The following is a 57135-nucleotide window of genomic DNA, read 5'->3' on the forward strand; positions in this document are numbered from 1 at the left end:
CCGCGCCGGCAGCCGCCGTCGCGGCAGCGGCGGCCGCCTCGGCCGCTGTCAGGCCGTCTTCGTCGCGGCCTCCCTGCTTACTTGGCTCTCCCTGCTGTCCGTGCGCGCGAGGCGGGTCACCGGCGGCGCGCGAGGCGCCGGAGGACGGGGCGGCCGCGTCGGACGCGGCGCCCCCGTCGGGCACGGCGTCCGCGGTGTGCTGGTGATCTGTCATGACTCCATGGTGGCGGGCGGACCGCCCTCGTGGCAGCCGGAACAACCCTGGTCGGACCCTGATATCGGCCCTGATCCGCGGCCGGGGACGCGTTCGACGTGCGGGCGCTGCGAAGATCAGGGGCGTCTCGGGGGCCAACCCTGATGCCCGGGCCCGCGGCCCGTGTGACCATCGTTGGCATGCCGGAAGCCGCAGCAGCGCCACTCGTCGAACCGCGGCCGCCGCGCAAGCTCTACCGCAGCAGCGACGGACGCTGGCTGGGTGGCGTGGCGCGGGGGCTCGCCGGGCATCTCGGCCTGCCTGTCGTGTGGGTGCGGCTCGTCTTCGCCGGCCTGTTCATGGCGGACGGCCTCGGCGCCCTGCTCTACGCGGCCTTCTGGTTCTTCGTGCCGCTCGGCGTCGGCGGCGTCGGAGATCAGAAGCCGCCGGCGCTCGTCGCCACCGAGACCGCGCCCGACGGCCGCCGCAGACTCGTCGCGCGCAAGCCCGACAAGGGGCAGATCGTCGCGCTGCTCCTCATGGTCGTGGTCGCCACGGTCTTCGTGACCAACGTGAATCTGGGCAGCGGGGCCAAGGCCTACCTCGTGCCCGCCGTCCTCGTCGGCGCCGGCGTCGCCCTCGTCTGGCGTCAGGCGGACAACGCGCGCCGGGCCCGCTGGGTCGAGGTGGGTCGCAAGCGTCGTACGCTCACGCTCCTGCGAGCGGGCGCCGGCGTCCTGTTGGTCACGGCAGGCGTCTCCGGCACGTTCGTCCTGCAGGGCTCCGCGACCCACCTCGGCTCCGTTCTGCAGGCGGCCCTCGCCGTGATCGTCGGCATCACCCTCCTCGCCGGGCCCTACCTGGTCCGTATGACCCAGGACCTCTCCGAGGAACGCCTCATGCGCATCCGTGCACAGGAACGGGCGGAGGTCGCCGCCCACGTCCACGACTCGGTGCTGCACACCCTGACCCTGATCCAGCGCAACGCGGAGAACGTCGGCGAGGTGCGCCGTCTCGCCCGCGCCCAGGAGCGCGACCTGCGCACCTGGCTCTACAAACCCGAGGGCACCGGAAAGGACGAGGCCGACGAGCCGACCACGGTCGCCGACGCGGTGCGCCGCAGCGCCGCCGAAGTGGAGGACAAGCACGGTGTGCCCATCGAGGTCGTGGTGGTCGGAGACTGCGCGCTCGACGACCGCATCGGGGCACAGATGCAGGCCGCGCGCGAGGCGATGGTGAACGCGGCCAAGTACGGTGGCGACGGCGGCGCCGTGCAGGTCTACGCCGAAGTCGAGGGCAGGACGGTCTTCGTGTCCGTCCGCGACCGAGGCCCGGGCTTCGACCTCGACTCGATACCCGCCGACCGTATGGGCGTCAGAGAATCGATCATCGGCCGGATGGAGCGCCACGGCGGCACGGCGCGGCTCCGGGCGGTCCCGGACGGCGGCACCGAGATCGAGCTGGAGATGGAGAGGGCGGAGAAGACGTCATGAGCGACCCGACCGACACGAACGACACGAACGGCACCGCGGAAGCGGGGGAGCCCGGGAGGCCGGCGCAGACCCCGGGCGACGGGGCGGGCGGGCGCCGGGTGCGTGTGGTCCTCGTCGACGACCACCGCATGTTCCGCACGGGCGTACAGGCCGAGATCGGCCAGACCGAGCAGACCGGCGTCGAAGTCGTCGGCGAGGCGGCGGACGTCGACCAGGCGGTCACCGTCATCACCGCGACCCGACCCGAGGTGGTGCTCCTCGACGTCCATCTGCCGGGCGGCGGCGGCGTCGAGGTGCTGCGCCGCTGCGCCCCGCTGATGGCCGACGCCGAGCAGCCCGTGCGCTTCCTGGCCCTGTCCGTCTCGGACGCGGCGGAGGACGTGATCGGCGTGATCCGCGGCGGCGCCCGGGGCTATGTCACCAAGACGATCACGGGGGCAGACCTGGTGAACTCGATCTTCCGGGTGCAGGAGGGCGACGCGGTCTTCTCGCCGCGGCTGGCCGGGTTCGTCCTCGACGCCTTCGCCTCCACCGACGCCCCGCCGGTCGACGAGGACCTCGACCGTCTCACCCAGCGCGAGCGCGAGGTGCTGCGCCTCATCGCCCGCGGCTACGCCTACAAGGAGATCGCCAAGCAGCTCTTCATCTCCGTCAAGACGGTCGAGTCGCACGTCTCGGCGGTGCTGCGCAAGCTCCAGCTGTCCAACCGTCACGAACTGACCCGCTGGGCCACGGCGCGAAGGCTGGTGTGACCGGGGGAACCTGCACGACGCAACCCGTATCCGACGCCCCATCATGACCAGTTCCAAGTCGGCTACGGCTACGGCTACGGCTACGGCTACGGCTACGGCTACGGCTACGGCGGGGGCGACGGCGTGGGTGGGGGCCACTCGCCATCGCCTCCGACCGGGCCGCGACGCACACCGTCGACCCTTCACACCACCCGCGTGGCCCCCGCGAAGGGCATCTCGTCGATCGGGGCCACGCGGACCGGGGCCGACGGGTTCGGGGCGTGGATCATCTGGCCGTTCCCGATGTAGAGGCCGACGTGGGAGATGCCCGAGTAGAAGAACACCAGGTCGCCCGGGCGAAGTTCGGAGCGGGAGACCCGCTGCCCCGCTCCGATCTGGGCGTACGTGGTGCGGGGCAGGGAGACCCCGGCGGAGCGGTAGGAGGCGAGGACGAGTCCCGAGCAGTCGAAGGCGTTCGGCCCGGTCGCGCCCCACACATACGGGCTGCCCAGCTTGGAGTAGGCGTAGGCGACGGCCGCCGCGGCGCGGGAGCTGGGGGCCTCGGCGTCGGCGGAGCCGGGCGGTGGGAGGTCGGCGCGTCCGCTCGTCGACGTGCGTGAGGCACGTGAGGCGCCGTAGCCCGTGCCGCCGTCCGCCTCGCCGATCCGGGCCCGCTCGGGCGCCGTCAGCCGGGACAACAGCTTGCGCGCGGCGTCCAGTTTGGCGGTGATCGCCGTCTTCTGCGTCTTCAGTTCCGCCCGACGGGCCTTGAGCGAGGTCAGTTCGAGGCGCGCGGCGCCGCGCAGTTGCTCGATCTCCCGGAGCTGTCCGCGCACCCGGGCGACGGCGGCCGACTGGCGGTCGCCGGCCCGTTCGGCGAAGGCGGCACCGTCGAGGTAGTGGTCCGGGTCGTCGGAGAGCGCCAGTTGCACGGCGGGGTCGAGCCCACTGCTGCGGTACTGCGCCGCCGCCATCGAACCCAGCGCCTGGCGCGCCGTGTTGAGCTTCTCCTCCTTGCGCGCCGCCTCGTCCCGCATCGTCGCCAGCCGCTGTTCGGCCGCGGTCGCCTTCTCCTGCGCGCCGTTGTACTTCTCGGTGGCTTCCTCCGCCTCCTGGTACAGCTTGGCCACCTTCGCCTTGACCTCGGCCGGGGACAGGTTCGGCTCGGCCTGCCCGGTCCCGTCGAAGGCCGTCGCCGTCGCGACGCCCGCGAGAGCGAGCGTGAACGCGGTGCGGGCCGTATGGCCGCCGAGCGAGCGCTGTCGGGGCTTGCGGTGCGCTGCCACTGGGACTGCACGTCCTTTCGTACGACCGCCTCGGTCGAACCGCAGGGCCGTCGAGGGAGCGGACGGACGGCCCCGCAGCGGTCGACGTGTCCGGCGACGCCCCCGCACGGGGGAGCGGGACGCCGCCGGACCTCTCGGCGGTGGTGGCCGACTGCCGCCCCTGGCCCGGGCGGCGGTGGGGAGCCGGTCACCTGGGGGAGGACGCTAGGCCCGAAGGTGTCGGTCGGGTAACGCGATGTGCGGAAGTGACACGAGCGGACTGCCGACTGACCGGATGTGGTCGACTCTCCGAACCCGGCGCGCCGGGTTCGCGCGGTGCGCTGACCGAAGCGTTGATTCCGGGGGCGCGCCCCGGTGGAGGAGTGCTATGGCGCATATATGCACGGCGCGGCCGGGCGGTCGCCTCGAGGATGCGCTCGGCGGTCAGGGGGGACCGGGGCCCGGGTGAGGGGCCCGGGTGAGGGGCGGTGCCGGGCCGGTGCGGTGGGCTGATTAGCATCCGCTTCATGGACGTACTCATCCATCTCTTCGTCGGCCTGCACATCATCGGCATCGCCGCCCTCCTGGGCGGCTTCCTCACGCAGATGAAGGCGATGGGCCGGGGCGCCGCCCGCTTCGTCCCCGCGATGCTGCACGGCGCGGCCACGATGCTGGTCACCGGTGTGATCCTGGTCGGCCTCAACCAGGCCGACGACCAGCACATCGACAACATCAAGATCGGGGTGAAGCTCGCGCTGCTGATCGTGATCCTCGGCCTGGTCTACGTGAAGCGGGACGACGAGCGGGTGGAGAAGCCTCTCTTCGGCCTGGTCGGACTGCTGACCGTCACGAACGTCTTCATCGCGGTGCTCTGGACCTGACCGCCGCGCCGCCGCGGGCCGCGGCCGCCGCGGCGACGGCCAGCCAGGCCGCCACCGCGACCCACAGCAGCACCTCGCCCGGCCCCCTCAGCCACGGGACGTCCGCGGCGGCGGCCACGGACAGGGTCGCCGCCGCCGTCATGCCCATCGGGAACGCCGTCGCCCAGCGGCGCACGTCGTAGCGTGGCCGCGGCCACCGCACCTCGGTGCCCAGCAGGACGACGTACCAGGCCAGGTCGAGCACCAGCAGCGCCACCGTCACCGAACGCAGGACGCCCGCGTCGTCGTCGTTCCACAGGTGCAGACCGCCGCCCTCGGCCATGAGGAGTTCCGCTCCCGCGAGCGCCGAGACGGCGAGCGCGCCGCCCGCCACCCACTGGTCCCCGGCGCCCTCGGCCACCTGCCGCAGGTCGAACAGGGGCAGGGCGGCGCAGTAGAGCACGAGCCCGAGCCAGAAGAGCACGAGCGCGGTGTGCGCGAGCCAGGCCGCCCCCTCCGCCCGCGCGAGGGCCGCGCCGAGCACGGCGAGGCCCTGGGTGGCCACGCAGCACAGGAAGACCGAGCCGGGCATGCCCCGTCGCCAGCGCTTGACGACGATCACGAGCAGCACGGGCCACAACACCGCCGCCAGAGCCAGCAGCGCCTCGGCCAGGGTGTGCCGGCCGAGCGAGGAGACGCGGGCGCCGAGCACCGTCGTCGCGGCCACGGCGGTCGGCGCCCCCGGCGTCCTCGCCTCGGCCAGCCACCGCTCGCGCTCCAGCGACAGCCGGGCGACGAAGTCCGCGGCCAGCACGGCCCAGGCGGCGGCCGCCATCGCCAGGGTCACGCGGGACACCACCTCGTACCCCGTCAGATGCAGGCCGACCGAGACGATCCCGGTGGCCATCACGGCGGCCCCGGCCGCCGGTTCCCGCCGCGCCCACCGCTCGCGCAGCGAGGGGCGGCCGGAGGGCACGGGAGGGGGCGGGGGGAGTGCGCGGGACCCGGACATGCGGCCGATGCTAGGGAGCCCGTCCCGCCGTGAGAGCGGGGCACGCGCGCGTGGGGCGGGAAAAACGCGCGGGTGCCCGGTGGGGGCGTCGGGTCGCGCCCACGCGCGGGGCGAGGGAAGAGAAGGAAAGGTACCGATCCCGGGGCGCACAGGCGGCCGGTAGTGTTGGCCGGTGATCACCCACCCGAAAATCCAGCTGACCGTCGACTGTGCCGAGCCGGAGCGACTCGTGGCGTTCTGGGCCGCAGCTCTGGGCTACGAAGTCGAGCCGCCACCAGCGCCCTTCGCCAGTTGGCGCGCGTACTGGTTGGACCAGGGCCTGTCGGAGGAGGAGCTGGGCACGGGTGACTGCGGTGACTCCGTCGTCGATCCACGGGGCGTCGGACCGCGGATCTGGTTCCAGCAGGTGCCCGAGCCCAAGGCCACCAAGAACCGGCTCCACCTCGACCTCGGCGTGAGCGGTGGGCGCGGCGTCCCGTTCGCAACCCGTAGGGAGCGCGTCCTTGCCGAAGTGGCGCGCCTGGAGAGCGCTGGTGCGTCCCCGCTACGTGTCGAGGAGTCGGAGGAATCGGGCTCCTGTTTCGTCGTGATGCAGGATCCGGAGGGCAACGAGTTCTGCGTTCACTGAGCTCACCGCCGCCTCTTCGGTGGTGCTGGAGTGGACTTCTCATCGCCGTGTCCCACCGGACAATCCTCGGACAGGACGATGAGAAAGGCCGACTCGACTGCGGACCCACAGGGGTCCGGGGGTCTCAGGCGGGGCGAACCACGCTGTGGATGCCTGACTCGCCGCCGTAGTAGACGGACTCCTCGCGGACGTAGGCGCCCGGCTTCGGGGCGTGGATCATCATGCCGTTGCCGATGTAGACGCCGACATGGCTGACGTCGTCGTAGAAGAAGACCAGGTCACCGGGTCGGGCGTCGGCGAGGGAGACCGCGGTGCCGGCGGTCGCCTGGTCGTACGTGGTGCGCGGGAGCGTGACGCCGGCGGCCTTCCAGACGGCCTGGGTGAGTCCGGAGCAGTCGTAGGAGCCGGGGCCCACGGCGCCCCAGACGTACGGCTTGCCGATCTGCGCGCGGGCGAAGGCCAGCGCCTTCTCGGCCTTGGTGCCGTACGACGGGTCGGCGGGGGAGGCAGGGGCGGAGGCGGAGGGGGACGACGATCCGGTCGCCGTGCCCGACGGGACGCCGCCGCTCTCCTGGCGCGGCGCGGGCTGTGCGGCCGCCTGCAGCCGGGCGAGTTCGGCCGCCTGGTGTGCGGCCTGCTCCTGCCGCTGCTTCTCGACCGCCGCCAGACGCGCCTTCTCCCGGGCCGTCAGCCGGGACAGCAGCTCGCGCGCGTCGCCGAGCTTCTTCTGGACGGTGGCCTTCGCGGTCCTGAGGTCGCTCTGCGTGTCGGTGAGCGACGCGAGGTTCTCGGCGGCCTCCTGGCGCTTCCGCATCGTCGTCGACTGCTCGGTGACGTAGTCGTCGACCACGCCCTTCTGGCGGTCGGTGACCCGGCTCATCAGCTGGTTCTGGTCGAAGTAGTCCTGCGGGCTGTCCGCGAGCAGGAACGTCGCCGTGTCGGGTGCGGAGGCGCCGGTGCGGTACTGGGCCGCCGCCTGGGAACCCAGCTCCTCGCGCGCCTCGTTGAGCTTCTGGGTGCGCTGGGCGACGTCGTCGAGGAGGGAGTCGACGCGCTTGCGCTGCTTGGTCGTCTTCTCCTTGGCGGCGTTGTACTTCTCGGTCGCCGACTCCGCCTGGCGGTAGAGGTCGTCGACCTTCTTCTCGACCTCCTCCAGGCTCGGCGTGCCGTCCTCCGACGGAGCGGCGTTCGCCGTCTGGGAGAGCAGGGCCACGGACGTCAGGGCGGCGGTGGCGAAGGCGGGGGTGCGTATGCCTGCCACGCGCGCGCCCGCGGAGCGCGGCTTGCGGTGCTGCGACGCCAAGGGAGGCGACTCCTTCCAGTGCTCCGCTTACCGGGTCGGCGGTGGGGCGCCTCCCAGGCCGTGCAGGCTCTGGGGAGGGTTCGGGCGGTGAAGAACGGAAGGGTTGCCCGACGGCCTGCTTCCCCGCGGGGAAGTCGGGCCGATTCACCCCTGGACTTCGGTGCGTCCCCGGTTCCGGGCTGCGCGAGCGGGCGCGCCGGACTGGGCGGAGGCCGCGCGGCCCGGCGTCGTTCGCCGGCGGGGGTCCTGCGGCCTGTCGGCACGGTAGCCAACTCGTGTGGTCCGTGTGAAGGATGATGGGTGATATGCCCGATACATTTTCGTGACCTCGTGCCAGGTCGGCGCGCCTCGGCCGCCCGGTTCGACGGATCGTGACGACGCTCTCCCGGAGGGTGAATGCGGGAGATTCCGGGGACGGCAGCCGGTTGTCAGTGGCGCCCCCTAGACTCGTAGAGCGATGAGCAGCCTCTTTGACGACAGCTTCCTGGCGGACCTCCAGGGCCCCCGCGCCCCCGAGGAGGAGCCCCCGCCGCCGCCCGAGAACGATCACGGACCGGAGTCGGTTCCGGACGATCTGTTCGGCGGGAAGTTCGACCTGCCCCCGGATCGGGACGCCCACTACCGCGACGGCGCCCCCCGTCCGGTCCTGGACGCGGCGGCGCTCCTGGAGGGGCTGAACGACAACCAGCGTGCGGCCGTCACCCACGCCGGCGCCCCGCTGCTCATCGTGGCCGGCGCCGGCTCCGGCAAGACGCGCGTGCTCACCCACCGCATCGCCCATCTGCTCGCCGAGCGGCATGTGCACCCGGGGCAGATCCTCGCGATCACCTTCACCAACAAGGCCGCGGGCGAGATGAAGGAGCGCGTCGAGCAGCTCGTCGGCCCGCGCGCGAACGCGATGTGGGTGATGACGTTCCACAGCGCGTGCGTGCGCATCCTGCGCCGCGAGAGCAAGAAGCTCGGCTTCACGTCGTCGTTCTCGATCTACGACGCCGCCGACTCCAAGCGCCTCATGGCCCTGGTCTGCCGCGACCTGGACCTCGACCCCAAGCGCTATCCGCCGAAGTCCTTCAGCGCCAAGATCAGCAACCTGAAGAACGAGCTGATCGACGAGGAGGACTTCGCCGCCCAGGCCGCGGACGGTTTCGAGAAGACCCTCGCGCAGGCCTACGCCATGTACCAGTCGCGGCTGCGCGAGGCGAACGCCCTCGACTTCGACGACCTGATCATGACGACGGTCAACCTGCTGCGCGCCTTCCCCGACGTCGCCGAGCACTACCGCCGCCGGTTCCGGCACGTCCTCGTCGACGAGTACCAGGACACCAACCACGCCCAGTACGCCCTGGTGCGTGAGCTGGTCGGCACCTCCGAGCACCCCGTGGACGTCCCGCCGAGCGAGTACGACGTCCCGCCCGCCGAGCTGTGCGTCGTCGGTGACGCCGACCAGTCGATCTACGCCTTCCGGGGTGCGACGATCCGCAACATCCTCCAGTTCGAGGAGGACTACCCGAACGCGACGACGATCCTGCTGGAGCAGAACTACCGCTCCACGCAGACGATCCTGTCCGCCGCCAACGCGGTCATCGAGCGCAACGAGTCCCGCCGCCCCAAGAACCTGTGGACCAACGCGGGCGCGGGCGCGCGCATCACCGGCTACGTCGCCGACACCGAGCACGACGAGGCGCAGTTCGTCGCCGACGAGATAGACCGTCTGACGGACGCGGGCGACGCGAAGGCGGGCGACGTCGCCGTCTTCTACCGCACCAACGCACAGTCCCGTGTCTTCGAAGAGATCTTCATCCGCGTCGGCCTGCCCTACAAGGTCGTCGGCGGCGTCCGCTTCTACGAGCGCAAGGAGGTCCGGGACGTCCTGGCCTACCTGCGCGTGCTGGCCAACCCGGAGGACTCGGTGCCGCTGCGCCGGATCCTCAACGTGCCCAAGCGGGGCATCGGCGACCGCGCCGAGGCCATGATCGACGCCCTCTCCCAGCGGGAGAAGATCAGCTTCCCGCAGGCCCTCAAGCGGGTCGACGAGGCGTACGGCATGGCCTCGCGGTCGACGAACGCCGTGAAGCGGTTCAACGCGCTGATGGAGGAGCTCCGCACGATCGTCGAGTCGGGAGCCGGTCCGGCCACGGTTCTGGAGGCGGTGCTCGAACGCACCGGCTACCTCGCCGAGTTGCAGGCCTCCACCGATCCCCAGGACGAGACCCGGATCGAGAACCTCCAGGAACTCGCCGCGGTGGCCCTGGAGTTCGAGCAGGAGACCGGGGAGGCGGAGGGCGAAGCCGCCACCCCGGCCGGGCTCTCCGACTTCCTGGAGCGGGTCGCCCTGGTCGCCGATTCCGACCAGATCCCCGACGAGGAGGAGGACGGCTCGGGAGTCATCACGCTGATGACCCTGCACACGGCCAAAGGCCTGGAGTTCCCGGTCGTCTTCCTGACCGGCATGGAGGACGGCGTCTTCCCGCACATGCGCGCCCTCGGCCAGACCAAGGAACTGGAGGAGGAACGCCGGCTCGCCTACGTCGGCATCACGCGCGCGCGTGAGCGGCTCTACCTCACCCGGTCGTCGCTGCGCAGTGCCTGGGGACAGCCTTCGTACAACCCGCCCTCCCGGTTCCTGGAGGAGATCCCGCCGACGCACGTGGACTGGAAGCGGACGGGGGCGACCACGCCCGTGTCCTCCGGACCCGTGTCCGGGGTGGCGGCCTCGCTGTCCTCGTCCCGCTCGCGGTCCTCGGCGGCCGGCGCGTCCGGTTTCGCGACGCGCCGGGCGGCCGGCGAGAAGCCGGTGGTCTCGCTGGCCGTCGGCGACCGGGTCACGCACGACCAGTTCGGGCTGGGCACGGTCGTGGGCGTGAAGGGCACGGGCGCGAACGCGGAGGCCACGGTCGACTTCGGCGACGTCAAACCGAAGCGGCTGCTGCTGCGGTACGCGCCGGTGGAGAAGCTCTAGCGCACGAGCGCGTGAAAACGCGCCCCCGCTTCGACGGCGGGGGCGCGGGAGCCCGGTGGGCCGGGAGTGCGGTTGCGACGAGTGCGGTTACGGGCGAATGCTCACGTCGGGTTGAGTCCGTGGCTGCGCAGCCACGGCAGCGGGTCGATCGCGGAGCCGCCCGCCGGCCGGACCTCGAAGTGCAGGTGCGGGCCGGTGGAGTTGCCCGAGTTTCCGGAGTACGCGATGGGGTCTCCGGCTTTGACCGTCGTACCGGAGGGCACCCGGTAACTGGAGAGGTGGCAGTACCAGGTCTCCGTGCCGTCCTTCGCGGTGAGGATCAGCATGTTGCCGTAGGCGCTGTTCCACTGCGTCCGGACGGTGCCGTCGGTCGCCGCCATCACGGTGGTGCCGTAGGACACCGGGAAGTCGATGCCGGTGTGCTGGGACATCCAGTTGATGCCGGCCTGGCCGAAGTAGGCGCTGAGGCCGTGCTGCGCGACCGGGAGGGCGTACTTGGGGCGCAGCCGCTCCTTGCGGGCCGCTTCGGCGGCGGCCTTCTTCTGCTCGGCCTCCTGCTGCGCCTTGAGGTCGATACGTTCCTGCGTGCGGCTGGCCCGGTCGGCGAAGTCGTCGGCCCCGGCGCTCAGGGTCCGCAGCTGGCTGTCCAGCTTGTTGTTGGCGGCGGACGGCTTCACGGGCTGCGCGTCCGCGGCGGAGGCCGTGGTCTCCTTGCCGTCGCCGCCGGTCAGCGAGCCGATCGAGGCCGCGGCGATCCCGGCGACGCCCATCACGCAGACCGAGGGCACGGCCACCGTCAGCAGCGCGGAGCGTTTGGCGGGCACCCGGCGGCGGGAGCGGTTCGCGTTGCGTGCGGCCGCACGGCCGAGCGGCGCGGGGGCCGCCTCCTCCTGGTCGTCGAGGAGCGAGGGGGCGTCGTCGGGCAATTCGCCGTCGGCGCCGGGCGTGTCGTACGCGACGTGCTCGAAGGTGGCGGTGGCCATCTGGTCGAACGGGACCTCGGCGGGCTGCTGTTCGTAGGCGTCGGCGGCTCGGTCGGCGCCGGGGTTCTCGCCGGCGTTCTCGCCGCCGTCGGAGTTCCACTGCGTGGCGTCGTACGCGCCGGTGTCGAAGACCTGCGTGCCCCATTCCCATTGCTGGGTCCGGTCGGCGGGGTCCGCGGACTGGTCGGGCTGCAGCCAGGCGCTCGCGTCCCACCGGCCGCTGACGTCCGGCGCCGTCCCCTGCTGGGGCACGGCGGACAGGTGCTGGTGCTCGCCGGACCACGAGGTCGCGTCGTATGCGCCCGTGTCGTAGGCCGCGTGGTGCTGGGCGGCGTAACCGTCGTAGTTCAGTGCCTGGTGACTGCCCGTGTCCATGGCCTGGTGGGCGCCCGTGTGCCACTGCGTGCCGTCATACGCGCCGGGGGCCGTGCCGTCGCCCGGAAGCTCGCCGAAGAGGGGGTCGGGCGCGGCGGGATGTCCGCCGGGGTGCGTCCCTGCGTCGAAGGCGCCGGTCTCGTAGCCGTGGTACGTGGTGAAGCCGTCGTACTGGGCTTCCTGGGTGCCGTACGACGCGTAGGGAGCCGAAGCGGCGTCGGAAGCCGGGGCCGGGGTGGTCATGACCCCCGACGGGTGACGGTCGTTCACCAGCTTCTCTTTCGCCGACGACAGGGGCTGCCAGAGCAGTGCGGCGACTGTACCCGGCAGTACGCGGGCACGACAATCTTCTGCAGGTTTCGCGTCCTGAGGAAAAGGGCATTCGGCCGCGTTTCGGGGGACGAGGGGCGCGAGTTTGGCCCTAGGTTCGAATAGCGTTCGATGGTGAAGGGGTGCCGGCGGGGCATCGATGTGGCGATCGAGGCGCGTCCCAGGGGTGGGAGAGCGGTGGGAGAGCGCTTTCGGGACGCCGTCAGGCCACGGTGAGGCCGCCGCTTCGGGGGGCGGTTCCGGCGACGTCGGCCGGTGTCGCCGGATGTTCGGTGTCCAGGGCCTGCCGGATGCCGGTCGCGACGGCGGGATGGACGGGCAGCGCGAGGTGGCCGATGCCGGTCACCCGGACGTTCTGGGCCAGCAGGTCCGGATGGTCGACGCAGGCCGACTCCAGCGGGTCCATCAGATGGTCGAGATCGCTCCAGAAGCTGACGAAGTGGGTACGGCAGCCCGGGGCGGGCCGGGACAGTTCCTCGATCAGCTCCGAGCCGGGGCGCATCTGGCGCACGATCGGGTGCGCGTTCGCCAGCGGCGCCACCCGGGTCCCGGAGTGCGGGGTGCCCAGCGTGACCAGTGTCCGTACCCGGGCGTCCCCCGCGAGCCGCTGCACGTAGTAGCGGGCGATCAGGCCGCCCAGGCTGTGCCCGACCACGTCGACCTGCGGGCTGCCGGTGCGCTCGCAGATCTCCTCTATGTGCCGGCCGAGGAGCTCGGCCGCCGTCCGTATGTCGCACGTCAGGGGCGAGTAGTTCAGCGACTCCACCCGGTGCCTGCCGTGCTGGGCCAGGCTGCGGCGCAGCAGGACGAACACGGAACGGTTGTCGATGAACCCGTGCAGCAGCACCACCGGGGGCGCGGCCTGCGCGGGCAGGCGGGTCGGCTCTCCGGGGGACGCCGGCCCGGGCAGTTCGGGACGGATCGCGCAGCGGCGCTCCTGCGCTATCCCGGAGGGATAGAGGAGCAGATGCCCGGCGAGGATCGCGAGGTCCAGGGCGGTCGCCTTGAGGAGGGCCATGGAGAAACCGGCCAGTCTGCTCGGCAGGCTCGGGAGATCCGGCAGACCCGGAAGGCTCGGGAAGCTCGGGAAGCCGGGGAAGACGAGAAGGTTCGGCATGTCCGGCAGCAGACGCTGGCACAACGGAAGAATGGGCTGCAAGGCCCGGGTGACCTTCATGGCCGACCTCCTGTCGGCACGCTGAGGACTTCTCTGTCCCCCGTGTGCCCTCGTGGAAGTCGCTGTCGAGGAGGTCGATCGGGCACGACAGGGTGTGTGACGAGTGAGGCCTGTGGCGTGGGGGGTGTACGGCTCTCGTGACACCCGGTCGCACCGCGACGTGACGGGATCCCTGCCGGTACTGGCGACGAGCTCCCGCTGTCGTGCCTTACCTGCCCTACATGACCATCGTGCCTGCCGATCCGCCGTACCGCCACGCGGCGCTGTCTGCGGCGCTCGGCGGTACCGCGACCTCGACGCGGCTCCCGGTGCGACTGTTCCCCCGTGGGGGTGGGGGAGCGGTGCGCGGTGAACGTGTCCCTCTGTGTGATTTCCCCCTCGGCCCGCATCGCGAAACTGCCGGTTGGGGGATGTCGGCGATAACGTGCGTTCACTTCCGGGCCGTCTGGCGCGGGGTGTGCGGGCGGTGGACGATCGACGCAGTCGCTTCATGGAGGCAGTGATGGGTGTGGCAGGCGGTCCGATCCGCGTGGTGGTGGCCAAACCGGGACTCGACGGCCACGACCGCGGGGCCAAGGTCATCGCGCGGGCACTGCGCGACGCCGGCATGGAGGTCATCTACACCGGGCTGCACCAGACCCCCGAGCAGGTGGTCGGCACCGCGATCCAGGAGGACGCGGACGCGATCGGTCTGTCCATCCTTTCCGGGGCGCACAACACGCTCTTCGCCGCGGTGATCGAGCTGCTGAAGGAGCGCGAGGCGGAGGACATCGTGGTCTTCGGCGGCGGGATCATCCCGGAGGCGGACATCGCGTCGCTGAAGGAGAAGGGGGTCGCGGAGATCTTCACGCCGGGGGCGACCACCGCGTCCATCGTCGACTGGGTGCGGGCCAACGTTCGCCGGCCCGCGGGGGCCTGAGGCGGGCCACGCCGCGTTTCGTTCTCAAGCGCCGCACGGGACGCAGGGACGCGCCTCCAGCTCCGCCGTCATCGCCGCCCTCAGCCGCAGCGTCCTGCACAGGCGTTGGAAGGCCTCCGCCCAGTAGCCGCCCGCGCCGGGAGAGGCGTCCTCCGGTTCGTCCGGCACGGCCAGGAGGGCGTCGAGCCGGGCCGCCTCCGAAGGGTCGAGACAGCGTTCGGCGAGGCCCATCACACCGCTGAAACTCCAGGGATAGCTGCCCGCGTCCCGCGCGATGTTGAGCGCGTCCACCACGGATCCGCCGAGCGGCGCGGCCCACGGCACGGCGCAGACGCCGAGGAGCTGGAACGCCTCCGACAGTCCGTGCGCCGCGATGAAACCGGCGACCCATTCGGCCCGTTCGGCCGCCGCCAGAGTGCCCAGCAGCTTCGACCGTTCGGCGAGCGAGACCGCGCCCGGCCCGCCCGCGCCGGGCGCGGACGGCGGCCCGAGCAGCGCCCGCGACCAGTCCGGGTCCCGCTGTCGCACCGCGGCCCGGCACCAGGCCGCGTGCAGTTCGCCCAGCCAGTCGTCCGCCACCGGCAACGCGACGATCTGCTCGGGTGTCCGGCCGCCCAGCCGCGCGGACCAACCGGCGAGCGGGGCCGCCTCCACCAGCTGACCGAGCCACCACGACCGCTCGCCCCGACCCGACGGCGGCTTGGGCGACACCCCGTCTCTTTCCATGGCCGCGTCGCACTCGTGCGGCGCCTCCACCAGGAGCGTCGGCGTGTCGAGGGTGTGGTCGACGGCAACGCAGGCGCCGGCCCGGACCGCCATCCGCGCCGCGAGCGCCGACTGCGGCAGCGCCGACAGCAACTCCGCCGCCGTGGCACGCACATTGCGGCTCCGATCGGCCAGCGCCTGCTCCAGGAACGGCTCGTCCCGCGGGCCGAGGCCGGTGCGCAGCGAGTCGAGGAACATCAGCCGGTCCTCGGCGCGTTCCGTCGGCCAGGTGGCCTCGAGCAGTTCGCGCGCCGCGTCGGGATCGCGGGAGCGGATCGCCGCAAGGAGCGAGACCCGCTCGGCGAACAGGCCCTCCTGCCAGAGCCGTTCGACGCGCTGTGTCTCCTCCGGACCCGGCAGCGCCATGCCGCTCCCCGGGCTCGCGCGCAGGGCGAACCGCCAGTCCGGGTTGAGCCGGGCCAGCCACAACGCGCGCGGGCCCGCGAACCGCAGGGCGGCCGGACGCAGGTCCGTCCGCGCGCGTGCCGCGTCGAGCAGCGCGGGGAGGGATTCCGGGGGCGCGGCGAATCCCCGGTCGTTCACCGCCGTCAGCCACTGGGGCAGCAGTTCCACGAGGTCCGGGGAGGTCCCTCTTCGGCCGCCCTGCGCGGCGCCTGGGCGATCGGCCAGGAGCAGGGCGAGCCTGCGGGCCGCCGCGGCGGGCAGCGGGGGACGCGGGTCCCCGGGGGCCGGTCGGGGGCGCGGCGCCGCGGGGCCGGGGCGCAGTCCAGCCCGTCGGCGGACGGTCTCCGCGGCCGCGGCGTCCAGCAGGGCCGACGGTGCGTTCCGGCCGGGGGCCACGCCCGGGGGCGTACGGCGGTCGGTGCCCAGAAGGGCCGCGGTGACCAGGTCCTCCCAGGCCGATGACGAGGGGAGGGACGAGCCGGCGTTCATGAGGCTCCCTTCTGCTGCCGTGATCGCTGCTGTCGCTGCTGTCGCTGTGGTCGGGGCGGTCGTTGCCGTCGCTGTGGTCGTGTCGGGGCGTTCAGCACAGGCGCACCGCGTTGCCGGGGCCCGTCGGCCAGGCCGTCAGCGGGGTGAAGCCGCGGTGGCCGCACTCGCCGAAGACCTTGACGGGGGCGCCCCCCGAGAGGGCGACGAGGCGCCACAGGCCGGGGCGGGAGAGCGCGGCGGGGGTGAGGGGCAGTGCCGTGTCGCCGGCGGCGTCGGCCAGTTGCCAGGAGTCGCCGTCCGGGACAGGTATGACGTCGTCCAGCGTCACCGGCACGGACTCCTGCCACGGGTCCTCCCGCAGGGCCTCGCCGTACCGGGCGGTCGCCTCGGCCGTAGTGAGACCCGGGGGGCGGGCTCCGGAGGGCGCGGGAGGTGCGAACTGCTCGCCGAGGGACGCACGCGGGCCGCCCGTCCCCGGGTGGGCGGACAGTTCGGCGTCCAGCACGAGACCCACGGGCAGGGTGAGTTCGGGGGCGCGGCCCGCGGCGCCGTAGGACAGGAGGAGCGCCGTGCGGCCCGAGGCGGCGCCGTACAGCCAGATACGGCGGGTCGTCAGTTTCGGGTCGGTCCTGTCGTACTGGGCGAGGACCAGCCAGTCGTCCCGTACGGGCGGCCCCTGCGGGGACGAGGGCAGTCCGACGCGGGTGCGGACCGTCGCCGCCAGGGCGTCCGGCAGTCCCTCGCGGTGCAGCCAGCCCTGGTCCAGCAGATGGAGCAGCGCGCACTCCTCCAGCAGCCGCACCGGCCACCCCGGACCGGAAGCCGGGACGGCTCCCAACTCCCTTGTGCGTGCGGCGAGTCCGGGGGCCTGCGCATCGACCATGCGGGCCGCCGTCTCCTCCCACAGCCCGTACCCCGCCTGCTCCGCCGTGGCCAGGCCGGACCGCAGCAGATCGGCGAGGCGCTCCTCCAGGTCCGTGGCTCCCGCGGTGATCCGCTCGGCGCGGCGCTCGGCCCGGCGGCGCGCCCCCTCCGGGTCGGCGGGGCCGGAGACGGAACCCTCCGGGTCGGCCTGGCGTTTCTCCTGTGCGCGTCTGCGGCCGGCGAGCCATTGCTCGGCCCAGTCCGGCGCCGGTCCGGCGGGCACCGATTCCTCCCCGCCCGACCAGAGCAGCAGCAGCCCGAGCGCGTGCTTGCACGGGAACTTACGGCTCGGGCAACTGCACTTGTACGCCGGGCCGGCGGCGCCGGAGGCGCTCATGACGTCGATCACCGTCCGGTACGGAGTGCTGCCGCTGCCCCTGCACAGTCCCCACACCGCCCCCTCCCGCGAACTGCCCGTCCCGGACCACGGTCCGGCCGTGCCGAGTTTGCTCCCCGCTTTGCGTGACGCGGAGTCAGGCGCCAGTGCCAGCACCTGGTCCACGCTCCAGCGCACCCCCTGCTGAGTCATGTCATCGAAGGTAGATCCCCCCACTGACAATCGGTCCGCCGCGCCTGCGACACAAGCGGCCACGAGTGCGTATCCGCAGGTCAGATCGCATTGTCAGTGGCGTGGTGCACGGTGGACACCAGATCCGAACCGGCCGAGCTGGAGGGGGCCTCAGCCATGTCTGTGTCCGTAGATCCGACGTCCGTGAAACCGAGCGGCACCGAGCGTGCGGACGCATTGCGCCCGCACGCAGAGGACGCCTTCGCCGCCGAACTCGCCACGCTGGCAGCCCAGGACGACCGGCCGCGTCCGGCCCGCTGGAAGATGTCGCCGTGGGCCGTCGCCACCTACCTCCTCGGCGGCGTCCTGCCGGACGGCACGGTGATCTCGCCGAAGTACGTGGGGCCGCGCCGCATCGTCGAGGTGGCCGTCACCACCCTCGCCACCGACCGGGCGCTGCTGCTGCTCGGGGTCCCGGGCACCGCCAAGACCTGGGTCTCCGAACACCTGGCCGCGGCGGTCAGCGGCGACTCGACGCTGCTGGTGCAGGGCACCGCGGGCACGCCGGAGGAGGCGATCCGCTACGGCTGGAACTACGCGCAGCTGCTCGCGCACGGGCCGAGCCGGGACGCGCTGGTGCCCAGCCCCGTCATGCGGGCCATGGCCGAGGGCGCCACGGTCCGGGTGGAGGAGCTGACCCGGATCCCGGCCGACGTACAGGACACCCTGATCACCGTCCTCTCCGAGAAGACGCTGCCGATACCGGAACTCGGGCAGGAGGTGCAGGCCGTCCGCGGGTTCAACCTCATCGCCACGGCCAACGACCGAGACCGCGGGGTCAACGAGCTGTCCAGCGCGCTGCGCCGGCGGTTCAACACGGTGGTGCTGCCCCTGCCCGAGAGCGTCGAGGCGGAGGTCGACATCGTCGCGCGGCGCGTCGACCAGATCGGCCGCTCCCTCGACCTGCCGCCCGCCCCGGACGGCTTCGAGGAGATCCGCCGGGTGGTGACGGTCTTCCGCGAGCTGCGCGACGGCGTCACCTCCGACGGCCGCACGAAGGTGAAGTCGCCGAGCGGCACGCTGTCCACCGCCGAGGCCATCTCCGTCGTCACCAGCGGCCTCGCGCTGGCCGCCCACTTCGGCGACGGCGTGCTGCGGCCGGCCGACGTCGCGGCGGGCATCCTCGGCGCCGTCGTCCGCGATCCGGCCGCCGACCGGGTCGTCTGGCAGGAGTACCTGGAGGCGGTCGTCCGGGAGCGCTCGGGCTGGACCGACTTCTACCGAGCCTGCCGGGAGGTGAGCGCGTGAACAGCGATACGGCGACCTGGGCGGGGACCGGTGACGAGGGGAGGGCGGCTGTGAGCGACGACACGAAGTGGCCCCGCCGATGAGCGCGGACGAGACGGCGGGCCCCGCCGGCGGCGGCCAGGACCCGACCGTCGGGTGGCCGCTGCTGCTCGGGGTGCGTCATCACGGGCCGGGATCGGCGCGCGCGGTACGGGCGGCCCTGGAGGCCGCCCGGCCCCGCACCGTGCTGATCGAGGGGCCGCCGGAGGCGGACGCGTTGATCCCGCTGGCGGCGGACGAGGACATGCGGCCGCCGGTCGCCCTCCTCGCCCACGCCGTCGACGAACCGGGCCGGTCGTCGTTCTGGCCGATGGCCGAGTTCTCCCCGGAGTGGGTCGCACTGCGCTGGGCTCTGGAGCACGGGGTGCCCGCCCGCTTCATCGACCTCCCGGCCGCGCACACGCTGGCGTGGGAGAGGCAGGGCGAGCCCGAGGGGACGGAGAGAACGCAGGGGTCGGAGGGGACAGGGCAGGCAGGGGGGACAGCGGAGCCGCCGGAGAGCGCGGGGGCCGAGGAGAGCGGAACGGACGGGACGCCCGGGCTCGTGGTGGGGACGGGTCCGGGCCCGGACCGAGGAAGGACGGAGGACGGGGAAGCGGAAGCCGGCGTCGGCGGCGGACCCGGCGACAGGCAGGAGTCCGCCCGTGCGGGGGCGCCGGGCGGCGGACCGGGAGACGCCGACGGGAGCGGGAGCGACGACGAGGGCCGGGGCCGGGGGAGCGGCGGTGACGGCGAGGGCCGGGGGAGCGGGGGTGACGGCGAGGGCCAGGGCCCGGGGAGCGGGGGTGTCGCCGGGGATCGGGACGGGCTGCGGAGGGATCCGCTGGGGACGCTCGCCGAGGTCGCGGGGTACGACGATCCCGAGCGCTGGTGGGAGGACGTCGTCGAGCACCGGGCCGCCGGAACGAAGGACCCGTTCGCGCCGTTCGCCGCGCTGGAGGAGGCGATGGAGGCCCTGCGCGAGCAGTACGACCGCGACGCGGCGGGGCGCGAGGCAGGACGGGACCTCGTGCGGGAGGCGTACATGCGCATCCAACTGAGGGCGGCGCAGAAGGAGTTCGGGTCGGACGGGGTGGCCGTGGTGTGCGGGGCGTGGCATGTGCCCGCCCTGCGCCGGAAGGCCGCCCTCGCCGCCGACCGGGCGCTCCTCAAGGGCCTGCCGAAGGTCAGGGCCGATCTGACCTGGGTGCCCTGGACCCACCGCAGGCTGGCCCGGGCCGGCGGATACGGCGCGGGCATCGACGCGCCCGGCTGGTACGCCCATCTGTTCGCGTCGCGGGACCGGCCCGTCGAACGCTGGCTGACGAGGGTGGCGGTCCTGCTGCGCGAGGAGGACCGGATCGTGTCCTCGGCGCACGTCATCGAGGCGGTCCGGCTCGCCGAGACGCTGGCCGCGCTGCGCGGCCGGCCGCTGCCCGGCCTGAGCGAGACCACCGACGCCGTGCGCGCGGTGCTGTGCGAGGGCTCGGACGTCCCGCTGGCCCTGGTGCGCGACCGGCTGGTCGTCGGGGACGTGCTGGGCGAGGTGCCGGCGGGCGCGCCCGCGGTGCCGTTGCAGCGCGACCTCGACCGGTTGCAGCGTCGGCTGCGGCTCAGAGCGGAGGCGGGGGAGCGGGAGCTCGCGCTCGATCTGCGCAAGGACAACGACGCCGAGCGCAGCAGGATGCTGCACCGGCTGCGGCTGCTGGGCGTCGAGTGGGGCGAGCCAGCCGCCTCGCACGGCAGCACGGGGACGTTCCGGGAGACCTGGCGGCTGCGGTGGCAACCGGAGCTGGCCGTACGGGTCGCCGAGGCCGGAGTGTGGGGGACGACCGTGCTCGCCGCGGCGACCGCCAAGGCGGAGACGGACGCCGTCGCCGTGGGCGGGCTCGCCCAGGTGACCGCGCTCGCCGAGCGCTGCCTCCTGGCCGCACTGCCGGAAGCGCTGCCGACGGTGATGCGCGTCCTCGCCGACCGGGCGGCCCTCGACACGGATGTCGGCCACCTCGCGCAGGCCCTGCCCGCCCTGGCCCGTTCCCTGCGCTACGGCGACGTGCGCGGCACCGACACCGGCGCGCTGGCGGAGGTGGCGGCGGGTCTCGCGGAACGGATCTTCGTCGGCCTCCCGCCGGCCTGTGTCTCGCTGGACGCGGACGCGGCGGAGCGGATGCGCCGTCATGTGGACGCCGTGCACGGGGCCGTGGGGATGCTGGACGACCACGAAGGCCTCCCGGACCGCTGGCGTGCCGTGCTGCGGGTCCTGTCCCGGCGCGACAGCGTGCCGGGCGTCGTGCGGGGCCGCGCCGTTCGGCTTCTCCTGGACGACGGGGAGCTGGACCCCGGCGAGGCGGCGCGGGTCATGGGGCTCGCCCTGTCGCCCGGGACGCCGCCGGGCGACGCGGCCGCCTGGATCGAGGGGTTCGTGGGCGGCGGGTCCGGGGGCGGACTGCTCCTCGTGCACGACGAACGGCTGCTCGCGCTGGTCGACGGGTGGCTCACGACAGTGCCCGCGGAGGCGTTCACGGACGTGCTTCCCCTGCTGCGGCGGACGTTCTCCGCCTATGAGCCCGGCGTGCGCAGATCACTGGGCGAGCTGGTCCGGCGCGGTCCGGGCAAGCGGGGAAGAGCGCCGGGGGCGCACGCCGGGACGCCCGGCTTCGCGACCGGCCTCGACGAGAGACGGGCGGACGCGGTCCTCCCGGTCGTACGGCTGCTGCTGGGCCTGGGCCCCGGCACGGGAGGAGCAGGGACGCCACGCGAGGGGACAGCCGACGACGGGACAGCCGACGACGGGACAGCCGACGACGGGACAGCCGACGACGGGACAGCCGACGACGGGATGGACGACGGTGAGAGCTCCGATGGCGTGCAGGCCGACGGCGTGAAGGCTGCCGGTGAGACGGCCGACGGTGAGACGGGCGATGCCGCGCTTGCGGGGGTGGGGGCATGACGCTGAACGACGTGGCAGCGACGGATGCCGGGCGGGAGCGGCTGCGGCGCTGGCGGCTGGTGCTCGGCGGCGACGCTGCGGACGGCACCGGGCACGCGCTCTCCGGTCGGGACGCGGCGATGGACGGGGCGCTCACCGCGCTCTACGGCAAGGAGGCGGGGAAGCAGGCCGGGCGCGACCGTACGGCGGGGCTGGGGGCCTCGGCGCCGTCCGTGGCGCGCTGGCTCGGGGACATCCGGACGTACTTTCCCTCCTCAGTCGTGCAGGTCATGCAGCGCGACGCCATCGAGCGGCTCGGGCTGTCCGCGCTGCTGCTGGAGCCGGAGATGCTCGAGGCGGTGGAGGCCGACGTGCATCTCGTCGGCACGCTGCTCTCCCTCAACAAGGCGATGCCGGAGACGACGAGGGAGACGGCGCGGGCCGTCGTCCGCAAGGTCGTCGAGGACCTGGAGAAGCGGCTCGCCACCCGCACCCGGGCCGCCCTCACCGGCGCGCTGGACCGCAGCGCGCGCGTCAGCAGACCGCGGCACCACGACATCGACTGGAACCGCACGATCGCCGCCAACCTCAAGCACTATCTGCCCGAGTACGGGACGGTCGTGCCGGAGCGGCTCGTGGGATACGGGCGGGCTTCGCAGTCCATGAAGAAGGAGGTGATCCTCTGCATCGACCAGTCGGGGTCGATGGCGTCGTCGGTCGTGTACGCCTCGGTGTTCGGGGCGGTGCTCGCCTCGATGCGGTCGATCAGCACCCGGCTCGTCGTCTTCGACACGGCGGTCGCCGACCTCACCGACCGGATCGACGACCCGGTGGACGTCCTGTTCGGCACGCAGCTCGGCGGCGGCACCGACATCAACCGGGCGCTCGCCTACTGCCAGTCGCAGATCACCCGGCCCGCGGAGACGGTGGTGGTGCTCATCAGCGACCTGTACGAGGGAGGCATACGCGACGAGATGCTCAAGCGGGTCGCGGCGATGAAGGCGTCGGGCGTGCAGTTCGTGGCGCTGCTGGCGCTGTCGGACGAAGGGGCGCCGGCCTACGACCGGGAGCACGCGGCCGCGCTCGCGGCGCTGGGCGCACCGGCGTTCGCGTGCACCCCCGATCTGTTTCCGGAGGTCATGGCGGCGGCGATAGAGAAACGCCCGCTGCCCGTGCCGGACAGGGGGTGAGGGCGCACGGGCGCGAGAACGTGACGGCGCCGGTCGCACGGCGGAGTGAACCTCGTCGGCCGACGGCCCGATCGACTACTCATCGGTAACGGGGGCTTGCGCAACCGCGGGACATGCGTGCGAGGATCGGGGCCACGCTGCCGTCGCACGGGAAGAACCTCCCCCCTTGACCTGGCCCACCGCCCCTCCTGTCGCCGCTCTGCGCGTCCTGCGCACCGCGGTCGGGTGGCGTGCGCTGCAACTCGCGCTGCTGGTGGCCGGGTTGTCCGCGCTCGGGTTCCTCTGCGGCGAGCAGGCGCATGCGGCGGAAGGCGCGCGGACACCGACGGCGCTCGTCGCCGGGCTCTCGGCGCCGTCCCCGACCGTCAGGCCGGCCGACGCCGTGACGACGGTGACATCGGTGAGCGAGCAGGTGGCCCGAGCCTCGACCCGGCCCCACGGGCCCCACCGGCACCTGCCGGTGACCCGGCCCCGGCCCCACCGGCAGCTGCGGGCGCAGCAGCCGGTGTCGGTGTCGGTTTCGCTGACGGTCCGGCTGCCCGCGGTGCCGGATTCGCCTGCCGCCTCCGACCTCCCCCACCCGCCGGCGCTCCCCGCTCCCCCCGGGCTCCCCTCCCTCCCGGCGTTCCCCGAGCTCCCCTCCCTCCCCGCGCTGTCCGATCTCCCTGCGCCACCCGTCGTTCCCGGCCCCCCTGATGCCCCGGCCCTCCCCTCTTCGCCGTCGCCGGTGGGGACGCGAACGCCCCCTGCCGGGGGTGCGGAGGGGACTGCCGTGGCCGTGGCGGCGGACAGGTCGGCCTACGGGTCGGCGGGTTCGGTGGCCGTCGGCCCGATGCGCGCCGCTCACCGGGTCGCGCCCGCCCGTGGCGGGGCTCCCACCGCACCCTCGCCCGCGTCCGCTCCGGCGCAGCAAGGTCCGACCGGCGATCCGGTCGGCGGGGCGGCGTCCGGCGGCGGTGTCGCGCGCCACGGTGACGCGTATGCCGTCGTCACGCCCTGCCACCGGCCGTCGCTGCTCCCGGCGCTCGGCGATGCGGCGGATTCCGACGTCGTCGAGGCGCAGGACAGGTACCGCGACGTGCCGGTCTTCCCCGGTTAGCCGGAGCGGCCCCCTCCGCCCGCTCGATCATGGCCGACCCCCTCGGCACGCGGCCCTCCGTCCGCCGTATCCCGTCCGCCGTGTCCCGTCCGCCGTGTCCCGTCCGTCGTGTCCCGTCCGCCACTGCGTCTCCGTCCGTTGTCCGACTTCGGCGGTTGACCCATCGACTCCGTGAGGTCACCGGTTCTCGGACGGCCGAAAGCCTTTCGGCCCGTCCGGCCGAACCCTCACGGTCGGGGTGGACCGGTCCCCATTGGGGTGGGGACCGCCCGCCCTGAGCCCCTGAGGGGCTGTTCAGGGGGCCTCACCGGGCCAACCCCAACCCGGTGAGGCCCTTGCCCACGGCCTCGCCCCCCGCCTCACATCCGGCACGGGGTGCCAGTGATCTCGGCATCATGTGACAGGTATCACCGCTCAGGTGTGACCCTCGATTTAGGGGCCTCCTGCAAGCAGCGATAACCTGCGAGACGGACATGCCGCGCGCTCGGACACCGTGTGCGCCTCCCTTGTGACAGACAGCGGTCGGACGTCACGTTGCCCTCGCGGCACGCCCACGCAGACAACGAACCGCGAGATCACTGATAGGGACGGAAGCGCGTGGACCTGTTCGAGTACCAGGCGAGGGACCTCTTCGCCAAGCACGATGTACCGGTGCTGGCCGGTGAAGTCATCGACACGCCTGAGGCGGCCCGCGCAGCCACCGAGCGTCTCGGTGGCAAGTCCGTCGTCAAGGCCCAGGTGAAGGTCGGCGGCCGCGGCAAGGCCGGCGGCGTGAAGCTCGCCGCCTCCGCCGACGAGGCCGTGGAGCACGCCACCAACATCCTCGGCATGGACATCAAGGGCCACACGGTCCACAAGGTGATGATCGCCGAGACGGCCCCGGAGATCCTGGAGGAGTACTACGTCTCCTTCCTCCTGGACCGCGCCAACCGCACCTTCCTCTCCATCGCGTCCGTCGAGGGCGGCATGGAGATCGAGGAGGTGGCGGCCACCCGTCCGGAGGCCGTCGCCAAGACGCCGATCGACGCCAACGAGGGTGTGACCCCCGAGAAGGCCCGCGAGATCGTCGCGGCCGCGAACTTCCCGGCCGAGGTGGCCGACAAGGTCGCCGACGTCCTGGTCACCCTGTGGAAGACCTTCATCGAGGAGGACGCCCTTCTCGTCGAGGTCAACCCGCTGGCCAAGGTCGCCTCCGGCGACGTCATCGCCCTCGACGGCAAGGTGTCGCTGGACGAGAACGCCGAGTTCCGTCAGCCGGGGCACGAGGAGTTCGTCGACCACGCGTCGGCCAACCCGCTCGAGGCCGCCGCGAAGGCGAAGAACCTCAACTACGTCAAGCTCGACGGCGAGGTCGGCATCATCGGCAACGGCGCGGGTCTCGTCATGAGCACCCTGGACGTCGTCGCGTACGCCGGCGAGGCGCACGGCGGCGTCAAGCCCGCCAACTTCCTCGACATCGGCGGCGGCGCCTCCGCGGCCGTCATGGCGAACGGCCTGGAGATCATCCTGGGCGACCCGGACGTCAAGTCCGTGTTCGTCAACGTCTTCGGCGGCATCACCGCCTGTGACGAGGTCGCCAACGGCATCGTCCAGGCGCTGCAGCTGCTCGCGGACAAGGGCGAGGAAGTCACCAAGCCCCTGGTCGTCCGTCTGGACGGCAACAACGCCGAGCTGGGTCGCAAGATCCTCTCCGACGCCAACCACCCGCTGGTCCAGCGCGTGGACACCATGGACGGCGCGGCCGACAAGGCCGCCGAGCTCGCGGCTGCGAAGTAAGGGAAGAGGGACAGAAACAGCCATGGCTATCTTCCTGAACAAGGACAGCAAGGTCATCGTCCAGGGCATGACCGGTGCCACGGGCATGAAGCACACCAAGCTCATGCTGGCGGACGGCACCAACATCGTCGGTGGCGTGAACCCCCGCAAGGCGGGCACCTCCGTCGACATCGACGGCACCGAGATCCCGGTGTTCGGCACGGTCGCCGAGGCGATCGAGAAGACGGGCGCGAACGTGTCCGTCCTCTTCGTGCCGCCGGCGTTCGCCAAGGCCGCCGTCGTCGAGGCGATCGACGCCGAGATCCCGCTCGCGGTCGTCATCACCGAGGGCATCGCCGTCCACGACTCGGCCGCGTTCTACGCGTACGCCGTGTCCAAGGGCGACAAGACCCGGATCATCGGCCCGAACTGCCCCGGTCTCATCACCCCGGGCCAGTCGAACGCCGGCATCATCCCGGGCGACATCACCAAGCCGGGCCGCATCGGCCTGGTGTCGAAGTCCGGCACGCTGACCTACCAGATGATGTACGAGCTGCGTGACATCGGCTTCTCGTCCGCCGTCGGCATCGGTGGCGACCCGATCATCGGTACGACGCACATCGACGCGCTCGCCGCGTTCGAGGCCGACCCCGACACCGACCTGATCGTCATGATCGGTGAGATCGGCGGCGACGCCGAGGAGCGGGCCGCGGCCTTCATCAAGGACAACGTGAAGAAGCCGGTCGTCGGCTACGTCGCGGGCTTCACCGCGCCCGAGGGCAAGACCATGGGCCACGCCGGCGCCATCGTCTCCGGCTCCTCCGGCACGGCCGCCGCGAAGAAGGAGGCCCTCGAGGCCGCCGGCGTCAAGGTCGGCAAGACGCCGACCGAGACGGCGAAGCTGGCGCGCGAGATCCTCGCCGCGGGCTGAATCGCGGATCCGTCCGCGGGTCGACCCACGGGCCGAGTGCCGTGGAGCTGAACGTCAGCGGGCCCGCCCCCTCGTGGGGGCGGGCCCGCTGACGTTTCGCCGGTCGGCGGCACGGTCATCTCGGTTCCGGCAGCATTCTCTGCGGACCGTGGTCCGTCGCCGAGCGCAGCTTGGCCCGCAGTCGCAGTTCCGCGTCCGAGAGCGTGCCCGGCGCCGCCCTCGGGGGGACCCCCCGGACGGTCTCGCCCGGGGGGACCGGGGGCTCGTACCGCGTGGGGGCGGTGCGCAGCGTCAGTGCGGTCGCACCGATGATCGCGACCGTGAACGCGATCGCCGCCCGCGTCCAGAACCGGGCCCGTCGTTCGCTGCCCGTCCGCACCGTGGGCGGCTTGGCGGCGCGCAGCCGCTCGACCGACGCCACTTCCACGAGCCGCCGGTGCAGTGCGGCGGGGTCCGCCAGTTCGGGCAGCCGGGCGGCGACCGACTCCCGCGCGCGCAGCAGTCGGTTCGCCGTCGCCGGCGTGCTCGCCTCGGTCTCGGCGGCGGTCTCGGGCAGGTCGAGGCCGACGCCGTCGTAGAGCAGGAGGGTGCGCCGGCACGGTGCGGGGAGGGCCAGGAGGACGTCCAGCAGCGCGCGGTCGGCCAAGTCGGCCGGGGGTGGCTCCGGGTGGCGGTAGCGGGGGCGGAACCGGTGCCAGGGGGAGAGCGCGTACTCGTACGCCGTGGCCCGCACCCAGCCCGCAGGGTCGCGGTCCACGGCCACCTCGGGCCAGCGCTCCCAGGCCACTTGGAACGCGCGCTCGACCGATTCGCGCGCCAGTTCGCGGCGGCCGCAGAGCAGATAGGCCTGCCGGACCAGCGCGGGGGCGCAGAACGCGTAGAGCGCGTCGAAGGCCTGAGCGGGCGTCAAGGGGTCCCGGACGGGCGGAGGTCCGGAAGCCTCGGGAGGCGGCGCGGAGGGAAGCGGGGCGGAGGGGGGATGCGCGGAGGGGAGCGGGGCGGGGGGAGTCGCCGGCCGGGTGCCCGCGTCGGGGGGCGTGGAGGCGTGCGCGTCGGCGCGCGCCGGTTCCGGAGTCGAGCCGGGTCGGTGCGGCTCCGTGCCGGGACGTACCGTCAGCGGCGGTCGAGGCGCGGCCTCCTGAGGATCCCTCACCCGGCCCGCTCTGCCAGCGCTGCCCGCCTGCCGCGTCACAGGATGCCCCTTCGCCCAAAAAAGTACATAAACATATATTGAGCGACACAGCGGTAGTTAGCCTGTTACGACGGGAAAGCGCGTGTCGTTGGGAGCATGGCCGTCGTGATCCAGATGACCGCTCGTCGACTGTCGTTGTCGCCCCTGCTCACCCGGATGCGCGACCGATCGTCCGGACTGGCCGCCGGCCTCCTGGGCGGCGTGCTCGCCGCCGGACTCGGACTCGGTTCGTTCACCGTGCTCGTGATGGTGCTGTGGATCAGCTCCCCCTACCCCGACAGCGGGCCCGGCGGCGCGCTGCACGTCGCCGCGGCGCTCTGGCTGCTGGCCCACGGCGCGGAACTGGTCCGCGTCGACACCCTCTCCGGTGTCCCGGCCCCGGTCGGCGTCACGCCGTTGCTGCTGCTCGCGCTGCCGGTGTGGCTGGTGCGGCGCGCCGCACGGGACACGGTGGAGGGAGGCGGCGGCGATGACGGCGGTGCGGACGGCGACGTCCTCGTGAGCGGCCGTACGGCGTGGGCCGGTGTCGTGGCCGGTTACCTGGCGGTCGGCTCGGCCGTCGCCTGCTATGCCGCGGCCGGCGGGGCGCTGCGGCCCTCGTGGGGGTGGACGGCGGTCTGCGTGCCGGCGGTCGCCGTGCTGGCTGCCGGAGCGGGGGTGTGGTCGGCGTACGGCTGCCCGCGCGAGCCGGTGGACAGCGTGCTGCTCGTGCTCCCCCGCCGCATGCGAAGACTGCTCCTCGAGGCGGACGGACGGGAGCGGCTCGGGGCCGCCGGACGCGCGGCCGGGGCCGGTGCGGTGGTGCTCGTCGGGGGCGGGGCGTTGCTGGTGGCGGTGTCCTCGGTGTGGCACCTGGGCTCGGCGCGCGCGGCGTTCCTGCAGCTGACGGAGGGGTGGTCGGGCCGGTTCGCGGTGCTGCTGCTGTGTGCGGCGCTGGTGCCGAACGCGGCGGTGTGGGGTGCGGCGTATGCGCTCGGGCCGGGGTACGCCCTCGGCGTCGGGCATGTGGTGGCCCCCCTGTCCTCCGCTCCGGCGCCCCTGTTGCCGCCGTTCCCGCTGCTGGCGGCGGTGCCGGAGGCGGCGGGCGGGACTCCGTGGAACTGGGCGACGGCGGTGGCGCCGTTCGCTGCCTCGGTGACGGTGGGGGTGTTCGTGGCGCGGGCCGGGGAAGCGGCGGGGGTCACGGGCGGGAGCGGGTGGTCGCGGGGCAGGACCGCGGGGGTCGTCGTGCTGGCGGGAGCGGGGTGCGGGGTGCTGATGGGGGCGCTGGCGGGGCTGGCCGGCGGGCCGCTCGGGGTGGCCGCGTTGGCCCGGTTCGGGCCGGTGTGGTGGCAGGTCGGGGGTGCGGCGGTGTTGTGGGTCGTGGGGGTGGGGTTGCCGGTGGCTCTGGGGGTTCGCGGGTGGCGGGCCTGGCGGGAGCGGAGGGCGGCGTCCGCGGGGGAGGCGAGGGAGCTGAGGAACTCGGGGAACTCGGGGAACCCGGGGGGTGCGGGAGAACCCGGGGCTGTGGGGGCTGTGGGGGCTACGGCGGCTGCGGGGCTCTACGACTTCTTGGTGCTCGAGGAGCGTGATGCGCGGTCGGCGGGGGCGCCTGGGGAACTCGTCGAGCCGGCGCCGCCCATCGGCGCGGTCGAGAGGGGCGGGCTCGGCGAGGCGTTCGTCGCCTCCGAGCCGGTCCTGCGCGCCGGTCCGCTCCCGTTCGCCGAGCCCGGAGCGCCCGCCGACCCCCTGCCGCTCGCCGGTCCCCTCCCCTTCGCCGAGCCCGGCTCGCCTGCCGAGGCGGCAGCTCCCGTCGAGCCCGTCCCGCCCGCCACCCCCGTCGTCCCTGCCGTGCCCGCCGCCCCTGTCGTCCCCATCTCCCCCGTCGAGCCCGTCTCCCGCGTCGAACCGGTGGACTGGGAGCGGGCTAGGGAGGCGCGGTGGGCCGCCCTGCGGGAGGCGGGGGAGGACGGCGTGGGTGGCGTGGGCGAGGAGGACGGTGCGGGGCCGCTGCGGTGACCGCCGTGGGGTCCGCCCCCCCCGCCACGCCCCTTCCCTCTCCCGTCCTCGTCCCCGGGCGGTGTCAGGCGTTCGCGCCCAGGATCTCTCTGAGTTCCTTGGGCAGGAGATGGTCGCAGGACTGCTTCGCCTCGTTGGTGAGGGCGTCGTTCGTGCAGGTGTAGTAGTCGCTGTAGACGAGGTGCGCCGTGAAGCTCGCGGCGACCATGGCCAGGGCCAGCGAGGCGGTGACCAGACCGCTGACGGCGGCGGTGCGCTGAGGGCGGCCGCTCGTCTCGGGCGCGGGCGGGGCGTCCGGGTCCGGGGTGCGCGGCTTGGCGCGCAGGGCGCTGATGCCCCAGTTCAGGGCGAGCGCGCCGAGCAGCAGGGCGACGTACGGCCAGCCGAAGAGGGCGAAGAAGAAGGCCCACATACCGCAGAGCAGGGCGTAGCGCGCATGGCGCTGGGCGGGGTCCGTCGGGTCCCAGCGCTTGCCGGGGTCGCCGCCGGGGCCGCCCGGGCCGCCGTTCTCGGGGTTGCCGCCGGGGCGTTCGCCGAAGCCGCCGGGGGAGCGGCCCGGCTGCTTGTCGCTCCACTGGCCGCCCCACGGGGAGTGCCGGTCCTCGGGGTCGCCGCCCGCCGGGCGCCGGGGCTGCCACGGCCGGTCGGGGGAGCCCTCGGGCGGCGGTGCGAAGGGGTTGTCGTCCTCGGGCGGCTGGTTCCCGCCCGACGGGGCGTCCGGGGGAGAGGCTGGGCGCTCTCGCAGCAGCACGACGCCGCGCTCCCCTCCCTGCGGTGACTGCGGGGGGAGCGTGAGGAGTCGCAGACTGCGGTCCGGCATCAAGTGAGCGTCTTCCCCTAGGTGATACGGCTGTCTGGCCTGAGCGGATGTGGCTGTCACTCCGGGAACGCGCCGCACGGCGACCGCGTTCCCGATCGAGCCCGCTTCCCGTTCCTCGCAGACGCTACCTTCCGGCCACGCCCCCGTCCCGCGGGGGCCGTCCCGTGTGCCGGTATCGTTGCTGGCGGTCGGCTGCTTCGTAGGCTTCCCCGTATCCGGGGGCGCGATGCATTCGTACGAAAGTACAAGCCCGCGTGAAGTCCGCGTACGCCCACCGCCTTGTACGTGCTTCCCCGAGAAAGGGCTCACCGTGGCCGCCAAGCCCGTGGCCAAGCGCCTCGTCGTGCTGGTCTCCGGATCCGGTACGAACCTGCAGGCGCTACTCGACGCCGTCGCGACCGCCGGCGTCGACGCCTACGGCGCGGAGATCGTGGCCGTCGGAGCCGATCGCGGGGGCGTCGAGGGCCTCGCCCGGGCCGAACGGGCCGGGATCCCCACCTTCGTCTGCCGGGTCAAGGACTTCGGCAGCCGCCAGGAGTGGGACGCCGCTCTCGCGGAGGCAGTGGCCGCCCACGAGCCCGACCTGGTCGTCTCGGCCGGGTTCATGAAGATCGTGGGGAAGGAATTCCTGGCGCGGTTCGGAGGGCGGTTCGTGAACACGCATCCCGCGCTCCTGCCCAGCTTCCCCGGGGCCCATGGAGTGCGGGACGCGCTCGCGTACGGGGCCCGGGTCACCGGCTGCACCGTCCACTTCGTCGACGACGGCGTCGACACCGGCCCGATCATCGCCCAGGGCGTGGTCGAGGTCCGGGACGAGGACGACGAGAGCGCTCTGCACGAGCGCATCAAGGAAGTCGAGCGAAGGCTGCTCGTCGAGGTCGTGGGGCGGCTCGCCCGCAACGGCTATCGCATTGAGGGACGAAAGGTAGTTATCCAGTGACCGCCGAGAGCACTGTCACGGCCGAGAGCAGCAAGCGGGGCATCCGTCGCGCGCTCGTCAGCGTCTACGACAAGACCGGTCTGGAGGAGCTCGCGCGCGGGCTGCACGAGGCCGGCGTCGAGCTCGTCTCCACCGGGTCCACCGCCTCCCGCATCGCCGCCGCCGGCGTTCCCGTCACCAAGGTCGAGGAGCTCACCGGCTTCCCCGAGTGCCTGGACGGCCGGGTCAAGACCCTGCACCCCAAGGTGCACGCCGGCATCCTGGCCGACCTGCGCCTGGACAGCCACCGGCAGCAGCTGGACGAGCTGGGCGTCGCGCCGTTCGACCTCGTCGTCGTCAACCTCTACCCGTTCCGGGAGACGGTCGCCTCGGGCGCGTCCGACGACGAGTGCGTCGAGCAGATCGACATCGGCGGGCCGTCCATGGTGCGCGCAGCCGCCAAGAACCACCCCTCGGTGGCCGTGGTCACCAGCCCGGCGCGCTACGGCGACGTCCTCGCGGCCGTGCAGGGCGGCGGCTTCGACCTCGCCGCCCGCAAGCGGCTCGCCGCCGAGGCGTTCCAGCACACCGCCGCCTACGACGTGGCCGTGGCCTCCTGGTTCGCGTCTTCCTACGCGCCCGCCGACGAGTCGCGCTTCCCCGACTTCCTCGGCGCGACCTGGGAGCGCAAGAGCACCCTGCGCTACGGCGAGAACCCGCACCAGCCCGCCGCTCTCTACGTGGACGGCAGCGGCGGCGGTCTCGCCGAGGCCGAGCAGCTGCACGGCAAGGAGATGTCGTACAACAACTACACGGACACGGACGCCGCGCACCGTGCCGCCTACGACCACGCCGAGCCGGCCGTCGCGATCATCAAGCACGCCAACCCGTGCGGGATCGCCGTCGGCGCGGACGTCGCCGAGGCGCACCGCAAGGCGCACGCCTGTGACCCGCTGTCGGCCTTCGGCGGCGTCATCGCCGTGAACCGGCCGGTCAGCAAGGAGATGGCGGAGCAGGTCGCGGAGATCTTCACCGAGGTCATCGTCGCGCCGGACTACGAGGAGGGCGCCCTGGAGGCGCTCGCCAAGAAGAAGAACATCCGCGTGCTGAAGGCCCCGCAGGGCCCCACCGCTCCCGTCGAGCTCAAGCCCGTCGGCGGCGGCGCGCTGCTCCAGGTCACCGACCGCCTCCAGGCCGAGGGCGACGACCCGGCCAACTGGACGCTGGCGACCGGCGAGGCGCTCTCCCCCGCGGAGCTCGCCGACCTCGCCTTCGCCTGGAAGGCCTGCCGGGCCGTGAAGTCCAACGCCATCCTCCTCGCCAAGGACGGCGCCTCGGTCGGCGTCGGCATGGGCCAGGTCAACCGGGTCGACTCGGCGAAGCTGGCCGTCGAGCGGGCGGGCGAGGAGCGGGCGCGCGGCGCGTACGCGGCCTCCGACGCCTTCTTCCCCTTCCCGGACGGGCTGGAGGTCCTTGTCGAGGCGGGCGTCAAGGCCGTCGTGCAGCCGGGCGGCTCGGTCCGTGACGAGCTGGTCGTCGAGGCCGCGAAGAAGGCCGGCGTCACCATGTACTTCACGGGGACGCGGCACTTCTTCCACTGATCCCCGTCGGTGACGGCGAAGGCGGGCGGCCCGGTGACGACACCGGACCGCCCGCCTTCCGTCGTGCGGGGGCGGATCAGGTCAGCCAGGTGGCGCACGAGCCGGCGGTCACCCAGCGGTGTGAGCGGATGTTGTCGTCCACCTTCTGGCCGCTTTCGTCGAAGTAATCGTCGGACAGGTCGTCCGCGAAGTACTCGTTCGGGGACAGGCAGGCGTACGTCTCCTCGTAGTTCTGCCAGAACCAGAACTGGACCACGTCGTTGCCACCGGTGTAACCGGCGTTCATCACCGACGACGCCTTGTCCCAGGCGCCCGCGAAACCGCCGCCCGCGGCGTTCCAGTCCGGGTCGCTGCCCGCGGTGGAGCCGAGCAGCGTGCCCTGGCAGTCGTAGCCGTCCCAGGCCGTTGGCCGGCTTCAGGTCGCCGTGCACCCAGCCCGCCCCGTGCAGTTGGGCCAGGCCCGCGCAGACCCGGGCGAGGAGGACCGGTCCGGCCCCGGGCACGGCGTCGCGGCGGAGCAGGGCCGACAGCGAGTCCTCGGCCCGCTCCAGCACCAGCACGACGGCGCCGTCGAGTTCGGGGCGGGAGGGATCGTCCACGGTCAGGGTCTCGTAGAGGCGGATGAGCCGCGGGCTGTCGAGCCGGCTCAGCAACTCCACCTCGCGGTCGACGAGTTCGCGCAGATGGGCCAGCCGGCGGGGCGTGTGGGTGCCGGTGGGCAGGAACTTGAGGGCGGCCGTGCCGGGCAGGCCCCGGCCGCCGTCGCCACCGGGGTCCGGGGCGGCGCCGGGCGGGGCTCCGGAGGAGGCGGTGCCATCGTTGTCGTCGGTGCGCCGCAGGGCCGCGTAGACGCTGCCGAACGCGCCGGTGGCGAGCGGTTCCCGTACCTCCCACCCGCCGACCCGGTAGCCCCGGGGGACCCGGACGGCGTACGGCTCGGTCACCGCACTGCCGTCCCGGCCGACGCGGGCGCGGCCGGTCCCAGGCTCTGCAGGTCGTCCTCGCGCACCAGGTCGAAGCGGAGCGCCAGGGAGACCAGGGACTCCTTCTTGCCGTTGAGGCGCGGGCCCGGGGCGGCGGCGTCCGGGCCGGGCTTGAGGCGCAGCTTCACGGCGAGGTAGTCGATGTTCCACTGCACGGAGGTGCGGGAGGCGGCCGGCCAGCCGGGCCGCAGCCGGGCGACGACCTGGTCCACGGTGGGCAGCGGGGCGTGCGGCTCGCCGCGCAGCCGGGGTTCGCACAGGGCGGTCAGCACCGCGAAGTAGCGCTTGCCGCGGTCCAGGGAGAACGCGGGCGCCGTGGTGGCGCCGTCCGGCCCCGGCGCGACGCCCAGGTAGTCGTGGCGCGGCGCCCACACCTGGAACGTCAACAGGTCGCCCGCCGCGGGCAGCACGATCCGGGCGAACTCGAAGGGCACCGGGGCGTCCAGGCGTCCGGGTGCGACCTTGATGTGCTCGCCGGCCCCCTCGGGGTTCTCGACGACGTACGTCTGAGCCCGGCTGAAGTTGCTCGGCGTCCAGAACGCGCCCTGCGCGGCGACCTCGCCGGCCCGCCGCGAGACGCCCTCGTGCGCGATCTCCAGGTCGTTGCCGTGCGCCGACCGCCCGAAGGCCAGCCGGTCACCGGGAGCGAGTCTGACCTGCCCGGACGCGTGGTCGCCGCGTCCGTCCTCCCTCGGTGCCGGAGGTACGACGATGATGCTGTACACGGTGTGTCCCCCCGTCCCCACCCGCGCCTACGGCATCAGGGTGGGCGACGGAACGGGGCCGTGTCACGGTGTGGCACGGCCCCGGCGAGGAATGGCGAGAAGACGCCCTTCCGGCGGTCTCCGACCGGCTCATCGCGCCTCCGGTTCCCGCGCGATCGGCGGTGCTTTCGCGGGTCAGTACCGCGGACGGCTGAACCAGGATCCGCCGCTGATCATCGCGGCGAGGATGATGCCGCCGAAGGCCAGCGAGATGAGGCCTCCGAAGGTGCCGGAACCGCCGGCGCCGTTCACGATGTTGACGAGGCTGCCCAGGATCATCAGGGACGAGTAGACGATCGTGGTGACGCGGATGCCGCCGCCGCCCGTCTTGAACTTGACGCCCAGGAAGATCGACAGCGCGCCCAGCGCCAGCATCAGCAGGCCGACGCCGACGAGGACGCCGGTCGCGGTGCCCGTGTCGTCGCCGGAGCCGATGCCGTTGGAGGCGTCCTGCATCAGGCCGCCCACGATGCCGATGAAGATGCCGGCCAGGATCTGCAGGCCGGAGAGGATGAACAGCAGCACCCGGGCGGTCTTGACCAGGCCGGGCATCTCCTGCGGGACGCCGTAGCCGTACCCCTGGGGGACCGGCGGGGCCTGCGGGTAGCCGTAACCGGGCTGCCCCTGGGGAGCGGTGGGGTATCCGTAGCCGGGCTGCTGGGGCGGAGCCTGCGGCGGGTAGCCGGGCGGCTGGCCCTGCGGCGGGCCGTAGGGGTTGTTCGGGTCGCCGAAGCTCATGGCGGTCCTTCCTCCGTGTGCACTCGAGTGCGGGGACGCGGCTGGCTCGGAGGAAGGTTCTACAGATGCGGTTCGTCCCCCCGGTACTGCCCGCGGCACTGTGGCGTCAATCGTTCTGCAATGGCCGGTTTGTTGTCCAGCCGCATTCCGCGGCATTCCGCAGGTGTTGTGCAAGTGCAACATCATCGATCAGGTTCGCGCACGTCAGGCGGGCGCCGCGGCCCCGTACGGGTTCACCCGGATTGGAACCGGGGGGCCGTCATCCGGGAGGATGGACCCATGACCGCCCAGATTCTCGATGGCAAGGCCACCGCAGCCGAGATCAAGTCCGAGCTGACCGCCCGCGTGGCGGCGCTGAAGGAGAGGGGCGTCACGCCCGGCCTCGGCACGATCCTCGTCGGCACCGACCCCGGCAGCCAGAAGTACGTCGCCGGAAAGCACCGCGACTGCGCCGAGGTGGGCATCGCCTCCATCCAGCGCGAGCTGCCCGCCACGGCCACCCAGGAGGAGATCGAGGCGGTCGTCCGCGAGCTGAACGACGACCCCTCCTGCACCGGTTACATCGTGCAGCTCCCGCTGCCCAAGGGCATCGACGAGAACCGGATCCTGGAGCTCATGGACCCGGCCAAGGACGCCGACGGCCTGCACCCGATGAACCTCGGCCGGCTGGTCCTCAACGAGCCCGCCCCGCTGCCCTGCACCCCCAACGGCGTGCTGACGCTGCTGCGCCGGCACGGCGTCGAGATCAACGGCGCGGAGGTCGTCGTCGTCGGACGGGGCGTCACCATCGGCCGGTCGATGCCGCTGCTGCTGACCCGGCGCAGCGAGAACGCGACGGTGACCCAGTGCCACACCGGCACCCGGGACCTGTCGGCGCACCTGAAGGGGGCCGACGTCATCGTCGCGGCCGCCGGGTCCGCCCATCTGATCCGCGCGCAGGACGTCAAGCCGGGCGCGGCCGTGCTGGACGTCGGCGTCTCCCGCAACGCCGAGGGCAGGATCGTCGGCGACGTCCACCCGGACGTCCGTGAGGTGGCCGGCTGGATCTCCCCCAACCCGGGCGGCGTCGGTCCGATGACCCGTGCCCAGCTGCTCGTCAACGTGGTCGAGGCGGCGGAGCGCAGTGTCGGCTGACGGCGCCTCCGCCAAGGACGAGGACAGGAACGTGAACGGCGAAGACGCCGACGAGATCGAGGTCCGCGACCCCATCAGCGCCCCGGACGCCGACGGTGTGCCGCGTCGCACCACGCGACGGTTCCCGAAGTTCACCCGGGACACCGCGCGCCCCGAGGGCGCGGGCCGCGCCGCGCCGGGAGACGCCCTGGCCGCCCGGCAGTGGCCGATCATCGCGGTGCTGGGCGTCGTGGCGCTCGGGCTGCTGCTCGCCGCGCTGGACGTGTTCCGGGTCGGCACGATCCTGATCGGCGTGGGGCTGCTGGCCGGCGCGGTCCTGCGCTGGCTGCTGCCCGGCGTCGGCATGCTCGCCGTGCGCTCCCGCTTCACGGACATCGTGACCTACGGGGTGCTGGGCACGGCGATCGTGCTGCTGGCGCTGATGGCCCAGCCCCACCCGTTGCTGCAGATCCCGTTCCTCAAGGACACCCTGCACTTCACGGTCGACAGCAGCTGACCGCATGCGAACGGCGGCCCGTCCTCATCCCCCGAGAAGGACGGGCCGCCGCCGCGTTCCACGCTCCCGCACCCTGAACGGCCCGGACAACGGCTGTCCGGACGCTGTGGCACGGAAGTGACCGTTCCGCTACGGTGCGCGCGCACCGCCACAGCGGCCCCTCGCGCGGGAACCGTCCGGCCGCCCGGCGTCGTCCCCCCAACGGATCGAAGGGGAGGTGGGCCTGATGGGCGCCTGGCAGCCGCTGCCGGACGGACTGCCGTCGGAGGTACGGCACTTCGTGGAGCAGTTGCGGCAGCTCAAGGACGGCACGGGGCTCAGCCTGGCCGCGCTCGGCGCGCGCACCGCGTACAGCAAGTCGTCCTGGCAGCGCTATCTCAACGCCGTCCAGCCGCCGCCCCGGCAGGCCGTCGCCGCGCTGTGCCGGGTGGCGGGGCTGGCCGGCGCGGACGCCGAACGGCACGTCGTGCGCTGGGAACTGGCCGTCGAGGCATGGCCGCGGCCGACCCCGGCGAACCCGCCCGGGGAGTACGTGGAGGATCCGACGGTGCCCTGGTGGGACCGTCTGGAGGAACCCGCCCCGCCCCCCGCGCCCCGGCCCGTCGGACGCCTTCTCCTCTACGCGGTCCTGATCCTGCTCGCCCTGCTGGTGACGGCCGTCGGGGGAGCGGTCGCCTTCGGCTGAGGCGAACGGGCCCGGCGCGGCGCACCCGTTGTGCGCTTACGTTGACAGTTCGGGTATGTGTCCCGAATCGTCGTCACATCGGGTCTTACGTGACCCATGCGACTCAGCGCACGAGAGGGGGGCCGATGCCTCGCTGGAAAGCCCTGCCGGGTGAACTCGACCCGCAGGTACGGGAGTTCGTCGAGGCGATGCGGCGGGCCGTGGACCGTGCCGGGCTGAGCGTCGCGGCGGTGGCGGATCGCACGGGCTACGGCAGGTCGTCCTGGGAGCGCTATCTCCACGGCCGGCTGCTGGCGCCCAAGGGCGCGGTCGTGGCGCTGGCCGAGGTCACCGGCACTCCCGCGGTCCATCTGGTCACCCTGTGGGAGCTGGCCGAGCGGGCGTGGAACCGCTCGGAGACCCGGCACGAGGCGATCACCGCGACCGCCGGGACGCTGCCCGCCCGCGCCCTGCCGGGGCAGTTCGGCCCGCCGCCCTCGCCGCTCCCGTCGCCCGGCGGTGAGCGGGCACGGCCCGGGACGCGGGCCGCCGGCGCACGCAGGCAGCGGGCTGGGCTGTTCCTCGCCGGGGTCGTGGGCGTCGCGACCGTCGCGGCCGGCGCGTTCTTCCTCACCGACGGCCGGGGTCCGCGGGCGGCGGGCGTCGTCGAGTCGCCGTCCCCGTCGGCCGCCGCTTCCCGCGCCCTGCCCGCCGGGGTGCGGTGCGGCGGCTCCGACTGCACCGGCCGGGACGCGCAGGCGGCCGGGTGCAGCGGCGGCCTCGCGGCGACGGCGAAGACCGCGACGGTCGGCGTGACCCTGGTCGAGGTCCGCTACAGCCGGACCTGCGGGGCGGCCTGGGGCCGCATCACGCCGGCCGGGCCCGGTGACACGGTGGCGGTGACCGCCGGTTCCGTGCGGCGCACCGGTCACCTCTCCGCGCCCGGCGACACCGTCGCGTACACGCCCATGGTGGCCGTGAACAGCGCGGACGAGGCGACGGCCTGCGCGGTGCTGGCCTCCGGGCAGAGGGGCTGCACGCCCTGAGGCGGCGCGGTCCGCACGCGCCGCCGAAAAAATCCGGCGCGCGCAGGAATAGCCGCCCCGGTCGCGGGCACGCGAAACGTACCCCCACGGGATTCCGGCGCGACCCGGTTCCCCCCACGGCGGCCGCTCGGTCTCACCTCTCCCGGACCGACGGCCGCCGCTCGCGTCATGGGAAGTGAAGTAGTGGGTGTCCCGTAGTGGGTGTCCCGTACGCGGAAGTCCACTCTGTGGGACGGGCCACAGGGACCCCGGACGTCCGGCATCCCGGATGCGCGATAGCCTGACCGCTGATTGGATCTCTTGATACCAAGAGATCGATCATCTGTACGTCCCACCCGGGGCAGGGACGCCCCACCGACAGCTGTCATACGGAGAACGCCATGACCCGCACTCCCGTGAACGTCACCGTCACCGGCGCGGCCGGCCAGATCGGTTACGCCCTGCTCTTCCGCATCGCCTCCGGCCAGCTGCTCGGCGCGGACGTGCCGGTCAAGCTGCGCCTGCTGGAGATCACCCCGGCGCTGAAGGCCGCCGAGGGCACCGCGATGGAGCTCGACGACTGCGCCTTCCCGCTGCTGCAGGGCATCGACATCACGGACGACCCGAACGTCGCCTTCGACGGCGCGAACGTGGCACTCCTCGTCGGCGCCCGCCCCCGCACCAAGGGCATGGAGCGCGGCGACCTCCTGGAGGCCAACGGCGGCATCTTCAAGCCGCAGGGCAAGGCCATCAACGACCACGCCGCGGACGACATCAAGGTCCTCGTCGTCGGCAACCCGGCCAACACCAACGCGCTGATCGCGCAGGCCGCCGCCCCGGACGTACCGGCCGAGCGCTTCACCGCGATGACCCGCCTCGACCACAACCGCGCGCTGACCCAGCTCGCGAAGAAGACGGGCTCGACGGTCGCCGACATCAAGCGCCTGACCATCTGGGGCAACCACTCCGCCACCCAGTACCCGGACATCTTCCACGCCACGATCGCCGGCAAGAACGCCGCCGAGGTCGTGGGCGACGAGAAGTGGCTGGCCGAGGACTTCATCCCGACCGTCGCCAAGCGCGGCGCGGCCATCATCGAGGCCCGCGGCGCCTCTTCGGCCGCCTCCGCCGCCAACGCGGCCATCGACCACGTGTACACCTGGGTCAACGGCACCGCCGACGGTGACTGGGCCTCCATGGGCATCCCGTCCGACGGCTCCTACGGCGTCCCGGAGGGCCTGATCTCCTCCTTCCCGGTCACCACCAAGAACGGCACGTACGAGATCGTCCAGGGCCTGGACGTCAACGAGTTCTCCCGCGCCCGCATCGACGCGTCGGTGCAGGAGCTCGCGGAGGAGCGCGAGGCGGTTCGCGCCCTCGGCCTGATCTGAGCCGAACGCACACGATCCCCGGACGGTACGACCGTCCGGGGATCGTTTTGCGTAGAGCGCGTTCAGCTCCGCTTGAGGGAGCCGACGAAGGTCGCCCAGGCGTCGAGCCCGAAGCAGACCGCTCCGCGATCGGGGTCCTTGCTGTCGCGGACCGGGACGACGGCCGGAAACTGATCAGCGACTTCGAGGCATGCCCCGCCGTCGGGGTTGCTGTAGCTGGACTTGCGCCAGGTGACGTTGCTCAGGTCGATGGCTCGCACGGCACTTCCTCCAACATTCGCATGATGAACTTCCGTGACTCGGCCGGGGAAAGCGCCTGGTCACGCATGGCATCGTAACGCCGTAGGAGTAGCTCAACTGCTCGGATTTCCTCGACCAGTTCGCCCCGGTGAGCAGTCTCCGCGTACGCCACGGTGACGCCGTCCGGCAGCCGGAGGAACATCATGTCGGTGCTGACCAGTGCGTGGAGACCGGCACATAGCGGCAACACCTGGAGAGTGACGTTCGGACGCTCGCAGATCTCCAGCAGGTACTCCAGCTGTTCCCGCCATTCCTGAGGCACGCGCAACGGCGTACGCAGGACCGCCTCGGAGACGATGGCGCGAAAGGGCGGTGCGTCCTCTCCCTCCAGCAACTTCCTTCGGCCCGTGCGGGCTTCGACCTGCTGATCCAGCTCTGGTCCCCTGAGCCCGCCCAGCGTGAGAACCTCACGCGCGTACGCCGTCGTCTGGAGCAGACCGTGGACGGTGCTCACACCGAAGTGCCACAGGCTGAGCGCCTCCGCCTCGATGTCCATGTACCTGCGGTACTGCTCCTTGAACTGGCTGTTGTCCCCCATCGCCACTTCCCACAGGGCCAGCAGCAGTCCCGGCGTTCCGTAGTGCGTGTCCAGGGCTTCGACCACCTCCGGGCTGCCGAGGTTGGCCCCGCTCTCCATCTTGCCGAGCGTCGACGCGTCCCACCCCAGCCGCTCGGAGAGCTCCCGCAGGCTCTCGCCGCGGCCGTTGCGCAGCAGGCGCAGTTCCTCCGCGAAGCGTTTGCGCGGCTGCTGGCTTCGTCCGGTGACGACTCGTCTCGCGGGCATGGCGTCTCCTTCGCGCGGCTCAGCGTGGCGGTCCGGACACGAAGAGTAATTCAACTCTCGGTCGGATTCAGGCCGTTGTCGAAGCTCCGGCGGCTGACCGGCGCGCCCAGACCGGTCATGACCAGCGCCGTCGCCGCCAGCACGGCCACCGCGACCGCGCGCAGGGCCGGTCCCATGCCGAGGGCGAAACCGGCGTGCCCGGCCAGGACCGTGCCGGCGACCGCGACACCGAGGGCCGCGCCGATCTCGCGGGCCGAGGTGCCGAGTCCGGAGCCGAGGCCCGCCTGGTGGGGCGGGAGGGAGGTGACGACGCCCAGCGTCAACGCGGGCATCGACAGGCCCGTCCCCGCCGATATGACGAGCAGCCAGCCCGCGTACACCGGGTAGGGCGTGCCGGCGTCCGCCGTGGACGCGCCGAGCAGGCCGAGGCCGATCAGGGCGAGCCCGGAGCCGATGACCGGGCGGGGGTGGGCCGACCAGCGGGCGGCCAGCTTGGGGACCAGGGCCATGCCGACGATCAGCGGAACGATGGCGACGCCGGTGACGGCGGGCCCGTAGCCCTTGACCTCCTGCAGGTACTGGGAGTTGACGAAGAACAGCGCGAACAGACCGAAGAAGCCGGTCATGAGGCCGAGGCTCGTGGCTCGCAGGCGGGAGGAGCGGAACACGCGCGGGTCGAAGAGGGGGCTGCGCGAGCGCAGGGACCCCAGGGTGAACGCGGTGATCAGCGCGGCTCCCGTCGCGAACGAGCCCAGGATGCGCGGCGAGGCCCAGCCGTGGTCCGGGCCCTCGATGATGCCGAAGAGGACGGCGACCAGCCCCGCGGTGAGCAGCAGGGTGCCCAGCGGGTCGAGGCCGTTGCGCGGCGAGGGGTCCGTGCGCGGGGTGGTCAGGGCCACGGTGAGCGCCAGCAGCGCCGCCAGCGGGATCATCACCGCGAACAGGGCCCGCCAGGTCAGGAACTGGCCGGCCAGGCCGCCGCCCAGGTTGCCCGCCAGGCCGCCGAGGCCCATGGCGAGGGTCCAGGACGCCATCGCCCGGGCCCTGCCCTGTGGTCCGGCGAGGTGGACCAGGATCGACATCGTCGCCGGGGTGATGAGCGCCGCGCCCGCTCCCGAGATGCCGCGGCCCGCGATGAGCACCGCCGGATCGGGGGCGATCGCGCTGGTGGCGGCTCCGAGGGCGAACAGGCCGAGGCCGGCGAGCAGGGCGCCCTTGCGGCCGTGCCGGTCGCCGAGCGCGCCGGCCGGGATGAGCAGTCCCGCGAAGACGATGACGTACGCGTCGACGGTCCACAGGATCTGGGTGTGCGAGGGGTGCAGCGAGGAGGCGCTCAGCTGCGGGATGAGGAGGTTGATCGCGGCGACCATGCTCTGGGCGACCAGCACGCAGGCGCACAGTGCGAGGAGGGTGGACCGTTTCAGGGCGTGCGAGGGCACGGCTCCTCCCGGGGAGCTCGTCGGAGTGGGATGCCCGTTCACCGTAGGCTCGGCACCGACCTGCTTTCCAGTGCAACCTTTGCAAGGAGTGACTGCACATGACGCAATCCGCGGCCCGGTCGGCCAGGTCTGCCGACCCCGCAGGAGCCGCTGGGCTCGATCTGAATCTGCTGGTCGCGCTGGACGTGCTGCTGGAGGAGCAGAGCGTGCAGGGCGCGGCCCGCCGTCTGCATCTGTCGGAACCGGCGATGAGCCGCACCCTGGGCCGGGTCCGCAGGGCGCTGGGGGATCCGATCCTGGTGCGGGCGGGGCGGCGGATGGTGCCGACGCCGCGCGCCCTCGCCGTGCGGGCCGAGGTGAGCGCCGTCGTGGAGCGGGCCCGGGCGTTGTTCGCGCCGGCCGAGGGGGCCGACCTGAGGACGGTGACCCGCACCCTCACGATCCTGGGTCACGACGCCATCGCGGCCGCCCATGGGCCGGCCCTGTACGCCCGCGCGGCCGCCGAGGCCCCCGGCATCCGCATCCGGTTCCTGGGCGAGAGCCACGTCGACGCGCCGTTCCTGCGCGAGGGCACCGCCGACCTGGAGGTGGGCGTCATCGATTCGGTGGCCCCCGAGGTGCACCGTGAGCAGCTGTACGAGGACCGGATGGTGGGCGTCGCCCGCGCCGGACACCCGCTGCTGGAGGGCGAGTTGACGCCCGAGCGGTTCGCCCGGGAGGTGGACCACATCATCGTCTCCCGGCGCGGCAGGCTGCACGGGCCGGTGGACGCGGCGCTCGCCGAGCTGGGACTGGAGCGGCGGGTGGTGGGCGCCGTCGGCTCGCTCCCGGCCTCCCTCTTCGTCATCCGCGAGACCGATCTGGTGGGTCTGAACACCGCCTGGGGGCTGCCGTTGGCGCGGAGCCTCGGCCTGGTCCCCTTCGAGGTGCCGCTGGATCTGCCGCCGCTGCGGCTGGGCATGGCCTGGCACCCACGGCACGACGCGGACCCCGCGCACGCGTGGCTGCGGGCCGCGGTGCGGGACATGGTGGCGGACGGTGACGGCCGTGGCGGCCCGCGGGTGAGCGACCCGTCACCATGACGCCCATTTTGTCCATTTATGCCCGTACTGGCAGTGACTCAGCGCACTTTAGGCCAGGGATTGCGCATGCAATGAAAGGTTCGGGGCATGTGGACGCGGTCCCCGACGGCGACCCACGGGTGACACAGGGGGACTGAACAGGAACGGAAGGCAACACCGATCATGGCCGACACGACGGAACAGACGGAACAGCGGGAGTGCCGGACGATTCACGCGGGCGGCGAATGGCTGACGGCCGCCTCCGGAGCGACCCGGGAGATCCTCGACCCAGCGGACGGCCGCCCCTTCGCGGTGGTCGCCGAGGGCGACGAGAAGGACGCCGACCTGGCGATCGCGGCCGCCCGCGCCGCCTTCGACGAGGGCGACTGGCCGCGCACTCCGGCCGTCGAGCGCGCCGCACTGCTGCGCCGCGTCGCCGACCTCCTCATACGCGACCGCGAACGGCTCGGTCTGCTGGAGAGCCGTGACGCGGGCAAGACCCTCGAAGAGGGCCGGGTGGACATCGACTGTGTCGCCGACGCCTTCCGCTACTTCGCCGGTCTCGTCGCCGCCGAGGCGCCGGGCCGGGTCGTGGACGCGGGCTCGTCCGACGTCCACAGCGTCGTCGTCCACGAGCCCATCGGCGTGTGCGCGCTGATCACCCCCTGGAACTACCCGCTCCTCCAGGCGAGTTGGAAGATCGCGCCCGCGCTCGCCGCCGGCGACACGTTCGTCGTGAAGCCGAGCGAGATCACCCCGCTGACCACGATCGCCCTCATCGACCTGCTCGCCGAGGCCGGACTGCCCGCCGGCGTCGCCAACATCGTCACCGGCCCCGGCCACACCGTCGGCGCCCGGCTCGCCGAACACCCCGACGTCGACCTGGTGTCCTTCACCGGCGGCCTGGTCAGCGGCGTCAAGGTCGCCCAGGCGGCCGCCCCGACCGTCAAGAAGGTCGCCCTCGAACTCGGCGGCAAGAACCCCAACGTGGTCTTCGCCGACGCCTGCGCCACCCCCGAGGGCTTCGACACCGCCGTCGACCAGGCCCTCAACGCGGCCTTCATCCACAGCGGCCAGGTCTGCTCGGCGGGCTCCCGGCTCATCGTCGAGGAGTCCGTCCGCGACCGCTTCGTCGAAGAACTCGCCCGCCGGGCCGGGAAGATCCGCCTCGGACGCGGCACCGAGAGCGGCGTCGAGTGCGGCCCGCTCGTCTCCGAGCAGCAGCGCGCCAAGACCGAGGAGTACGTGGCCTCCGCGCTCGCCGAGGGCGCCGTGCTGCGGTCCGGCGGCCGACGCCCCGACCCCGCCCCGGAGCGGCCGGAGACCGGCTACTTCTACGAGCCCACCGTCCTCGACCGCTGCCACCGCGAGATGCGCGTCGTGCGGGAGGAGGTCTTCGGACCGGTCCTCACCGTCGAGACCTTCCGCACCGAGGACGAGGCCGTGGCCCTGGCCAACGACACCGAGTACGGACTCGCGGGCGGCGTGTGGACCTCCGACGCGGGCCGCGCCCGCCGGGTCGCCGGCCGGCTGCGCCACGGCACCGTCTGGATCAACGACTTCCACCCCTACCTGCCGCAGGCGGAGTGGGGCGGCTTCGGAAAGAGCGGCGTGGGCCGCGAACTGGGGCCCGCAGGGCTCGCCGAGTACCGCGAGTCCAAGCACGTGTACCAGAACCTCGCACCGCAGCCGGTCCGCTGGTTCGCGGGCTGACCACCGCGCCCCGCACAGTCCGCTCACCCCGCCCCCTTCGCATCGAACAGGCTTCGCACGCCCCTGGAGTACCCCCCATGCCAGACACCTCACCCGTCTATGACTACGTGATCGTCGGAGGCGGAACCGCCGGTTCCGTCATCGCCTCACGGCTCACCGAGAACCCCGACGTCACCGTCGCCGTCATCGAGGGCGGCCCCAGCGACGTCGGCCGCGACGACGTCCTCACCCTGCGCCGCTGGATGGGCCTGCTCGGCGGCGAGCTCGACTACGACTACCCCACCACCGAGCAGCCGCGCGGCAACTCCCACATCCGGCACAGCCGCGCCCGCGTCCTCGGCGGCTGCTCCTCGCACAACACCCTCATCGCCTTCAAGCCGCTGCCGTCCGACTTCGACGAGTGGGAGGCGGCCGGCGCGACGGGCTGGGGCGCGGTCCCCATGGAGGCGTACTACGCACGCCTGCTGAACAACATCGTCCCCGTCGACGAGAAGGACCGGAACGCCATCGCCCGCGACTTCGTCGACGCCGCGCAGCAGGCGACCGGAGTGCCCCGCGTCGAGGGCTTCAACGCCAAGCCCTTCGACGAGGGCGTCGGCTTCTTCGACCTCGCCTACCACCCGGAGACCAACAAGCGTTCGTCCGCGTCGGTCGCCTATCTGCACCCGGTGATGGACGAGCGGCCCAACCTGACGATCCTGCTGGAGACCTGGGCGCACCGGCTGGAACTGGACGGCCCGCGCGCGCGGGGTGTGCACGTGCGCGCCGAGGACGGCACGGAGAGCCTGGTACGGGCCCGGCGCGAGGTCGTGCTCTGCGCGGGCGCGATCGACACGCCCCGCCTGCTGCTGCACTCCGGCATCGGCCCCAAGACCGACCTCGACGCGCTCGGCATACCCGTCGTCCACGACCTGCCCGGCGTCGGCGAGAACCTCCTCGACCACCCCGAGTCGGTGATCGTCTGGGAGACGCACGGGCCGCTCCCGGAGAACTCCGCGATGGACTCCGACGCAGGCCTGTTCGTGCGCCGGGACCCCGAACACGCGGGCCCCGACCTGATGTTCCACTTCTACCAGGTCCCCTTCACCGACAACCCGGAACGGCTCGGCTACGAACGCCCCGAGCACGGCGTGTCGATGACCCCCAACATCCCCAAGCCGAAGTCCCGCGGCCGGCTCTACCTGCAGAGCGCGGACCCGAGCGTCAAGCCCGCCCTCGACTTCCGCTACTTCACCGACGAGGACGACTACGACGGCCGCACCCTCGTCGACGGGATCCGCATCGCGCGCGAGATCGCGAAGACCGAGCCGCTGGCCGGCTGGCTCAAGCGCGAGGTCGCCCCCGGCCCGCACATCACGAGCGACGAGGAGCTGAGCGAGTACGCGCGCAAGGTCGCGCACACCGTGTACCACCCGGCGGGCACCTGCAAGATGGGCGCCGCCGACGACGAACTGGCCGTAGTGGACCCCCAGTTGCGAATCCGTGGACTGGAAGGCATCCGCATCGCGGACGCCTCCGTGTTCCCGACCATGACAGCCGTGAACCCGATGATCGGCGTGCTGATGGTCGGCGAACGGGCCGTGGACCTGATCGGAGGCGATGCCTGATGAGTACCGACCTGAGCACCGGCACGAGTACCCCCGCGAGCGTCGAGACGCGCCCGCCGGTCTTCTCGGTGGACGGCCTGTGGAAGGTGTTCGGCCCGAAGGCCGAGACCGTCCCCGCCGACCCCGAGCTGACCTCCCTGCCCCCCGCCGAACTGCGCTCCCGCACCGGCTGCACCGCCGCGGTCCGGGACGTCTCCTTCGATGTGCGCAAGGGCGAGGTCTTCGTCGTCATGGGCCTGTCCGGCTCCGGCAAGTCCACCCTCGTACGCTGCCTGACCCGGCTGATCGAGCCGACCGCCGGCACCATCGCCATCGAGGGCGAGGACGTGCGGGCCATGGACAAGACCCGGCTGCGCGAACTGCGCCGGCACCGCGCCGCGATGGTCTTCCAGCACTTCGGCCTGCTCCCGCACCGCACCGTCGTCGACAACGTCGCCTACGGCCTGGAGATCCAGGGCGTCGGCAAGTCCGAACGCCGCGAGCGCGCCCAGGAGGTCGTCGAGAAGGTCGGCCTCGAAGGCATGGAGCACCGCAAGCCCAGCGAGCTGTCCGGCGGCCAGCGCCAGCGCGTCGGACTGGCCCGCGCGCTCGCCGTCGACCCCGAGGTGCTGCTCTTCGACGAGCCGTTCAGCGCGCTCGACCCGCTGATCCGGCGCGACATGCAGGAGGAGGTCGTCCGGCTGCACCAGGAGGAGGGCCGCACGATGGTCTTCATCACCCACGACCTCAGCGAGGCCCTCAAGCTCGGCGACCGCATCGCGCTCATGCGCGACGGCGAGGTCGTGCAGCTCGGCACCCCCGAGGAGATCGTCGGCTCGCCCGCCGACGACTACGTCCGCGAGTTCGTCCGCGACGTCCCGCGCGAACAGGTCATGACGGTCCGCCGGGCCATGCGCCCAGGTGAATGCGTCGGCCCCGACCATCCCGGCGCGATCGCCGCCGACGCGGTCGTCGCCGACGCGATCCAGGTCGTGTCGCGCAGCCACCAGCCCGCGTGCGTCGTGGAGGACGGCCGGTGTCTGGGGGTCGTCGACCACGAACGGCTCCTCGACGTCGTGGCCGGGACGGAGCTCCGCAAGGAGGCGGTCTGACATGGCTACCGTCACCGCACCCGCCCCCCGGGTCTCCCTGCCGGGCTTCCTCAAACACCGCGCGGCCGCCAAGCTCGCCCTGCTGGCCCTCGCCGCGGCGATCCTCGTCCCGCTCGCCGACGCCCAGTGGGCCAGCGGCAGCTGGCCCGCCGCCCTCACCGTCGACCTCACCCAGCCGCTGGGCAAGGTCAGCGACTGGATCATCGACAACCGTGACAGCCATCCGCTGTTCCTGTACGGCTTCGGCTACGTCAGCAACGCGGTCGTGCTGTCCGTGCGGGCCGTCTACCTGGTCCTGCTCGCCGCGGGCTGGGCGGGCGTCACCGCCGTCGCCGGGCTGGTCGCCTGGCGGGTCGCCGGAGTGCGGCTCGGGCTCGGCGCCGCCGCCGCGTTCCTGACCTGCGGACTGCTCGGCATGTGGATCCCCACCATGCAGACGCTCGCCCTGATGGTCGTGGCGGTCCTCGTGTCCGTCGCCGTCGGCGCCGTGCTGGGCCTGGCCGCCGGGCTGTCGGACCGGATGGACCGCATCCTGCGCCCCGTCCTGGACACCATGCAGGTGCTGCCCGCGTTCGCCTACCTGCTCCCGGTGGTCCTGATCTTCGGCATCGGCGTCCCCGCGGCCGTCCTCGCCACCGTCGTCTACGCCGCCCCGCCCATGGCCCGGCTCACCGCCCTCGGGCTGCGCGGCGCCGACAAGGAGGTGCTGGAGGCCGTCGAATCGCTCGGGGCCACCTCCCGCCAGCGCCTGCTGACCGCGCGCCTCCCGCTGGCCCGCAAGGAACTCCTGCTCGGCCTCAACCAGACGATCATGATGGCGCTGTCCATGGCGGTCATCGCCTCCGTGATCGGCGCCGGCGGCCTCGGTGACCGCGTCTACCAGGCGCTCGCCTCCGTCGACGTCGGCGCGGCCCTCGCCGCGGGCATCCCGATCGTCCTCCTCGCCGTCGTCCTGGACCGGGTCACCTGCGCGGCGGGCAACGGCGAAGGCGGCTCCGGCGGCGGGCGCACCGGCCTGACCCGGCGCGCCGGATGGGCGTACGCGCTCGCCGCCGCCGTGGCCGTGGCGCTCGTCGGACGGCTCGTCGGCCGCCTCGACTGGCCCGGCTCCTGGACGCTGAACATCGCCGAGCCGGTCAACCGGGCCGTGGACTGGATGACCGACCACCTCTACTCCGGGGTCCCCGTGATCGGCGGCACCGCCGACTGGGCCGGACACTTCACCACCTGGGTCCTCGACCCGCTGCGCGACGGCCTCCAGGCCCTGCCCTGGTGGTCGGTCCTGCTGATCGTCGCCGCGCTCGCCTGGGTGATCGGCACCTGGCGGACCGCGCTCACCGCCGTCCTCGCCATGGCCGCGATCGGCGTGCTCGGCGTGTGGAAGCCCTCGCTCGACACGCTCTCGCAGGTCCTCGCCGCGGTCGCCGTCACCCTCGTCCTGGGCTTCGCGACCGGCGTCGCAGCCGCCCGCAGCGACCGCTTCGAACAGTTCCTGCGGCCCGTCCTCGACGTCTTCCAGACGATGCCGCAGTTCGTGTACCTGATCCCGGTCGTCGCGCTGTTCGGCGTCGGCCGCGCGCCCGCCGTGGCCGCCGCGGTCGTCTACGCGCTGCCCGCCGTCGTCCGCATCACCACGCAGGGACTGCGCCAGGTCGACCCGGCCGCCCTGGAGTCGGCCCGCTCGCTCGGCGCGAGCAGCGGCCAGCAGATCCGCCAGGTGCAGCTCCCGCTGGCCCGCCCGGCCCTGCTGCTCGCCCTCAACCAGGGCGTGGTCCTGGTCCTCGCCGTCGTCATCATCGGCGGTCTGGTCGGCGGCGGCGCTCTCGGCTACGACGTCGTCTTCGGCCTCGCCCAGGGCGACCTCGCCACCGGACTGGTGGCCGGCGCGGCCATCGTCTGCCTCGGCCTGATGCTCGACCGGGTGACCCAGCCCACCGAACGCCGCGCCAAGAAGGGAGCGTGACATGCGCATCCGTACCACCGCGACCGTGGCCGGCGCCTCGGCGCTGCTCCTGCTGACCGGCTGCGGCGCCGCCGACATGACGAAGCAGGCCTCGCCGTTCGCCAACGCGCAGGGCGCCAAGTCCCTGACCCTGTCCGTGCAGTCCTGGGTGGGCGCCCAGGCCAACGTGGCCGTCGCCCAGTACCTCCTGGAACACAAGCTGGGCTACCGCGTCGACACCGTGCAGGTCGACGAGGTGCCCGCCTGGGACGCGCTCAGTCAGGGCCGGGTCGACGCGATCCTGGAGGACTGGGGCCACCCCGACCAGGAACAGCGCTACGTCAAGGACAAGAAGACGATCACGCCGGGCGGCGGCCTCGGCGTCACCGGTCACATCGGCTGGTTCGTGCCGACGTACTTCGCCAAGCAGCACCCCGACGTCACGAACTGGAAGAACCTCAACAAGTACGCGGCGCAGTTCCGCACCGCGGAGAGCGGCGGCAAGGGCCAGCTCATGGACGGCTCGCCCTCCTACGTCACCAACGACAAGGCGCTGGTGAAGAACCTGAACCTCGACTTCCAGGTCGTGTTCGCCGGTTCGGAGGCCGCCCAGATCACGCAGATGCGGCAGTTCGCCAAGGAGAAGAAGCCCTTCCTCACCTACTGGTACGCGCCGCAGTGGCTCTTCAAGAAGGTGCCGATGACCGAGGTGAAGCTGCCCGCGTACAAGGAGGGCTGCGACGCGGACCCGGCGAAGGTCGCCTGCGCCTACCCGCACACCCCGCTGCAGAAGTACCTCAACGCCGGCTTCGCGAAGGACGGCGGCAAGGCGGCGGCCTTCCTGAAGAAGTTCAAGTGGACGACCGAGGACCAGAACGAGGTCTCCCTGATGATCGCCGATCAGAAGCTCACGCCCGAGGACGCGGCGAAGAAGTGGGTGGACGGCCACGCGTCCACCTGGAAGGCGTGGCTGTCCTGAACCGCGCGGGAGACATGGCCCCGGGCCGGAGCCGCGAGCGAGGACCTGGACCGGTTCCGCGCTGATCTCCCGCGGGGCGGCCGTCGCCCTGCGCCGCAGTCCCGGTCCGAACGTGACACGGGGGCCCCGGGTTCGCCGAGGACGGCGGGCGAGGGGCCCTCGCCCGCCGTCCCGCCGAGGGGGTGACGCCCGCGTCCCGGGGACCGGGCAGGACCGCGGGTCTCCACGCCTTCAGGGCAGTCGGGGAGGGTCGCCCGGGGCGCGCCCCTGGCGCATCCGTCGCAAGTCGTCCGCCTTGCCTATGGTGTGTAACCCCCCGGTGGGATGCGCCGGGCGACCATCACCCGGTTCCAGCAGTTGACGGCGGTGATCAGCGCGACGAGATGGGCGAGTTCGGCGTCCCCGAAGCGGCGGGCGGCCTCGGCGTACACCTCGTCCGGCACGAACCCCTCCGTCAGGACCGTCATGGCCTCGGTCAGCGCGAGCGCGGCCCGCTCCCGCTCGTCGAAGACGTCCCCCGCCTCCTCCCAGGCGCCCAGCATGGCCGACTGCGGCTCGCGCACGCCCTGTTCGCGGGCGATCGCGAGGTGCATGTCCAGGCAGAACGCACAGTGGTTGAGCTGCGAGGCGCGGATCACGACCAGTTCGGCGAGCGCGGGATCGCCGAGACCGCGCTTGGCCGCCGCGCTCAGCGCGGACATGGCCCGGCCGACCTCGCGGTCGAGCAGGTTCGTGCGGCTCACGCGTGCTGCCCCGGCCGGTAGTGCCCCGGCACCAGCCGGCAGGTCACGCCGAACCGGTTCCAGGCGTTGATCACCGTGATCGCGGCGATCAGCTGCGCCAGCTCGCGCTCCTCGAAGTGCCGGGCGGCGCGCTCGTACACCTCGTCGGACACGAACCCCGCCGTCAGCACGGTCACCGCCTCGGTCAGCGCCAGCGCCGCGAGCTCCTGCTCCGTGTAGAAGTGCTCCGACTCCTCCCACGCGCTGAGCTGGACGATCCGCTCGACGCTCTCGCCCGCCGCGAGCGCGTCCTTGCTGTGCATGTCGACGCAGAGCGCGCAGCGGTTGATCTGCGAGGCGCGGATCTTCACCAGCTCCAGCAGCTTCGGGTCGAGGCCCTTACGGGCGGCGGCGTCCAGCCGGACCATCGCCTTGAAGACCTCGGGGGCGTGCTCGGTCCAGTCGAGCCGGGGAGTGTGCGCGGGCGCGTACCGAACCTGTGCGTCGGCGGCCGTGCTCGCCGAGGCGGTGGCGGTGGTCGTGGTGGCGATCGTCGTCGTGGTGGCGGTCGTGCCGGTCGCGGCGGGTGCGTTCGTCGTCATGCCTCGACCTTAGGAGCCAGGCAGCCCAGGAGTATGGTCCATTTCCATGGCGAGAACCCGGGCCACTTTGGGCGTCGACCTCCACCTGGAACCCACCGGACCGCATCTGCGGCGGGGGCTCACCGACGCCCTGCGTGAGGCCGTCCGCTGCGGCCGGCTCCCGCCCGGCGCCCGTCTGCCCTCCTCCCGCTCCCTCGCCGCGGACCTGGGCATCGCCCGCAACACGGTCGCCGACGCCTACGGCGACCTCGTCGCCGAGGGCTGGCTCACCGCCCGCCAGGGCTCGGGCACCCGCGTGGCGGAGCGGACGGTCGTCCCGCCGGCCGGCGACGCCACGCCCCGGCGCCCCGAACGGCGCGGGCCCGCGTACGACCTGCGTCCCGGCACCCCCGATCTCGGCTCCTTCCCGCGCGCCGAGTGGCTCAGAGCGGCTCGCCGCGCCCTCACCGCCGCCCCCTCCGAGGCCTTCGGCTACGGCGACCCGCGTGGCCGGGTGGAGCTGCGCACCGCGCTCGCCGAGTACCTCTCCCGCGCCCGCGGGGTGCGCGCCGACCCCGGGCGCATCGTGGTGTGCGCCGGCTTCGCGCACGGGCTGAAACTGCTCACCGCCGTTCTGCGGGCGCGCGGCGCGCACACGGTCGCCGTCGAGTCCTACGGCCTGGACGAGCACTGGAGGCTGCTGGCCGCGGCCGGGATGACGACGACCGCGCTGCCCTTCGACGAACGGGGCACGGACACCGGGCGGCTGACGGACGCGGGCGCGGTCCTGCTCACCCCCGCCCACCAGTTCCCGATGGGCGTGCCCCTGCACCGCGACCGGCGGGCCGCCGTCGTGGACTGGGCACGGCGCACCGGCGGGCTGGTCCTGGAGGACGACTACGACGGGGAGTTCCGCTACGACCGCCAGCCCGTCGGAGCCCTCCAGGGCCTGGACCCCGAGCATGTGGTGTACCTGGGCACGGCGAGCAAGTCGCTCGCCCCCGGCCTGCGGCTGGGCTGGATGGCGCTGCCGGCCGACCTGGTCGGGGAGGTGACGCGGGCCAAGGGCGGGATGGACACCTCCGGGGTCCTCGACCAGCTGACGCTGGCCGAGTTCATCACGTCCGGTGCCTACGACCGCCATGTCCGGGCGGCCCGCACGCGCTACCGCCGACGCCGTGACGCACTGGTCGCGGCGCTGGCCGCCCGCGCCCCGGCGATCCGCGTCACCGGCATCGCGGCCGGCCTGCACGCCGTCCTGCGGCTACCGCCCGGCACGCAGGGGCCGGTGCTGCGGGCTGCCGCCTACCAGGGCCTGGCCGTCGACGCCCTCACCCCCCGCTACCGGCACGCCGACGCGGTCACCGCGCCCCTCGACGCCCTGGTCGTGGGGTACGGGACACCGCCGGACCACGCCTGGTCGGGAGCGCTGGACGCGTTGTGCGCGGCTCTCCCTTTCGGTGAGAACGGCTCCGGAATTCCTTTTCCCGGATAGATTTCCTGGATTTTCCCCGATACAGTCCCACCATGACGAACAGTAATTCCGTGTCCCGCGTCGCCCTCAAGAAGACGACCCCTCAGGTCTCCGCCGCGATGGCCTCCCTGCATGCCGCCGCAGTTTCCGCCGCGCAGGAAGCGAAGGTCGAGCCGGAGATACTGGAACTGGTCAGGACCCGCGCCTCGCAGATCAACGGCTGCGCCTTCTGCCTCGACATGCACACGAAGGACGCCCGCGCCCACGGGGAGAGCGAACAGCGCCTGTACGCGCTGAACGCCTGGCGGGAGACCCCCTTCTTCAGTGAACGGGAGCGCGCCGCACTGGCGTTGACCGAGGCCGTGACCCTGGTGCACGACGGCCAGGTGCCGGACGCGGTGTACGCCGAGGCGGCGGAGGTCTTCGACGAGGCGCAGCTGGCGGCGCTGATCTGGGCGGCCGCGGTCATCAACGCCTACAACCGGATCGCCATCGCGACGCGTATGGCCCCGGGCGCTTATCAGCCCGCCGGGAAGTAAATGCAGGAATGCGGGTAAGCGGAATGACGGAAAGACGGCAAGGCGGCGGGATGGAAAGGTGAAAAGCGGAAAGCGGGCATCGGTGAAATCGGCCGATGCCCGTTCCCGTGCTTTCCCTGTTCGCCGCACTCGCCGCACTCGCCGCACTCGCCGCACTCGCCCCGAACCCGCCGCGCGCGCCTCAGGTGCAGGAAAGCGGCTCCGCCAGCGATTCCAGCCACGGGCGCCATTCCCGCGCCCGCGCGGGAGGCGCGCAGCCGATCACCCCTCCCGCCCAGCCGGTGACCGGCCGGATCCCGTGCAGGGCGTTCACCAGCCACACCTCCCGGCCGTCCAGCTCGGTCAGCGCCCGCTCGCGGTGGACGACCCGGACCCCGAGCCGGTGGGCCCGTTCCTGGATCAGGCCGACCGTCACCCCGGACAGCACCGGCAGCCGTGGCGGGGGCAGACACAGCGCATCGCCCTCCCACCACAGGACGCTGGCGGTCGCCGCCTCCAGCACCGCGCCCGACGGTGCGACCAGCACCGCCTCCGTCGCACCCTCCTCGGACGCCCGACGGCGCACCCGGGCCAGGGCGTCCAGGTCGGGCCCCTTGCGGCGCGGCATGGTCCGCGGGTCCGGCTGGCCGGCCGCCCAGACCCGGACGTCCGGCTCCAGCGGCGGGGCGGGCCGCAGCAGCAGCCGCAACTCCAGTGACCCCGCGGCGAGTTCCACGCGCGGGAACCACTCACCCGTGCGGGGCAGCGCGGCCGTCGCGTCCCGCCAGAACTCCAGCAGCCGGCGCAACGGCGGCCCGCTGCACTCGCCGCAGGCCCGCAGGAACCGCTCCCGGTGCCGCTCCAGACCGCGCACCCGGCCCTCGCGCACCAGCCACGAGTCCGCCACGAGCAGCCGTCCGCCACCGGAATCGGCGCGGGGCGCCAGCCCCCCGGCCGGCGTCCACGCCAGCGACTCCTCCACGACCGCATGCCCTGTCATCGTCTGCTCCTCTCAGTACTTTCCGCCCGCTGCCGCGGGGGCCCCGCCGCGCGGCCCGTACGGCGCGTGCTCCAGCCACGACCCGCACGACGGCAGCACGGGCGCGAGCGCGGCCGCCGCCCACTGCCGGAGCCGCACGCTCCGGCGGGTCGGCCGCAGATGCTCCAGGGCGCTCCCCGCGGCGGCGCTGTTGAACAGCCCCGCCGCGCGCCGTGCCTCGGCGAACGCCTCGACGGCGTCGTCGGTCCCGGCCGCGACGGCCCCGGCCGCCGCCGCTGCGTCGGCGATCCCGCTGTTCATGCCGCGCGCGCCGAACGGCGGGAACAGATGCGCCGCCTCGCCGACGAGCAGCACCCGCAGGCGGGAATCCGTGAACGAGGCGGCGACCGACCGCTGGAAGCGGTACGTCGACACCCACAGGATCCGGTCGGCGTACCCCTCGCCCACGACCGCCGGCAGCCAGCGCCGTACGGCCTCCTCGGTCCCGAACGCCTCCTGCGCGTCGTCGTCGCGGCACTGCAGGTCGACCTGGAAGCCCCCGGTGAACGGCACCCGCATCACGCTGCGGCCGCCCACCCCCGGATGCTCGTAGTGGAAGACCCGCTCCAGCGGCAGTTCGCCGCCCGGCACGTCGGCCACGTCCACGACGACGTGGAAGCCCTCGCCCCGGACGCCCTCCATGGCGATGCCCAGCGCCCGCCGGACCGCCGAGCGGGCCCCGTCGGCGGCGACGACGTGCCCGGCGCGCCACTCCCGGCCGCCCTCGCCGCTCACCACGACCTCGCCCGGCGCGACGTCCACGCCGCGCACGCGCGCGTCCCACTCGAAGACGACCCCGGCCCGTTCGCAGGCTGCCCGCAGAAAGCGCTCGGTGTCCACCTGGCGCAGGCTGGTGAAGGGCGGGAACGCGGCCGGAGCGCCGGACGGCGGAGGGAAGGTGCGCGAGTACACCTCGCGGCCCCGGTACAGGGTCCGCCGGGTGTGCCAGGTCCGCCCGTAGGACGAGATCTCGGCGGCGAGCCCGGGACGCATCGCGTCGAGCAGCCGGAGCGTCTCGCGGTGCACGAACAGGGCGCGGCTGCCCGGCCGTTCACGGTCCTCGGCGTCCGCCTCCAGCAGCACGACGGGCAGTCCGCGTGCACGCAGGGCGAGCGCCGCCGACAGACCGACGGGGCCCGCGCCCACGACGACGACCGGGTTCACGCGCGCACGCTCCGCGGCGTCCCGGTCAGCATGCGGGTGATCTCCACCCGCTTCACCTTCCAGGTCGCCGTCATCGGCAGCTCCTCGAACCGCCACTGCCGGGGCTCGGCCATCGCGGGCAGATCGGCCGTGGCCGCCCGCCAGCGCTCCGGGTCCAGCGGCTGCTCCCCGCGCACGCACACCACCGGCACCGGCTCACGGTCCGCCCCGGCCACGACGACCACCTCGCGGAGCTCCTCCAGCCGTTCCATCAGGGTGTCCTCGATCTCCAGGTTGCTGTGCACCGAGTCGATCCGGTCCACCTCGCGGTCGATCAGACGCAGCGCGCCCAACCGGCTCATGCAGCCCAGGTCGCCCATCTGCCACCAGCCGCCGTCGAGCTGACGGTCGTACTGCTCCCGCGCGCCGAGGTAGGTGAGGATGCGGCCCCTGGTGCGGGCCTCGATC

At 73.0% G+C, this 57135-nt stretch carries 48 protein-coding genes and 2 pseudogenes (1 of these 50 only partly in view); 28 read left to right on the forward strand and 22 right to left on the reverse strand.

From position 1 onward, the window contains the following. A pseudogene (locus BG482_RS44570) lies at window positions 1–214 on the reverse strand (hypothetical protein); the annotation flags it as partial. 143 nt (window positions 215–357) lie between these two features. Here BG482_RS44570 and BG482_RS24490 point away from each other — a divergent pair. Both BG482_RS24490 and BG482_RS24495 read left to right on the forward strand, forming a co-directional pair. Continuing rightward, window positions 358–1686, forward strand: a complete 1329-nt coding sequence (locus tag BG482_RS24490; RefSeq protein ID WP_176741451.1) for an ATP-binding protein — start codon at window positions 358–360, stop codon at window positions 1684–1686. Further along, entirely contained in the window at window positions 1683–2438 is a 756-nt protein-coding gene (locus BG482_RS24495; RefSeq protein WP_069771282.1) for a response regulator transcription factor, read from the forward strand. Before BG482_RS24490 ends, BG482_RS24495 begins: the two co-directional genes overlap by 4 nt. Before the next feature lie 182 nt (window positions 2439–2620). On the opposite strand, the gene BG482_RS24500 is transcribed toward BG482_RS24495, so the two are convergent. Continuing rightward, window positions 2621–3703 (reverse strand): C40 family peptidase, encoded by a 1083-nt coding sequence (locus tag BG482_RS24500; RefSeq protein WP_069771283.1) that lies wholly within the window; start codon window positions 3701–3703, stop codon window positions 2621–2623. 506 nt (window positions 3704–4209) lie between these two features. Between BG482_RS24500 and BG482_RS24505 the strand changes: the two genes are divergently transcribed. Next, on the forward strand, window positions 4210–4563 hold the full coding sequence (locus BG482_RS24505) for a hypothetical protein (RefSeq protein ID WP_069771284.1): 354 nt from the start codon (window positions 4210–4212) through the stop codon (window positions 4561–4563). Here the strand turns inward: BG482_RS24505 and BG482_RS24510 are convergent. Beyond that, a complete protein-coding gene (locus BG482_RS24510) occupies window positions 4541–5554 on the reverse strand; it encodes a tellurite resistance/C4-dicarboxylate transporter family protein (protein ID WP_069771285.1) in 1014 nt (337 codons plus the stop codon). The two genes, BG482_RS24505 and BG482_RS24510, sit on opposite strands and share 23 nt — an antisense overlap. A gap of 175 nt (window positions 5555–5729) precedes the next feature. Between BG482_RS24510 and BG482_RS24515 the strand changes: the two genes are divergently transcribed. Next, window positions 5730–6182 carry a VOC family protein gene (locus BG482_RS24515; protein WP_370745875.1) on the forward strand — a complete coding sequence of 151 codons (453 nt, stop codon included), beginning with the start codon at window positions 5730–5732 and terminating at the stop codon, window positions 6180–6182. Between the two features lie 124 nt (window positions 6183–6306). Here BG482_RS24515 and BG482_RS24520 read toward each other — a convergent pair whose 3' ends face one another. After that, entirely contained in the window at window positions 6307–7485 is a 1179-nt protein-coding gene (locus tag BG482_RS24520) for a C40 family peptidase (protein WP_069771287.1), read from the reverse strand. A gap of 457 nt (window positions 7486–7942) precedes the next feature. On the opposite strand from BG482_RS24520, the gene pcrA reads away from it, so the two are divergent. Next, complete coding sequence (pcrA, locus tag BG482_RS24525; protein WP_069771288.1) at window positions 7943–10444, forward strand: DNA helicase PcrA; 2502 nt, start codon at window positions 7943–7945, stop codon at window positions 10442–10444. Between the two features lie 101 nt (window positions 10445–10545). Here the strand turns inward: pcrA and BG482_RS24530 are convergent, their stop codons facing one another. Both BG482_RS24530 and BG482_RS24535 read right to left on the reverse strand, forming a co-directional pair. Continuing rightward, a complete protein-coding gene (locus BG482_RS24530; RefSeq protein WP_079142091.1) occupies window positions 10546–12072 on the reverse strand; it encodes a peptidoglycan DD-metalloendopeptidase family protein in 1527 nt (508 codons plus the stop codon). 262 nt (window positions 12073–12334) lie between these two features. Beyond that, a complete protein-coding gene (locus BG482_RS24535) occupies window positions 12335–13309 on the reverse strand; it encodes a triacylglycerol lipase (protein WP_079142092.1) in 975 nt (324 codons plus the stop codon). A 502-nt stretch (window positions 13310–13811) separates the two neighbouring features. Here BG482_RS24535 and BG482_RS24540 point away from each other — a divergent pair. Then, window positions 13812–14228, forward strand: coding sequence for a cobalamin B12-binding domain-containing protein (locus tag BG482_RS24540; protein WP_069771290.1), 417 nt, complete (start codon window positions 13812–13814; stop codon window positions 14226–14228). Window positions 14229–14252: 24 nt separating this feature from the next. Here the strand turns inward: BG482_RS24540 and BG482_RS24545 are convergent, their stop codons facing one another. Both BG482_RS24545 and BG482_RS24550 read right to left on the reverse strand, forming a co-directional pair. Further along, entirely contained in the window at window positions 14253–15887 is a 1635-nt protein-coding gene (locus tag BG482_RS24545; RefSeq protein ID WP_069771291.1) for a DUF5691 domain-containing protein, read from the reverse strand. A gap of 91 nt (window positions 15888–15978) precedes the next feature. Beyond that, entirely contained in the window at window positions 15979–17340 is a 1362-nt protein-coding gene (locus BG482_RS24550; RefSeq protein ID WP_069771292.1) for an SWIM zinc finger family protein, read from the reverse strand. 156 nt (window positions 17341–17496) lie between these two features. On the opposite strand from BG482_RS24550, the gene BG482_RS24555 reads away from it, so the two are divergent. The 6 genes from BG482_RS24555 to sucD all read left to right on the forward strand — a co-directional run bounded on the left by BG482_RS24555 (window position 17497) and on the right by sucD (window position 26549). Then, window positions 17497–18627, forward strand: coding sequence for an AAA family ATPase (locus BG482_RS24555; RefSeq protein ID WP_069771293.1), 1131 nt, complete (start codon window positions 17497–17499; stop codon window positions 18625–18627). 79 nt (window positions 18628–18706) lie between these two features. Then, the gene (locus tag BG482_RS24560; protein WP_256096467.1) at window positions 18707–21595 is read left to right on the forward strand and encodes a DUF5682 family protein; all 2889 of its coding nucleotides are present in this window, start codon (window positions 18707–18709) and stop codon (window positions 21593–21595) included. Next, window positions 21592–22764: a VWA domain-containing protein gene (locus BG482_RS24565; protein ID WP_069771294.1), complete on the forward strand. Its 1173-nt coding sequence runs from the start codon at window positions 21592–21594 to the stop codon at window positions 22762–22764. Before BG482_RS24560 ends, BG482_RS24565 begins: the two co-directional genes overlap by 4 nt. A gap of 166 nt (window positions 22765–22930) precedes the next feature. Continuing rightward, a complete protein-coding gene (locus tag BG482_RS24570) occupies window positions 22931–23863 on the forward strand; it encodes a hypothetical protein (RefSeq protein ID WP_069771295.1) in 933 nt (310 codons plus the stop codon). A gap of 597 nt (window positions 23864–24460) precedes the next feature. Next, the gene (sucC, locus tag BG482_RS24575; RefSeq protein WP_069771296.1) at window positions 24461–25639 is read left to right on the forward strand and encodes an ADP-forming succinate--CoA ligase subunit beta; all 1179 of its coding nucleotides are present in this window, start codon (window positions 24461–24463) and stop codon (window positions 25637–25639) included. A gap of 22 nt (window positions 25640–25661) precedes the next feature. After that, a complete protein-coding gene (sucD, locus tag BG482_RS24580) occupies window positions 25662–26549 on the forward strand; it encodes a succinate--CoA ligase subunit alpha (protein WP_069771297.1) in 888 nt (295 codons plus the stop codon). A 115-nt stretch (window positions 26550–26664) separates the two neighbouring features. Here the strand turns inward: sucD and BG482_RS24585 are convergent, their stop codons facing one another. Next, on the reverse strand, window positions 26665–27792 hold the full coding sequence (locus BG482_RS24585; RefSeq protein ID WP_107450719.1) for a sigma-70 family RNA polymerase sigma factor: 1128 nt from the start codon (window positions 27790–27792) through the stop codon (window positions 26665–26667). 45 nt (window positions 27793–27837) lie between these two features. On the opposite strand from BG482_RS24585, the gene BG482_RS24590 reads away from it, so the two are divergent. Then, on the forward strand, window positions 27838–29739 hold the full coding sequence (locus BG482_RS24590; protein ID WP_069771298.1) for a DUF6350 family protein: 1902 nt from the start codon (window positions 27838–27840) through the stop codon (window positions 29737–29739). A 64-nt stretch (window positions 29740–29803) separates the two neighbouring features. On the opposite strand, the gene BG482_RS24595 is transcribed toward BG482_RS24590, so the two are convergent. After that, window positions 29804–30559, reverse strand: coding sequence for a hypothetical protein (locus BG482_RS24595; RefSeq protein ID WP_069771299.1), 756 nt, complete (start codon window positions 30557–30559; stop codon window positions 29804–29806). Between the two features lie 310 nt (window positions 30560–30869). Between BG482_RS24595 and purN the strand changes: the two genes are divergently transcribed. Continuing rightward, window positions 30870–31499 carry a phosphoribosylglycinamide formyltransferase gene (gene purN / locus BG482_RS24600; protein WP_069771300.1) on the forward strand — a complete coding sequence of 210 codons (630 nt, stop codon included), beginning with the start codon at window positions 30870–30872 and terminating at the stop codon, window positions 31497–31499. Further along, the gene (gene purH, locus BG482_RS24605) at window positions 31496–33079 is read left to right on the forward strand and encodes a bifunctional phosphoribosylaminoimidazolecarboxamide formyltransferase/IMP cyclohydrolase (RefSeq protein ID WP_069771301.1); all 1584 of its coding nucleotides are present in this window, start codon (window positions 31496–31498) and stop codon (window positions 33077–33079) included. The genes purN and purH overlap by 4 nt, the downstream gene beginning before the upstream one ends. Before the next feature lie 76 nt (window positions 33080–33155). Here purH and BG482_RS24610 read toward each other — a convergent pair whose 3' ends face one another. The 4 genes and pseudogenes from BG482_RS24610 to BG482_RS24620 all read right to left on the reverse strand — a co-directional run bounded on the left by BG482_RS24610 (window position 33156) and on the right by BG482_RS24620 (window position 35564). After that, the gene (locus BG482_RS24610; RefSeq protein ID WP_069771302.1) at window positions 33156–33365 is read right to left on the reverse strand and encodes a hypothetical protein; all 210 of its coding nucleotides are present in this window, start codon (window positions 33363–33365) and stop codon (window positions 33156–33158) included. A 112-nt stretch (window positions 33366–33477) separates the two neighbouring features. Then, window positions 33478–34023 (reverse strand): annotated as a pseudogene (locus BG482_RS45380) (serine/threonine protein kinase); the annotation flags it as partial. Next, window positions 34020–34787, reverse strand: coding sequence for a hypothetical protein (locus BG482_RS24615; RefSeq protein WP_069771303.1), 768 nt, complete (start codon window positions 34785–34787; stop codon window positions 34020–34022). The gene BG482_RS24615 and the pseudogene BG482_RS45380, both read right to left, overlap by 4 nt. A gap of 174 nt (window positions 34788–34961) precedes the next feature. After that, on the reverse strand, window positions 34962–35564 hold the full coding sequence (locus BG482_RS24620; RefSeq protein ID WP_069771304.1) for a hypothetical protein: 603 nt from the start codon (window positions 35562–35564) through the stop codon (window positions 34962–34964). 279 nt (window positions 35565–35843) lie between these two features. Here BG482_RS24620 and BG482_RS24625 point away from each other — a divergent pair, with 279 nt between their 5' ends. The 5 genes from BG482_RS24625 (at window position 35844) to BG482_RS24645 (ending at window position 40274) form a co-directional block, all read left to right on the forward strand. Then, window positions 35844–36698 carry a bifunctional methylenetetrahydrofolate dehydrogenase/methenyltetrahydrofolate cyclohydrolase gene (locus BG482_RS24625; RefSeq protein ID WP_069771305.1) on the forward strand — a complete coding sequence of 285 codons (855 nt, stop codon included), beginning with the start codon at window positions 35844–35846 and terminating at the stop codon, window positions 36696–36698. Between the two features lie 31 nt (window positions 36699–36729). Next, window positions 36730–37194: a DUF3017 domain-containing protein gene (locus BG482_RS24630; protein WP_256096469.1), complete on the forward strand. Its 465-nt coding sequence runs from the start codon at window positions 36730–36732 to the stop codon at window positions 37192–37194. A gap of 226 nt (window positions 37195–37420) precedes the next feature. Further along, window positions 37421–37879 (forward strand): helix-turn-helix transcriptional regulator, encoded by a 459-nt coding sequence (locus tag BG482_RS24635; RefSeq protein WP_069771353.1) that lies wholly within the window; start codon window positions 37421–37423, stop codon window positions 37877–37879. Window positions 37880–38004: 125 nt separating this feature from the next. Further along, on the forward strand, window positions 38005–38904 hold the full coding sequence (locus tag BG482_RS24640; RefSeq protein ID WP_069771307.1) for an XRE family transcriptional regulator: 900 nt from the start codon (window positions 38005–38007) through the stop codon (window positions 38902–38904). A gap of 380 nt (window positions 38905–39284) precedes the next feature. Further along, window positions 39285–40274 carry a malate dehydrogenase gene (locus tag BG482_RS24645; protein WP_069771308.1) on the forward strand — a complete coding sequence of 330 codons (990 nt, stop codon included), beginning with the start codon at window positions 39285–39287 and terminating at the stop codon, window positions 40272–40274. A 62-nt stretch (window positions 40275–40336) separates the two neighbouring features. On the opposite strand, the gene BG482_RS24650 is transcribed toward BG482_RS24645, so the two are convergent. The 3 genes from BG482_RS24650 to BG482_RS24660 are packed head-to-tail and all read right to left on the reverse strand — an operon-like array spanning window position 40337 to window position 42797. Further along, window positions 40337–40534 carry a DUF397 domain-containing protein gene (locus tag BG482_RS24650; RefSeq protein ID WP_069771309.1) on the reverse strand — a complete coding sequence of 66 codons (198 nt, stop codon included), beginning with the start codon at window positions 40532–40534 and terminating at the stop codon, window positions 40337–40339. After that, the gene (locus tag BG482_RS24655; protein ID WP_069771310.1) at window positions 40516–41358 is read right to left on the reverse strand and encodes a helix-turn-helix transcriptional regulator; all 843 of its coding nucleotides are present in this window, start codon (window positions 41356–41358) and stop codon (window positions 40516–40518) included. Before BG482_RS24655 ends, BG482_RS24650 begins: the two co-directional genes overlap by 19 nt. A 50-nt stretch (window positions 41359–41408) precedes the next feature. After that, the gene (locus tag BG482_RS24660; protein ID WP_069771311.1) at window positions 41409–42797 is read right to left on the reverse strand and encodes an MFS transporter; all 1389 of its coding nucleotides are present in this window, start codon (window positions 42795–42797) and stop codon (window positions 41409–41411) included. Window positions 42798–42895: 98 nt separating this feature from the next. Here BG482_RS24660 and BG482_RS24665 point away from each other — a divergent pair, with 98 nt between their 5' ends. The 6 genes from BG482_RS24665 to BG482_RS24690 all read left to right on the forward strand — a co-directional run bounded on the left by BG482_RS24665 (window position 42896) and on the right by BG482_RS24690 (window position 51190). Continuing rightward, entirely contained in the window at window positions 42896–43879 is a 984-nt protein-coding gene (locus tag BG482_RS24665) for a LysR family transcriptional regulator (protein ID WP_069771312.1), read from the forward strand. A gap of 162 nt (window positions 43880–44041) precedes the next feature. Further along, window positions 44042–45571 carry an aldehyde dehydrogenase family protein gene (locus tag BG482_RS24670; protein ID WP_069771313.1) on the forward strand — a complete coding sequence of 510 codons (1530 nt, stop codon included), beginning with the start codon at window positions 44042–44044 and terminating at the stop codon, window positions 45569–45571. Window positions 45572–45648: 77 nt separating this feature from the next. After that, window positions 45649–47178: a GMC family oxidoreductase gene (locus BG482_RS24675; RefSeq protein ID WP_069771314.1), complete on the forward strand. Its 1530-nt coding sequence runs from the start codon at window positions 45649–45651 to the stop codon at window positions 47176–47178. Next, complete coding sequence (locus BG482_RS24680) at window positions 47178–48269, forward strand: glycine betaine/L-proline ABC transporter ATP-binding protein (RefSeq protein ID WP_069771315.1); 1092 nt, start codon at window positions 47178–47180, stop codon at window positions 48267–48269. Before BG482_RS24675 ends, BG482_RS24680 begins: the two co-directional genes overlap by 1 nt. A 1-nt stretch (window position 48270) precedes the next feature. After that, the gene (locus BG482_RS24685; protein WP_069771316.1) at window positions 48271–50232 is read left to right on the forward strand and encodes a proline/glycine betaine ABC transporter permease; all 1962 of its coding nucleotides are present in this window, start codon (window positions 48271–48273) and stop codon (window positions 50230–50232) included. A gap of 1 nt (window position 50233) precedes the next feature. After that, entirely contained in the window at window positions 50234–51190 is a 957-nt protein-coding gene (locus tag BG482_RS24690) for an ABC transporter substrate-binding protein (RefSeq protein WP_069771317.1), read from the forward strand. A 299-nt stretch (window positions 51191–51489) separates the two neighbouring features. On the opposite strand, the gene BG482_RS24695 is transcribed toward BG482_RS24690, so the two are convergent. Both BG482_RS24695 and BG482_RS24700 read right to left on the reverse strand, forming a co-directional pair. Continuing rightward, on the reverse strand, window positions 51490–51933 hold the full coding sequence (locus tag BG482_RS24695) for a carboxymuconolactone decarboxylase family protein (RefSeq protein WP_256096470.1): 444 nt from the start codon (window positions 51931–51933) through the stop codon (window positions 51490–51492). Beyond that, window positions 51930–52514 carry a carboxymuconolactone decarboxylase family protein gene (locus BG482_RS24700; protein ID WP_079142098.1) on the reverse strand — a complete coding sequence of 195 codons (585 nt, stop codon included), beginning with the start codon at window positions 52512–52514 and terminating at the stop codon, window positions 51930–51932. Before BG482_RS24700 ends, BG482_RS24695 begins: the two co-directional genes overlap by 4 nt. Window positions 52515–52560: 46 nt before the next feature. Between BG482_RS24700 and BG482_RS24705 the strand changes: the two genes are divergently transcribed. Together BG482_RS24705 and BG482_RS24710 are read left to right on the forward strand one after the other, a co-directional pair. After that, window positions 52561–53988 carry a PLP-dependent aminotransferase family protein gene (locus BG482_RS24705; protein WP_069771318.1) on the forward strand — a complete coding sequence of 476 codons (1428 nt, stop codon included), beginning with the start codon at window positions 52561–52563 and terminating at the stop codon, window positions 53986–53988. A gap of 32 nt (window positions 53989–54020) precedes the next feature. Beyond that, window positions 54021–54506, forward strand: coding sequence for a carboxymuconolactone decarboxylase family protein (locus tag BG482_RS24710; RefSeq protein ID WP_069771319.1), 486 nt, complete (start codon window positions 54021–54023; stop codon window positions 54504–54506). A gap of 181 nt (window positions 54507–54687) precedes the next feature. Here BG482_RS24710 and BG482_RS24715 read toward each other — a convergent pair whose 3' ends face one another. The 3 genes in view from BG482_RS24715 to BG482_RS24725 are tightly spaced (at most 12 nt apart) and all read right to left on the reverse strand, a layout consistent with a single transcriptional unit that may run on beyond the window. Then, the gene (locus BG482_RS24715; RefSeq protein WP_069771320.1) at window positions 54688–55485 is read right to left on the reverse strand and encodes an aminotransferase class IV; all 798 of its coding nucleotides are present in this window, start codon (window positions 55483–55485) and stop codon (window positions 54688–54690) included. A 12-nt stretch (window positions 55486–55497) separates the two neighbouring features. Next, window positions 55498–56688: an FAD-dependent monooxygenase gene (locus BG482_RS24720; RefSeq protein ID WP_069771321.1), complete on the reverse strand. Its 1191-nt coding sequence runs from the start codon at window positions 56686–56688 to the stop codon at window positions 55498–55500. After that, window positions 56685–57135 carry the end of a class I adenylate-forming enzyme family protein gene (locus BG482_RS24725; protein ID WP_069771322.1) on the reverse strand. Its footprint extends 1118 nt past the window's final position, so only the last 451 of its 1569 coding nucleotides appear in the window; its start codon lies off the right edge, out of view; the stop codon is at window positions 56685–56687. Before BG482_RS24725 ends, BG482_RS24720 begins: the two co-directional genes overlap by 4 nt.

The organism is Streptomyces sp. LUP30, from assembly GCF_001746365.1.
In the GTDB taxonomy this organism is placed as follows: domain Bacteria; phylum Actinomycetota; class Actinomycetes; order Streptomycetales; family Streptomycetaceae; genus Streptomyces.

Excerpts from the sequence above, each read along its gene's own strand:
- BG482_RS24490 (WP_176741451.1), top strand. The coding sequence starts at position 358 with ATGCCCGGGCCCGCGGCCCGTGTGACCATCGTTGGCATGCCGGAAGCC.
- BG482_RS24495 (WP_069771282.1), top strand. The coding sequence starts at position 1,683 with ATGAGCGACCCGACCGACACGAACGACACGAACGGCACCGCGGAAGCG.
- BG482_RS24505 (WP_069771284.1), top strand. The coding sequence starts at position 4,210 with ATGGACGTACTCATCCATCTCTTCGTCGGCCTGCACATCATCGGCATC.
- BG482_RS24510 (WP_069771285.1), bottom strand. The coding sequence starts at position 5,554 with ATGTCCGGGTCCCGCGCACTCCCCCCGCCCCCTCCCGTGCCCTCCGGC.
- pcrA (WP_069771288.1), top strand. The coding sequence starts at position 7,943 with ATGAGCAGCCTCTTTGACGACAGCTTCCTGGCGGACCTCCAGGGCCCC.
- BG482_RS24535 (WP_079142092.1), bottom strand. The coding sequence starts at position 13,309 with ATGAAGGTCACCCGGGCCTTGCAGCCCATTCTTCCGTTGTGCCAGCGT.
- BG482_RS24540 (WP_069771290.1), top strand. The coding sequence starts at position 13,812 with ATGGGTGTGGCAGGCGGTCCGATCCGCGTGGTGGTGGCCAAACCGGGA.
- BG482_RS24545 (WP_069771291.1), bottom strand. The coding sequence starts at position 15,887 with ATGAACGCCGGCTCGTCCCTCCCCTCGTCATCGGCCTGGGAGGACCTG.
- BG482_RS24550 (WP_069771292.1), bottom strand. The coding sequence starts at position 17,340 with ATGACTCAGCAGGGGGTGCGCTGGAGCGTGGACCAGGTGCTGGCACTG.
- BG482_RS24555 (WP_069771293.1), top strand. The coding sequence starts at position 17,497 with ATGTCTGTGTCCGTAGATCCGACGTCCGTGAAACCGAGCGGCACCGAG.
- BG482_RS24560 (WP_256096467.1), top strand. The coding sequence starts at position 18,707 with ATGAGCGCGGACGAGACGGCGGGCCCCGCCGGCGGCGGCCAGGACCCG.
- BG482_RS24565 (WP_069771294.1), top strand. The coding sequence starts at position 21,592 with ATGACGCTGAACGACGTGGCAGCGACGGATGCCGGGCGGGAGCGGCTG.
- sucD (WP_069771297.1), top strand. The coding sequence starts at position 25,662 with ATGGCTATCTTCCTGAACAAGGACAGCAAGGTCATCGTCCAGGGCATG.
- BG482_RS24590 (WP_069771298.1), top strand. The coding sequence starts at position 27,838 with ATGGCCGTCGTGATCCAGATGACCGCTCGTCGACTGTCGTTGTCGCCC.
- BG482_RS24595 (WP_069771299.1), bottom strand. The coding sequence starts at position 30,559 with ATGCCGGACCGCAGTCTGCGACTCCTCACGCTCCCCCCGCAGTCACCG.
- BG482_RS24610 (WP_069771302.1), bottom strand. The coding sequence starts at position 33,365 with ATGAACGCCGGTTACACCGGTGGCAACGACGTGGTCCAGTTCTGGTTC.
- BG482_RS24620 (WP_069771304.1), bottom strand. The coding sequence starts at position 35,564 with ATGAGCTTCGGCGACCCGAACAACCCCTACGGCCCGCCGCAGGGCCAG.
- BG482_RS24625 (WP_069771305.1), top strand. The coding sequence starts at position 35,844 with ATGACCGCCCAGATTCTCGATGGCAAGGCCACCGCAGCCGAGATCAAG.
- BG482_RS24635 (WP_069771353.1), top strand. The coding sequence starts at position 37,421 with ATGGGCGCCTGGCAGCCGCTGCCGGACGGACTGCCGTCGGAGGTACGG.
- BG482_RS24640 (WP_069771307.1), top strand. The coding sequence starts at position 38,005 with ATGCCTCGCTGGAAAGCCCTGCCGGGTGAACTCGACCCGCAGGTACGG.
- BG482_RS24645 (WP_069771308.1), top strand. The coding sequence starts at position 39,285 with ATGACCCGCACTCCCGTGAACGTCACCGTCACCGGCGCGGCCGGCCAG.
- BG482_RS24655 (WP_069771310.1), bottom strand. The coding sequence starts at position 41,358 with ATGCCCGCGAGACGAGTCGTCACCGGACGAAGCCAGCAGCCGCGCAAA.
- BG482_RS24665 (WP_069771312.1), top strand. The coding sequence starts at position 42,896 with ATGACGCAATCCGCGGCCCGGTCGGCCAGGTCTGCCGACCCCGCAGGA.
- BG482_RS24670 (WP_069771313.1), top strand. The coding sequence starts at position 44,042 with ATGGCCGACACGACGGAACAGACGGAACAGCGGGAGTGCCGGACGATT.
- BG482_RS24675 (WP_069771314.1), top strand. The coding sequence starts at position 45,649 with ATGCCAGACACCTCACCCGTCTATGACTACGTGATCGTCGGAGGCGGA.
- BG482_RS24680 (WP_069771315.1), top strand. The coding sequence starts at position 47,178 with ATGAGTACCGACCTGAGCACCGGCACGAGTACCCCCGCGAGCGTCGAG.
- BG482_RS24685 (WP_069771316.1), top strand. The coding sequence starts at position 48,271 with ATGGCTACCGTCACCGCACCCGCCCCCCGGGTCTCCCTGCCGGGCTTC.
- BG482_RS24690 (WP_069771317.1), top strand. The coding sequence starts at position 50,234 with ATGCGCATCCGTACCACCGCGACCGTGGCCGGCGCCTCGGCGCTGCTC.
- BG482_RS24700 (WP_079142098.1), bottom strand. The coding sequence starts at position 52,514 with ATGACGACGAACGCACCCGCCGCGACCGGCACGACCGCCACCACGACG.
- BG482_RS24705 (WP_069771318.1), top strand. The coding sequence starts at position 52,561 with ATGGCGAGAACCCGGGCCACTTTGGGCGTCGACCTCCACCTGGAACCC.
- BG482_RS24710 (WP_069771319.1), top strand. The coding sequence starts at position 54,021 with ATGACGAACAGTAATTCCGTGTCCCGCGTCGCCCTCAAGAAGACGACC.
- BG482_RS24715 (WP_069771320.1), bottom strand. The coding sequence starts at position 55,485 with ATGACAGGGCATGCGGTCGTGGAGGAGTCGCTGGCGTGGACGCCGGCC.